General features: G+C 68.8%; 53 protein-coding genes (2 of these 53 only partly in view). 26 read left to right on the top strand and 27 right to left on the bottom strand.

What is annotated here, in order from left to right:
• Positions 1-86: the 3' portion of an ABC transporter ATP-binding protein gene (locus MGN01_RS06525; protein ID WP_147045842.1), read on the top strand. Its footprint begins 841 nt before the window's first position; only the last 86 of its 927 coding nucleotides appear in the window; the start codon falls outside the window, past its left edge; the stop codon is at positions 84-86.
• Complete coding sequence (locus tag MGN01_RS06520) at positions 83-1,300, top strand: ABC transporter permease (RefSeq protein ID WP_147045780.1); 1,218 nt, start codon at positions 83-85, stop codon at positions 1,298-1,300. Before MGN01_RS06525 ends, MGN01_RS06520 begins: the two co-directional genes overlap by 4 nt.
• 22 nt (positions 1,301-1,322) lie before the next feature.
• Here MGN01_RS06520 and MGN01_RS06515 read toward each other — a convergent pair whose 3' ends face one another.
• On the bottom strand, positions 1,323-1,592 hold the full coding sequence (locus MGN01_RS06515) for a hypothetical protein (RefSeq protein WP_147045779.1): 270 nt from the start codon (positions 1,590-1,592) through the stop codon (positions 1,323-1,325).
• 158 nt (positions 1,593-1,750) lie between these two features.
• On the opposite strand from MGN01_RS06515, the gene MGN01_RS06510 reads away from it, so the two are divergent.
• The 3 genes from MGN01_RS06510 to MGN01_RS06500 are packed head-to-tail and all read left to right on the top strand — an operon-like array spanning position 1,751 to position 5,228.
• Complete coding sequence (locus MGN01_RS06510; RefSeq protein WP_147045778.1) at positions 1,751-3,289, top strand: phytoene desaturase family protein; 1,539 nt, start codon at positions 1,751-1,753, stop codon at positions 3,287-3,289.
• Positions 3,290-3,339: 50 nt separating this feature from the next.
• Positions 3,340-4,095 carry a lysophospholipid acyltransferase family protein gene (locus tag MGN01_RS06505; protein WP_147045841.1) on the top strand — a complete coding sequence of 252 codons (756 nt, stop codon included), beginning with the start codon at positions 3,340-3,342 and terminating at the stop codon, positions 4,093-4,095.
• Positions 4,095-5,228 carry a glycosyltransferase family 2 protein gene (locus MGN01_RS06500; protein WP_147045840.1) on the top strand — a complete coding sequence of 378 codons (1,134 nt, stop codon included), beginning with the start codon at positions 4,095-4,097 and terminating at the stop codon, positions 5,226-5,228. The genes MGN01_RS06505 and MGN01_RS06500 overlap by 1 nt, the downstream gene beginning before the upstream one ends.
• On the opposite strand, the gene cutA is transcribed toward MGN01_RS06500, so the two are convergent.
• Positions 5,207-5,560: a divalent-cation tolerance protein CutA gene (gene cutA, locus MGN01_RS06495; protein WP_147045777.1), complete on the bottom strand. Its 354-nt coding sequence runs from the start codon at positions 5,558-5,560 to the stop codon at positions 5,207-5,209. The two genes, MGN01_RS06500 and cutA, sit on opposite strands and share 22 nt — an antisense overlap.
• 35 nt (positions 5,561-5,595) lie before the next feature.
• Here cutA and MGN01_RS06490 point away from each other — a divergent pair, with 35 nt between their 5' ends.
• Positions 5,596-6,423 carry an NAD kinase gene (locus MGN01_RS06490; protein WP_280178537.1) on the top strand — a complete coding sequence of 276 codons (828 nt, stop codon included), beginning with the start codon at positions 5,596-5,598 and terminating at the stop codon, positions 6,421-6,423.
• A 10-nt stretch (positions 6,424-6,433) separates the two neighbouring features.
• Here MGN01_RS06490 and MGN01_RS06485 read toward each other — a convergent pair whose 3' ends face one another.
• Together MGN01_RS06485 and MGN01_RS06480 are read right to left on the bottom strand one after the other, a co-directional pair.
• Complete coding sequence (locus MGN01_RS06485; RefSeq protein WP_147045775.1) at positions 6,434-8,014, bottom strand: DUF2336 domain-containing protein; 1,581 nt, start codon at positions 8,012-8,014, stop codon at positions 6,434-6,436.
• Positions 8,011-9,183 carry a lytic transglycosylase domain-containing protein gene (locus MGN01_RS06480; protein ID WP_174804561.1) on the bottom strand — a complete coding sequence of 391 codons (1,173 nt, stop codon included), beginning with the start codon at positions 9,181-9,183 and terminating at the stop codon, positions 8,011-8,013. Before MGN01_RS06480 ends, MGN01_RS06485 begins: the two co-directional genes overlap by 4 nt.
• A 111-nt stretch (positions 9,184-9,294) precedes the next feature.
• Here MGN01_RS06480 and MGN01_RS06475 point away from each other — a divergent pair, with 111 nt between their 5' ends.
• Positions 9,295-10,014 carry an aldolase/citrate lyase/malate synthase family protein gene (locus MGN01_RS06475; protein WP_147045774.1) on the top strand — a complete coding sequence of 240 codons (720 nt, stop codon included), beginning with the start codon at positions 9,295-9,297 and terminating at the stop codon, positions 10,012-10,014.
• Between the two features lie 3 nt (positions 10,015-10,017).
• On the opposite strand, the gene MGN01_RS06470 is transcribed toward MGN01_RS06475, so the two are convergent.
• Positions 10,018-11,022 (bottom strand): UDP-3-O-acyl-N-acetylglucosamine deacetylase, encoded by a 1,005-nt coding sequence (locus MGN01_RS06470; protein WP_147045773.1) that lies wholly within the window; start codon positions 11,020-11,022, stop codon positions 10,018-10,020.
• Positions 11,023-11,167: 145 nt separating this feature from the next.
• On the opposite strand from MGN01_RS06470, the gene MGN01_RS06465 reads away from it, so the two are divergent.
• The 3 genes from MGN01_RS06465 to MGN01_RS23445 all read left to right on the top strand — a co-directional run bounded on the left by MGN01_RS06465 (position 11,168) and on the right by MGN01_RS23445 (position 14,080).
• Positions 11,168-12,592 (top strand): protein adenylyltransferase SelO, encoded by a 1,425-nt coding sequence (locus MGN01_RS06465; RefSeq protein ID WP_147045772.1) that lies wholly within the window; start codon positions 11,168-11,170, stop codon positions 12,590-12,592.
• Between the two features lie 99 nt (positions 12,593-12,691).
• On the top strand, positions 12,692-13,609 hold the full coding sequence (locus tag MGN01_RS06460; protein WP_147045771.1) for an alpha/beta hydrolase: 918 nt from the start codon (positions 12,692-12,694) through the stop codon (positions 13,607-13,609).
• A gap of 198 nt (positions 13,610-13,807) precedes the next feature.
• Entirely contained in the window at positions 13,808-14,080 is a 273-nt protein-coding gene (locus tag MGN01_RS23445) for a hypothetical protein (protein ID WP_170245846.1), read from the top strand.
• Between the two features lie 65 nt (positions 14,081-14,145).
• Here the strand turns inward: MGN01_RS23445 and MGN01_RS06450 are convergent, their stop codons facing one another.
• A complete protein-coding gene (locus MGN01_RS06450; protein ID WP_147045769.1) occupies positions 14,146-16,317 on the bottom strand; it encodes a glycosyltransferase family 2 protein in 2,172 nt (723 codons plus the stop codon).
• A gap of 159 nt (positions 16,318-16,476) precedes the next feature.
• Between MGN01_RS06450 and MGN01_RS06445 the strand changes: the two genes are divergently transcribed.
• The 5 genes from MGN01_RS06445 to MGN01_RS06425 all read left to right on the top strand — a co-directional run bounded on the left by MGN01_RS06445 (position 16,477) and on the right by MGN01_RS06425 (position 21,180).
• Positions 16,477-17,379, top strand: a complete 903-nt coding sequence (locus MGN01_RS06445) for an aldo/keto reductase (RefSeq protein ID WP_147045768.1) — start codon at positions 16,477-16,479, stop codon at positions 17,377-17,379.
• The gene (locus tag MGN01_RS06440) at positions 17,369-18,094 is read left to right on the top strand and encodes an NADPH-dependent F420 reductase (protein ID WP_373319157.1); all 726 of its coding nucleotides are present in this window, start codon (positions 17,369-17,371) and stop codon (positions 18,092-18,094) included. The genes MGN01_RS06445 and MGN01_RS06440 overlap by 11 nt, the downstream gene beginning before the upstream one ends.
• A 157-nt stretch (positions 18,095-18,251) precedes the next feature.
• Complete coding sequence (locus MGN01_RS06435; RefSeq protein ID WP_147045838.1) at positions 18,252-19,592, top strand: NTP/NDP exchange transporter; 1,341 nt, start codon at positions 18,252-18,254, stop codon at positions 19,590-19,592.
• Between the two features lie 179 nt (positions 19,593-19,771).
• Complete coding sequence (locus MGN01_RS06430) at positions 19,772-20,497, top strand: Crp/Fnr family transcriptional regulator (RefSeq protein ID WP_147045767.1); 726 nt, start codon at positions 19,772-19,774, stop codon at positions 20,495-20,497.
• A complete protein-coding gene (locus tag MGN01_RS06425; protein WP_147045766.1) occupies positions 20,497-21,180 on the top strand; it encodes an HWE histidine kinase domain-containing protein in 684 nt (227 codons plus the stop codon). The genes MGN01_RS06430 and MGN01_RS06425 overlap by 1 nt, the downstream gene beginning before the upstream one ends.
• Positions 21,181-21,247: 67 nt before the next feature.
• Here MGN01_RS06425 and MGN01_RS06420 read toward each other — a convergent pair whose 3' ends face one another.
• Together MGN01_RS06420 and MGN01_RS06415 are read right to left on the bottom strand one after the other, a co-directional pair.
• Positions 21,248-21,766, bottom strand: a complete 519-nt coding sequence (locus MGN01_RS06420) for a DUF192 domain-containing protein (RefSeq protein WP_147045765.1) — start codon at positions 21,764-21,766, stop codon at positions 21,248-21,250.
• Positions 21,767-21,780: 14 nt separating this feature from the next.
• Positions 21,781-22,374 carry a cold-shock protein gene (locus MGN01_RS06415; RefSeq protein WP_238257706.1) on the bottom strand — a complete coding sequence of 198 codons (594 nt, stop codon included), beginning with the start codon at positions 22,372-22,374 and terminating at the stop codon, positions 21,781-21,783.
• 297 nt (positions 22,375-22,671) lie between these two features.
• On the opposite strand from MGN01_RS06415, the gene MGN01_RS06410 reads away from it, so the two are divergent.
• Positions 22,672-23,691, top strand: coding sequence for an acetyltransferase domain-containing protein (locus tag MGN01_RS06410; RefSeq protein WP_238257708.1), 1,020 nt, complete (start codon positions 22,672-22,674; stop codon positions 23,689-23,691).
• A 21-nt stretch (positions 23,692-23,712) separates the two neighbouring features.
• Here the strand turns inward: MGN01_RS06410 and efp are convergent, their stop codons facing one another.
• Positions 23,713-24,279 carry an elongation factor P gene (gene efp / locus MGN01_RS06405; RefSeq protein ID WP_147045764.1) on the bottom strand — a complete coding sequence of 189 codons (567 nt, stop codon included), beginning with the start codon at positions 24,277-24,279 and terminating at the stop codon, positions 23,713-23,715.
• Positions 24,280-24,412: 133 nt separating this feature from the next.
• Here efp and epmA point away from each other — a divergent pair, with 133 nt between their 5' ends.
• The 6 genes from epmA (at position 24,413) to MGN01_RS06375 (ending at position 30,161) form a co-directional block, all read left to right on the top strand.
• The gene (gene epmA, locus MGN01_RS06400; RefSeq protein ID WP_147045763.1) at positions 24,413-25,468 is read left to right on the top strand and encodes an EF-P lysine aminoacylase EpmA; all 1,056 of its coding nucleotides are present in this window, start codon (positions 24,413-24,415) and stop codon (positions 25,466-25,468) included.
• Positions 25,465-26,523: a lysine-2,3-aminomutase-like protein gene (locus MGN01_RS06395; protein WP_147045762.1), complete on the top strand. Its 1,059-nt coding sequence runs from the start codon at positions 25,465-25,467 to the stop codon at positions 26,521-26,523. Before epmA ends, MGN01_RS06395 begins: the two co-directional genes overlap by 4 nt.
• On the top strand, positions 26,523-27,143 hold the full coding sequence (locus tag MGN01_RS06390) for a glutathione S-transferase family protein (RefSeq protein WP_147045761.1): 621 nt from the start codon (positions 26,523-26,525) through the stop codon (positions 27,141-27,143). Before MGN01_RS06395 ends, MGN01_RS06390 begins: the two co-directional genes overlap by 1 nt.
• A 91-nt stretch (positions 27,144-27,234) precedes the next feature.
• Entirely contained in the window at positions 27,235-28,032 is a 798-nt protein-coding gene (locus MGN01_RS06385) for a YdcF family protein (RefSeq protein WP_147045835.1), read from the top strand.
• A 244-nt stretch (positions 28,033-28,276) separates the two neighbouring features.
• Positions 28,277-29,464 carry an AAA family ATPase gene (locus MGN01_RS06380; protein WP_147045760.1) on the top strand — a complete coding sequence of 396 codons (1,188 nt, stop codon included), beginning with the start codon at positions 28,277-28,279 and terminating at the stop codon, positions 29,462-29,464.
• Positions 29,465-29,543: 79 nt separating this feature from the next.
• Positions 29,544-30,161, top strand: a complete 618-nt coding sequence (locus MGN01_RS06375; protein ID WP_147045759.1) for an HdeD family acid-resistance protein — start codon at positions 29,544-29,546, stop codon at positions 30,159-30,161.
• Here MGN01_RS06375 and MGN01_RS06370 read toward each other — a convergent pair.
• The 7 genes from MGN01_RS06370 to MGN01_RS06340 all read right to left on the bottom strand — a co-directional run bounded on the left by MGN01_RS06370 (position 30,127) and on the right by MGN01_RS06340 (position 35,762).
• Positions 30,127-30,420: a DUF3253 domain-containing protein gene (locus tag MGN01_RS06370; protein ID WP_147045758.1), complete on the bottom strand. Its 294-nt coding sequence runs from the start codon at positions 30,418-30,420 to the stop codon at positions 30,127-30,129. The genes MGN01_RS06375 and MGN01_RS06370 overlap by 35 nt on opposite strands.
• Positions 30,410-31,123 (bottom strand): DUF599 domain-containing protein, encoded by a 714-nt coding sequence (locus MGN01_RS06365; protein WP_147045757.1) that lies wholly within the window; start codon positions 31,121-31,123, stop codon positions 30,410-30,412. The genes MGN01_RS06370 and MGN01_RS06365 overlap by 11 nt, the downstream gene beginning before the upstream one ends.
• A 101-nt stretch (positions 31,124-31,224) precedes the next feature.
• A complete protein-coding gene (locus MGN01_RS06360) occupies positions 31,225-31,503 on the bottom strand; it encodes an acylphosphatase (protein ID WP_147045756.1) in 279 nt (92 codons plus the stop codon).
• A gap of 49 nt (positions 31,504-31,552) precedes the next feature.
• Complete coding sequence (locus MGN01_RS06355; protein ID WP_147045755.1) at positions 31,553-31,984, bottom strand: gamma-glutamylcyclotransferase family protein; 432 nt, start codon at positions 31,982-31,984, stop codon at positions 31,553-31,555.
• Between the two features lie 270 nt (positions 31,985-32,254).
• Positions 32,255-34,258 (bottom strand): acetyl-CoA carboxylase biotin carboxylase subunit, encoded by a 2,004-nt coding sequence (locus tag MGN01_RS06350; RefSeq protein WP_147045754.1) that lies wholly within the window; start codon positions 34,256-34,258, stop codon positions 32,255-32,257.
• A gap of 142 nt (positions 34,259-34,400) precedes the next feature.
• Positions 34,401-34,844, bottom strand: a complete 444-nt coding sequence (locus tag MGN01_RS06345; protein ID WP_147045753.1) for a hypothetical protein — start codon at positions 34,842-34,844, stop codon at positions 34,401-34,403.
• A gap of 294 nt (positions 34,845-35,138) precedes the next feature.
• Entirely contained in the window at positions 35,139-35,762 is a 624-nt protein-coding gene (locus tag MGN01_RS06340) for a L,D-transpeptidase (RefSeq protein WP_373319159.1), read from the bottom strand.
• Between the two features lie 253 nt (positions 35,763-36,015).
• Here MGN01_RS06340 and MGN01_RS06335 point away from each other — a divergent pair, with 253 nt between their 5' ends.
• Positions 36,016-36,945: a histone deacetylase family protein gene (locus MGN01_RS06335; RefSeq protein ID WP_147045751.1), complete on the top strand. Its 930-nt coding sequence runs from the start codon at positions 36,016-36,018 to the stop codon at positions 36,943-36,945.
• A gap of 47 nt (positions 36,946-36,992) precedes the next feature.
• Here MGN01_RS06335 and MGN01_RS06330 read toward each other — a convergent pair whose 3' ends face one another.
• From MGN01_RS06330 to MGN01_RS06310, 5 genes are all read right to left on the bottom strand, one after another.
• Entirely contained in the window at positions 36,993-37,646 is a 654-nt protein-coding gene (locus tag MGN01_RS06330) for an HAD-IA family hydrolase (protein ID WP_210246069.1), read from the bottom strand.
• 60 nt (positions 37,647-37,706) lie between these two features.
• Entirely contained in the window at positions 37,707-38,786 is a 1,080-nt protein-coding gene (gene ribB / locus MGN01_RS06325) for a 3,4-dihydroxy-2-butanone-4-phosphate synthase (protein ID WP_147045750.1), read from the bottom strand.
• A gap of 17 nt (positions 38,787-38,803) precedes the next feature.
• A complete protein-coding gene (gene aroC / locus MGN01_RS06320; RefSeq protein WP_147045749.1) occupies positions 38,804-39,913 on the bottom strand; it encodes a chorismate synthase in 1,110 nt (369 codons plus the stop codon).
• 71 nt (positions 39,914-39,984) lie between these two features.
• On the bottom strand, positions 39,985-40,956 hold the full coding sequence (locus MGN01_RS06315; RefSeq protein ID WP_147045748.1) for a DUF3298 domain-containing protein: 972 nt from the start codon (positions 40,954-40,956) through the stop codon (positions 39,985-39,987).
• Positions 40,957-41,069: 113 nt separating this feature from the next.
• Positions 41,070-42,206, bottom strand: a complete 1,137-nt coding sequence (locus MGN01_RS06310; RefSeq protein WP_147045747.1) for an anhydro-N-acetylmuramic acid kinase — start codon at positions 42,204-42,206, stop codon at positions 41,070-41,072.
• Positions 42,207-42,327: 121 nt separating this feature from the next.
• Here MGN01_RS06310 and tyrS point away from each other — a divergent pair, with 121 nt between their 5' ends.
• On the top strand, positions 42,328-43,605 hold the full coding sequence (gene tyrS / locus MGN01_RS06305; protein ID WP_147045746.1) for a tyrosine--tRNA ligase: 1,278 nt from the start codon (positions 42,328-42,330) through the stop codon (positions 43,603-43,605).
• Between the two features lie 231 nt (positions 43,606-43,836).
• Here the strand turns inward: tyrS and prfB are convergent.
• Positions 43,837-44,965 (bottom strand): peptide chain release factor 2 gene (prfB, locus tag MGN01_RS06300; RefSeq protein WP_147045745.1). Its coding sequence is split into 2 segments (ribosomal slippage): positions 43,837-44,895 and positions 44,897-44,965, totalling 1,128 coding nucleotides; the frame shifts between segments, so codons are not numbered across the junction.
• Positions 44,966-45,206: 241 nt separating this feature from the next.
• Here prfB and MGN01_RS06295 point away from each other — a divergent pair.
• On the top strand, positions 45,207-46,211 hold the full coding sequence (locus MGN01_RS06295) for an SDR family oxidoreductase (protein ID WP_147045744.1): 1,005 nt from the start codon (positions 45,207-45,209) through the stop codon (positions 46,209-46,211).
• On the opposite strand, the gene MGN01_RS06290 is transcribed toward MGN01_RS06295, so the two are convergent.
• Both MGN01_RS06290 and MGN01_RS06285 read right to left on the bottom strand, forming a co-directional pair.
• Positions 46,208-47,911 (bottom strand): lysine--tRNA ligase, encoded by a 1,704-nt coding sequence (locus MGN01_RS06290; protein ID WP_147045743.1) that lies wholly within the window; start codon positions 47,909-47,911, stop codon positions 46,208-46,210. The two genes, MGN01_RS06295 and MGN01_RS06290, sit on opposite strands and share 4 nt — an antisense overlap.
• A gap of 148 nt (positions 47,912-48,059) precedes the next feature.
• A complete protein-coding gene (locus MGN01_RS06285; RefSeq protein WP_147045742.1) occupies positions 48,060-48,941 on the bottom strand; it encodes a transporter substrate-binding domain-containing protein in 882 nt (293 codons plus the stop codon).
• Positions 48,942-49,048: 107 nt separating this feature from the next.
• Between MGN01_RS06285 and MGN01_RS06280 the strand changes: the two genes are divergently transcribed.
• Complete coding sequence (locus MGN01_RS06280) at positions 49,049-50,983, top strand: glycosyltransferase family 2 protein (protein WP_238257710.1); 1,935 nt, start codon at positions 49,049-49,051, stop codon at positions 50,981-50,983.
• Here MGN01_RS06280 and MGN01_RS06275 read toward each other — a convergent pair.
• The 3 genes from MGN01_RS06275 to MGN01_RS06265 form a co-directional block, all read right to left on the bottom strand.
• Positions 50,928-51,530, bottom strand: a complete 603-nt coding sequence (locus MGN01_RS06275) for an SCO family protein (RefSeq protein WP_147045741.1) — start codon at positions 51,528-51,530, stop codon at positions 50,928-50,930. The two genes, MGN01_RS06280 and MGN01_RS06275, sit on opposite strands and share 56 nt — an antisense overlap.
• Positions 51,531-51,671: 141 nt before the next feature.
• Positions 51,672-53,126 (bottom strand): siroheme synthase CysG, encoded by a 1,455-nt coding sequence (gene cysG, locus MGN01_RS06270; RefSeq protein ID WP_147045740.1) that lies wholly within the window; start codon positions 53,124-53,126, stop codon positions 51,672-51,674.
• 46 nt (positions 53,127-53,172) lie between these two features.
• On the bottom strand, positions 53,173-55,807 hold the 3' portion of the coding sequence (locus tag MGN01_RS06265; RefSeq protein WP_147045739.1) for a nitrate reductase. 53 nt of this gene lie beyond the right edge of the window; only the last 2,635 of its 2,688 coding nucleotides appear in the window; its start codon lies off the right edge, out of view — the gene reads right to left on this strand; the stop codon is at positions 53,173-53,175.

Genomic DNA, 55,807 nt, shown 5'->3' with positions numbered 1-55,807 from the left:
TGCCCGTCGCCGAAATCCGCATCCGTCGTCCCGGTCTCGAAGCCGTCTACCGCGACATCATCCCGTCGGATGGGGCAATCCCATGATGGCTGCCGCATTCCGCACGATGTGGCTCTCGCTCCGGCGCGACCCGGCCGCGCTGGCGATGGCCTTCGTCCTGCCCACCGTGATGTTCGTGATCTTCGCCGCGATCTTTTCCGGCGCCATCGGCGATCGCATCCGGATCCATCTCGGGATCGCCGATCTCGCGAACACGCAGACCACCCGCCGGCTCGTGGATGCGATCTCGGCCGACCCGTCGCTACGCGTCGAGCAAATGCTCGCGACGACGGTACCCGGGGTCGTCGATGCCGTGCGCCGCGGCACGGTCGACGTGGCGCTGGTGCTCAGGAGCGATCTCGCCTTGGCGCCCAGTGGCGACAGCCCGGCACCCGTCGACCAGCCGGTGCTGCTGATCGAGAATCCGGCCCGCGCGCTGGCGACCCCGATCGCGCTGGGCCAGCTTCAACGCTCGCTCAACGAGGCGTTGCCCGACGTGGTGCTGTCCCGAATCATCGCCGACGTCGAGCGCACCGGCAAGATCGGAGCCGACGAGCGCAGATTCCTCGACGAAGCCTTCGCCGAGCAGCGGGCGAAGAAGGAGCCGTTCTCCTTCGCCGAGCTGGTCGAGCGCCGCTCGACCGCCTCCGCCGGCGGCAACGATCGCGTCGGCTACTATGCCGGCGCGATCACCGCCGTCTTCCTCCTGTTCGCCGCCATGCAGGGATCGCTCTCACTCGTCGAGGAGCGCATGTCAGGGCTTGCCGACCGCCTCGCATCGGGTCCGGGAGGCTTTGCCGTGATCGTCCTGGGCAAGTTCGCGTTCCTGCTGCTGCAGGGGATCGTGCAGGCAGGTCTGATCTTCCTCGCTGCCTCCGTTCTGTACGGCGTCGACGTTGCCCCGCGCTGGGCCGCATGGCTTGTGACGGCCGCACTGGTCTCGGCGATGGCAGCCGGCCTCGGGCTGGCCGCCTGCGCCGCGGTGGCGACACGCCACCAGGCGCAGCTCGCAGCGACGTTCGGTGTCCTGCTGCTCTCGGCGGTCGGCGGAAGCATGGTCCCCCGCTTCCTGATGCCACCCTGGCTGCAGCAGGCCGGCTGGTTCACCCCCAATGCCTGGGCGATTGAGGCCTTCCAGAGCGCGCTGGGCGACGACTGGCGGGCCGCGCTGCCGGCTTGGGCCGTTCTCGCCGCCGTGGCGGCCGCCGGTCTCGGCACGGCCCTGGCCCTGGTCTCGCGGCGTGTGGCGATGCGTGTCTGAGATGGGACCCGAGGCCCCAGGGTTATTTCGTGCCGCAGCCGATGCAGATGCCCTTCATGACCTTGTCGTCCCGCTTCATCGCGTCGCCGCGCGCCTCGCGGGATTCGGTCCGGTCGGGCGCGGCGGCCGCGCCCGGCGGCTTGGTCTGACCGACGGCCGTCGTATTCGGGGCCTTGATCGTGGAGGCAGGGCCGGTTCCTGTTCCGGTCTGAGCCGGTTCCTGCGCGAGGGCGGCACCGGTATGCAGGCCTGCAAGGGCCAGGGTGAGCGCCAGGATATGTCGGTTCGGCATCGGAGGCTCCTCGTTTCGGGTTTAACGTACGAGCGCCCTGCCATGTTTCCCGCCCTACACGGCGGCGCGACCGGGTATCGCGTTGACCCCGTTGCGAGAAAGCCTAGCTTGCCTCGCAGGAATGGCCGGCGAGGCGCCCGGCAGGAGATACATCGTCTATGAAGAGCGGTTCCTCGGTCGCCGTAATCGGCGGCGGGTTAGGTGGTCTGGCTGCGGCCTGCGTTGCGGCCGCGCGCGGACACCGGGTCACGCTCTACGACAAGAATGCCTGGCTCGGCGGCAAGGCGGCCGTGCTGCACGAGGGCGGGTTCCGCTTCGATATGGGGCCCACCATCCTCACCGTGCCGCGCGTGCTGGAGCGGATCTTTGCCGAGGCCGGCCGCAGCGTACACGACGCGCTGGACCTGCGCCGGCTCGATCCGCAATGGCGCTGTTTCTTCGAGGACGGCTCGCGCATCGACCTCGTCGAGAATGTCGAGGCCATGGCCGCGTCGATGGATCGCTTCGCCCCCGGCCAGGGTGTCGGCGACGGCTACAAGAAATTCTTGTCGATCTCCGAGAACCTGCACAGCGTCAGCGAAAGGTTCTTCTTCTGGAAGGCGGTGCAGGACCTCTTCGATACGATCGACATCCGCGCCAACATGAACCCGGCGACTCTGCGCGACGTACTCTCGCTGCGCATGCACTCCACCGTTGCCGGCACGATCCGCGGCAAGGTGAAGGATGCCCGGCTCGCGCAGATGCTCGACCATTTCGTGCAGTATGTCGGCTCCTCACCCTACGGCGCGCCGGCCGTGCTCTGCGCCATCGGACACATGCAGGTCTCCGAGGGCGTCTGGTATCCGATGGGCGGGACCCGCGCCGTGGCCAAGGGGCTCGCCAAGCTCGCCACCGATCTCGGCGCCGAGATGCGGCCGGCCGAAGAGGTGACCGGGCTCGACATCGCCGGCGGCGCGGTGCGCGGCGTGCGCACGGCGCGAGGCACCGTCGCCTATGACGCCGTGATCTCCAACATGGATTCCGTGCGCACCTATCGCGAACTCGTGGGTGGCGAGACCGGCAAGGCCTATGATGCCAAGACCTTCGAGCCGGCCTGCTCGGGCGTGGTGCTCTATCTCGGCCTGAACAAGCGCTACGGGCATCTCGGCCACCATGACTTCGTCTTCTCCCGCGATCCGGAGGAAGAATTCGATTTCATCTACCGCAAGGGCGAGCCGGCCCCCGACCCGACCGCCTATCTCGCCGCGCCCTCGATCACCGACCCGTCGGTGGCGCCCGAGGGCGGCGAGGCGCTCTACGTCCTGGTGCACACGCCGTATCTGCGGCCACACCACGACTGGCAAAAGATGTTCCCGGCCTATCGTCGGGTGATCCTGGACAAGCTCAAGCGAACCGGCGGCATGCCGGATATCGAGGAGCGCATCGTGGTCGAGCGCCACCTGACGCCGCAGGATATCCACGAGCGCTACAACGTGCTCAACGGCGCGATCTACGGCCTCGCCTCGCACGGGCGCGTGACGGGAGCCTTCAAGCCGGGCAACCGCTCGCGCGAAGTGAAGGGGCTGTACCTCGCCGGCGGGGCCGCCCATCCGGGTCCCGGCATGCCGATGGTGATGATGTCCGGCTGGATTGCCGCCGATACCCTCGACACGGATCTGAGGGCCGGTGCGCGGCCGGATCTGCGCGCGAGCGCGTGAGAGCGGCGTCCCACCCCGTCCCGGCGCGCTCCGAGCCGGTCTGGCGTTTCATGACGGCGTATTTCGCGCGCTTTCTGCGCCGGCACATGAACGGCTTGCATCTTGCCCGCTGGGGCGCGCCCCAGCGGCTGGATCATGCCGGGCCGCTGGTGATCTACTGCAACCACCCGTCCTGGTGGGATGCCGCGGTGCTCATCCTGCTGGGGGATCGGCTGTTTCCGGGCCGGGCGATGTTCGCGCCCTTCGATGCCCGGATGCTGGAGCGGTACGGGATCTTCCGCCGCCTCGGCGCCTTTCCGGTGGACCTGGACTCGCGGCGCGGAGCCGCGCAGTTCCTTGCCTCCGCGCGCGCGGTTCTCGCGACGCCCACGCACATGCTCTGGATCACGGCGCAGGGACGCTTCTCCGACGTGCGCAGCCGCCCGCTCGACCTGCGCCCCGGCATTGCCCATCTCGCCGAGATCGCGCCGGACGCCCTCTTCCTGCCGCTCGCCCTCGAATACGCGTTCTGGGATCAGCGCGGCGCGGAGGCTTGCTGCGCATTCGGCGCGCCGATCGCTGCCCGCGACCTGCTCTCGCAGCCCCGCACCGAGCGTCTCGCCCATCTCGAGACCGCTCTCACGGCGACGCTCGACCGCCTTTCCGCGGATGTCATGGCCCGTGAGGCCGCTCGGTTCGTGCCGGTGATCGAAGGTTCCCGTGGGGTCGGTGGGGTCTACGACCTCTGGCGGCGGGTCGCGACCCTGGCGCGGGGCCGCCGCTTCGATCCGGCCCACGGTTCCGGCAAGGTCGAACGGCTTCCGTGATGCTCGCCCTCGCCATCATGTCGCTCGCGCTGGCGCTGCTGCCGGCGGTGCTGGCCGTCGTGAACATCGCGAGCCTGCGGGCACCCGCGTCGCCCCCTACCGCGACGGGGCTCGTCTCGATCCTGATTCCGGCGCGGGACGAGGCGGCGATCATCGCCGACACCATCCGGGCGGCCCTGGCGAGCGAGGGTGTCGCGATCGAGGTGCTGGTAGGCGACGACCACTCTACGGATGGCACCGGCGCGATCGTGAGGAGGCTCGCCGAGGGCGATTCCCGCCTTCGCCTGGTTGCGGTACCGCCCCTGGCCGGGGGCTGGACCGGCAAGAATCACGCCTGTGCCGCCCTCGCCGCGGCGGCCCGGGGCGACCGCCTGCTGTTCATCGATGCCGACGTGACGCTGGCGCCGCATGCCGCCGCCGCGCTCTCGGCCCATGCCGAGCGCAGCGGTGCCGCGCTGGTCAGTGGTGTTCCGCGCCAGGTGATGCGCAGCCTCGGCGAACTGCTCACCGTTCCCGCCATCAATTTCCTGCTGCTCGGCTTTCTGCCGATCCCGCTGATGCGGCGGAGCGCCGACCTCTCCCTCGCTGCGGCCTGCGGCCAGCTCGTGATGGTCTCGGCCGAGGCCTACCGCGCGACGGGCGGCCACGGCGCGGTGCGCGCCTCGCTGCATGACGGCGTGACCCTGCCCCGGATGCTCAGGGCCTCCGGCTTCCGGACCGATCTCGTCGCCGGAACCGCCTTGGCCGGCTGCCGCATGTATGCTGGCTTCGCTCAGGCATGGGCGGGGTTCTCCAAGAACGCCCACGAGGGCATGGCGACGCCGCGCGCCCTGCCCGTCTGGACGATCCTGCTCTTCGGCGGCCACGTCCTGCCCTGGCTGCTGCTTGCGGTGGCGCTGGTGGCCGGGCTGCCCTCCCCCGTCGTGCTGACGGCGCTCGCCGCCGGCCTCGTCTCCCTCGCAGCGCGAGCCGCGATCACCTGGGCCTGTGGCGAACCGCTCGCGACGATCCCCCTGCACCCGCTCACGATCGCGACGGCACTGGCGATCCAGTGGTCGGCCCTGATCCGCGCGGCGCGGGGCCTGGCCCCGGTGGCCTGGAAGGGCCGAAGCTATCCCGCCGAGCCCGGTTGAGGCGGGGCGCCCTCGCCGCCCGTCTCGGCCAGGATCCAGGCCGCCGTCTCCGGGTCTGCCCCGGTGACGGGAAGGTGCAGGATGATCGGCGTTTCGTAGGGGTGACGCGCCTTCAATGCGGCGCCTAGCGCCTCGGCGAGGCCCTCGCGGGTCTTCAGGATGGCCACCACCTCCTGGCCACGCTCGATCGCGCCCTTCCAGGCATAGACCGACTCGATGCCCGGCAGAACGTTCACGCAGGCCGCGAGGTGTTCGCGCACGAGCACTTCGCCGATGGCTAGCGCGGTCTGCGTATCCGGCAACGTGGTGTAGACGAGGAGCGGGCGCTCCATGCTATGCCTCTCAAAGAAGATGCGTCCGGCTGCGAGTGAGACCTCGTGCCATCCCGGCGTCAACACGGCTCGAAGGCGGATTGTCGGATTCGATGGCGATGCGTTTCCACCGGATCGCCTTCGTCGCGAGCCCCACTCCCGACGCCCGCGAGGCAGCCGAGGCGCTGATGCGCCGCTACGACCACGTGACGCCTGAGGAGGCTGACGTCGTCGTGGCGCTCGGCGGTGACGGCCTGATGCTGCAGGTGCTCCACCGCTTCATGGACGGCTCCAAGCCGATCTACGGCATGAACCGCGGCACTGTCGGCTTCCTCATGAACGAGTTTCGCGAGGACGCGCTGCTCGAGCGGCTGGAGAACGCACAGCGCAGCGTGATCCACCCGCTCTCCATGGTCGTCACCGACACGGAGGGCCGCACCCACGAGGCTCCGGCGATCAACGAAGTCTACATGCTGCGCCAGACCCACCAGACGGCGAAGCTACGGATCTCGATCGACGGCAAGGTACGGCTGCCTGAACTCATCGCCGACGGGGTCCTGGTGGCGACGCCCGCCGGCTCCACCGCCTACAATTTCTCGGTGGGTGGCCCGATCCTGCCGCTGAACGCGCAGCTTCTCGCCCTGACGCCGATCTCCTCGTTCCGGCCGCGGCGCTGGAACGGCGCGCTGCTGCCGAACCATGCGCGCATCCACGTCGAGGTGCTGGAGGCCGCCCACAGGCCGGTGGCGGCGGTGGCGGACCACACCGAGTTCCGTCGGGTCCGCACCGTCGAGGCCTGGCTCGATCACGCCACCGACCTCGTGCTGCTGCACGATCCCGGCCACAGCCTCGACGAGCGGATTCTTCGCGAACAGTTCGGATGATCCCGAGGGATCAGGCGGCCAGGCGCAGGTGGCTGGGCCGATAGCTCGCCAGGATGCTCTCGGAGATCAGGCTCTCGACGAGCGCCGGACCATCCTGCGCCGCGGGCTCGCGCGAAGGGGCCGCCAGCAGCATTGGTGCCTCGGCCGTCGGCTCGGAGGCGGGCGCGAGTTCGACGGCGGGTGCCGCGCCGCTGTCCGGCACGGGCTCGCGGCTGGCCATGAAGCTCGCCATCAGCGCGTCCGAGAGGCCGTCGAGGACGGCACCCGCCGTCTCGGCCTGGCGGCGCTCCTGCTCGGCGCGGTAGCTCGCGATGATCGCATCCGGCAGTCCGTCGAGGACGCGGGAGAGTCGGTCTGAGATCGCGTCGGGCGTGGGGATCGCAACGGCCTCCGGCAGGAACCCGGAAAGGTGGCGCTCGTCGGCCTCGACGCGCCGGATGGCGTCGCGCTCAGCCTCGTCGGCCAGGGCGCGGGCATGCACGCGCGCCTCCTCGCGGGCGGCCTCGGCCTCGAAGCGGGCGAGCAGCGCCATCAGGCTGCGGCTCTCGGCGAAGGGCATGTCGTCGCAGGCCGTGAGCGCCCGCTCGATCATGCGCCGTGCCAGCCGGGGGCCCTCGATCTCGGCGTCGCCCGTCGCGGCCTCGCGCCAGGCCGAGAGCGCGGCCTGGATCGCGGGCAGCAGGAGAGGCGGCAGCCCGGCGCGACGGTGAAGGGCGGCAAAGCCCGCGCCGCGCGGCTCGAACATCAGCCCGGCGACCCGCGCCCGGCTCAGGCCTGAGAGATCGGCGAGCGCGGTCTCGGCGAAGGGCATGCGCAGGGTCAGGATGGCGCGCAGGATCAGCCCCGCATTGAGCTGCCCCTGCGCCCGCAGATGGGAGACCAGCCGCGCCAATCCGGCTTCGCCGGCCTCGTCGCTCAAGGACAAGGCGGCGCAGTCGCGCGCCTCGCGATGGACGCGCTCGCCGCGCTCGCGGCTGAGCCAGCCGCTGGCGAGACCGAAGGCGGACAGGGCCTCGGCGACCCGCGCGGCGATGGCGTGGCGCACCTCGATGCCGATGCCGGGACGAGCCAGGAGCGCCTCGCGCAGACGCGCGTCGTCGCCGTGACGCTCGACGATGCGCAGCAGCGCGGCGACGCCGATCTTGGCGTAGCCGTTGCGGACGAGAACGGTGAGCGAGGGGGCGCCCCCCACCTCGGCGAGCGCCGCCGCCACCGGCATCGAGATGTCGGCGCGGCCGGCGATGGCGGAGCGGGTGGTCTCGCAGCCGATCGCGGCGCAATCGACGAGATCGGCATCCATCAGCACCGGTGACCGGGCGAGGACGAGGCAGGCGATCTCGGGCTGGTCGGAGGCGAGTGCCACGATGAGCGGGCGCGGCGCGGCATCCGAGGCGGCGCAGGCCTCGGCGAGCGCCCGGCGCACCAGCGTCGAGCCATCGTCGAGGAGCGCGAGCAGGGCGGTCTTGGCCTCCCAGGCCGCCTCGGGTGCGAGGTTGCCGTGGCAATAGGCCCGGCCGAGCGCGGCGGCAGCCTCGGCGCGGCGTTCGGAGGAGGCGGTCTGGGTCGAGAGGAGGAACTGGCGGAGGGTCATTGGCCGTTCCGAAGTCCGAGGGTGGAGAGGAAGTCGAGGAAGCCGCCGGAGCCGGCCTTGGCGGGCTCTGCAGCAGCGGGCGTGACGGTCGCGGGAGGCTCTTCGGCCGGCGCGGTTGGGGTCGCCGCGACCTTGGCGGAGGCCGGGAGCGCGCGCTGCTGCAGCTGCAGCGCCGAGGGGCGGCGCGGCGGCAGCGGGACGATGATGGCATTCGCCGCCGTTGCGGAGGTATCGACGGCCCCGATGGCGCCCGTGGTCTCGGGCTCGGAAGCCGTCATGGTCGGTTCCGCGTCGGAACGTGGGAAATAGGTTGGCGCGCTGCGGGCCGTCTCGGTGCCCGTGCTGCGGTTCTGCCAGAGCTTGGCCACGCCCGCCGAGATCGCGCCCTGGCGCCGGTCGGTTTGGAACAGGCTGCGCAGGCCGTCGTCGAGGGAGGCGTAGGCAGTCGCGGCCTCCGGCACGTTCGCCGTGCCGGCGACGGCGCTCTGGCCGCCGGCGGTGCTGGTGGACAACATCGCGTAGAGCTCGGCCGAGCCGCGGGCCCGGCCCGCCTTGTCGTAGAACAGGCTCCGGTTGGAGGCTGCCGCCTCCGGCAGGTCGCTCGCCGCGGGCCGCGCTGGGCTGACCTGGGCGGAGTTGATCAGCGTCGCGGCGCCCTTCGCGCCGAGCACATGCGCGGCGTAGAGGTCGCCGCTCGTCGGCTCGCGGCCGAGGGCCGTTCCGAGGGCGTCGCGATTGCGCTGGGTCAGCGCACCGGCCATGGCCGAGGCGACGCGCGGATCGCGGCGCAGGTCGAGAATCTGCTGCTTCGTCGCCGCGTCGGCGACGCTGTAGGTGCCGTCGGACCGCGCCGTGATCGCGTCGGCGTAGGAGGACAGGCCGAGCCGGGCGCCCGCCGTCTTCATCGTGCCGAGCCAGGTCTGGTCGATGAATTGAAATAATCCGCTCGCCGAGGAGGTCGCGGCCTTGGCCGTTGGATCGAGCCCCGATTCCCGCTTGGCTGTCGCGAGAAGGTATTCGAAACCGACGCCGCTGGACTCGGCGCCGCTGCGGATCGCATCGACCACCGATCCGTTTGCCGGACCTGCCGTGCCCGTGATCGTGCGGCCGCCGCCGACGGTCGAGCCGGTGTCGCGGGTGCCGACGGGGGCGTTGGTGAACAGGAACATGGATGACGTGGCCGCGCGGCCTAACCCATCGCCGCATCACGGACTTTCGTGTCGGTATGGTAAAGGAAGCTTGAAAGACCGTGGCCGGCCGGCGTCCCGGTTCGACGCGCAATGGGTCCGGGGAGCGACGTGCGGGCCTATCTGATCACGAGTGGAGGCGAGCCGGATCCGACCTGCGCCGATGCGTGGGTCGTCGATGCACGGAGTGCCCCCTCGTCATCGCGAGCTGGAGGTGAAGCCATCCGGGGCCAGGGCGCCGACATTGCGGCCCTCAATGGCTTCGCCTCGCTCGCAATGACGAGGGGGATATCTGGCAAGCGTACGGTCCCGCTGCTGATCCGCATTGAGGGGATCGACGCGATCGATCGCGACGAACTGGCGGAGGTCCGCCCCGACGCGATCATGCTGTCGTCGGCTCATGGGCGCGACATCGCCCATCTCGGGGCACAGCTCGCCGTGCACGAGGCCGAGCACGGCCTGCCCGATGGCGGCATCGGCATCATCGCTCTCGTGGTCAGCGCCGCCGGTGTCCTTGCAACGGCGAGTTTTGCCGGAGCGAGCCCAAGGCTCCGCGGCATCGGCTGGGATGCAGCGCTCGCGAGCGAGCTTGGGGCAGAGCCCCTCACGGACGAGGGAGATTGGAGCCCGGTCCTAGCCCAGGCACGCGCCATGGCGCGCCTCGCGGCCTCGGCAGCAGGCGTCGCGGCGATCGAGGCGGCCTATCCCGGCAAGGATCCTCGAAAGGTGATTGGCGCGGCGCGCCGCGATGGTTTTGCGGCGATGTTCGCCCGTGACGCGCGTCAGGCCCAAGCGATCCGGGGCGAATCGTGAGCCCTATGCGTCGACGATCTCATAGGCGTCGGGGCTTTGCATGAGCGTCGCCACGAAGGCGTAGGTGAGCTTGTGGGTCGGCCGGTGCGCGACGATCCGGCCGATGATGGGGCGTCCGGCGAGCATCAGGTCGCCGAGCAGGTCGAGGGCATTGTGGCGCACCCGCTCGTCCGGGAAGCGCGCGCCGCCGATCACCCAGGGTCCGATCTGGATCGCGGCACGTCCGGGCCGGACGCCGCGCAGCACCGGCTCACCGGCCGGATGCGCCATGCCGGCGCGAATCTCGTCGGTGAGGGTCGATGGCAGATCCGGCCGCGGCGTGTTTGCCGACGGCCCTCTGGCAGCATCGGCCGGGCTGCGCGGCCCGATCGGCTGCAGCAGCGGCGCCAGGACACGGTTCGCCACCGGCCCAAAACTCCAGAGCCGGCTGACCTGGCCCGAGGAGCGGCTGGCCGCCAGCTCCGTCATGAAGGCTTGCCCAGTCGGGCAACCGCGCCAGGCCTGCACGCCGCCCGCATAGTAGGATTCGCAGGTGACATCGAGCTCCAGCGCCGTCGACGGCTCGGCCCGGACGAAGCGCTGGCCCATCGCCAGTTGGATCGACCGGGTGATGCGGATGACGCGGCGCGGCGCGGCCTGCATGGCGAGGCCTGCCCCGGCGATTCCTGCGCACCAGGCTTGGGCGCTGCCGTCGAAGATCGGCATCTCGCGACCCTCGACCCTCACCAGTGCATTGTCGATGCCGAAGGCCGAGAGGCTTGCCGCCAGGTGCTCGATGGTGCGCAAGGCTGTGCCGTCGGGCAGCCTCAGTGCCGTGTTCAGCCGGCTCGGGGCACGGGTCTCGTACGACAGGGCGACCGCGCCGGCGCCGGCGACGTCGAAACGGATGCCGTGTCCCGGCGGCGCCGGGGCGACGGTAACACGGGCGAAATGGTTGGTGTGCAGGCCGCACCCGGAGACCGAGAACGGCGCCGCAACGGTCGCCTCGAAACGCTGATCGACGGGCACGCCGCGCCCCCGTATGTGCTCACACCCGTCTTTAAGCCAACCGCACGGTTTGTCGCCGATGAAAACCGCCGGCCGCTTCGTGAGTTGACGGTCAGGCCGAACCGGCCGACCCCGTCGTCAGAGACATTGCTGGAGCAAGAAGCCCCTGTCCTCACCGAACCCCTCGCGCCGTCACGCCGATCTCGGCTCCGATTTCTTCGATGTCGTCGAAGCCGCGCGGTTTCCGAAAGCCATCCTGCGCTACCGCAACCAGCCCTGGGCGCAGCGCGTCGGGCTCGACGGTCTCTCGGGGGCCGAGTGGATCGCGCACTTCGGGCGGTTCGCGACGCTGCCCGGCAGCTTCGAGAAGCCGTTGGCGCTGCGCTACCACGGCCATCAATTCCGCTCCTACAACCCCGAGCTCGGTGACGGGCGCGGCTTCCTGTTCGCGCAACTGCACGACCTCGCCGACGGGCGGCTCCTCGATCTCGGCACCAAGGGCAGCGGCCAGACGCCGTGGTCGCGCGCCGGAGACGGACGGCTGACCCTGAAAGGTGGCATGCGCGAGGTGCTGGCGACCGCGATGCTGGAGGCCCTCGGTGTCTATACCTCGAAATCGTTCAGCCTGATCGAGACCGGCGAGGCGCTGGAGCGTGGCGACGAACCCTCGCCGACGCGTTCCTCGGTGCTGGTGCGCCTGAGCCATTCCCACATCCGTATCGGCACCTTCCAGCGCTTCCTGGCACTCGGAGAGACCCACAACATCGAGCGGCTCCTCGATTACGCGGTGGCCGCCTATTACCCGGAGATCCGTGAGGACGCGCTCGCCGACCGCGCCATCGCGTTCTTCGACAAGGTCGTTGCGCGGGTGGCGCGGATGGGCGCGCAATGGATGGCGGCCGGCTTCGTCCACGGCGTGCTCAACACCGACAACATCAACATCACCGGCGAGAGCTTCGATTACGGCCCCTGGCGTTTCGCCCCAACGCATGATGCCGGCTTCACCGCCGCCTATTTCGACGAGTACGGGCTCTACAGCTTCGGCCGGCAGCCAGAGGCTCTGTTCTGGAACCTCAGCCGGCTCGCCGAGTGCCTGATCCCGCTCACGGAGCAGACTCGCCTAGAGGCGAGCTTGAAGGGCTTCGGGCCAGCCCTGCAGGATGGCTTCGCGGACGTGATCCTCGCTCGGCTTGGACTGGCCCGACCGAGCGACGAGACGGCTTTGCACCGCCTGGTCTCAGCCTTCTGGAGCTTCCTGGCCAAGAGCCAGATGCCCTTCGAGCAGGCCTTCTTCGACTGGCGGGGCGGTCTCGCCAGCGAGATGCGGGCGGCGGCGAGCCCAGCGGCGTCATTCTACGCGAGTGACGATTTCAGGCCGGTCCACGCCGCCCTGCAGGACCTGGAGCCGGCGGCCGATGCCCGGCTCGACCATCCCTATTTCGCAGGCGCACCCTGCACCATGCTGATCGACGAGGTTGAGGCGATCTGGAAACCCATCGCCGAGCACGATGACTGGTCGGTCTTCGCGGCGAAGCTCGCGGCTATCGACATCATGGCCGAGGCCTATGGGACGCGTCCTCAACCTGCATAGGATCGTCCGAAGACGCGCGCATCCGTAGTTCGGCATCAATCCGCCATGCGATAGAGAGACCGGGCCGGCGCGCTCGATCGCGGCCGGAGCGGACCGACCATGGCGAGCCTGCGCGCATATCTCTTGGACCTGACCGCCCGGATCCGCGTGAAGGCGCGGCTCGGCCGCTCGCCCGACATCGCCCGGATCCGCGCGGTGTTCGCCCAGAACACCCTCCGCCCCTCGCCGAGCGCCGTGTTTCATCCGGGCGAACTCGGTGGGGTGCCGGGGGAGTGGGTGCGGCCGCGCAAGGAGACCGAGGCGCAGCGCCCTCACCTGCTCTACCTGCACGGCGGCGGCTTTGTCGGCGGCTCGCCGCTCACCCACCGCACGATTACGGCCGCCTTTGCGCGTGCGGATTTCCGTGTCTTCGTGCCGGATTATCGGCTCGCGCCGGAGCACCCGTTTCCGGCGGGCCTCGAGGACATCGTTGCGGCCTGGACCGCCTTCTCGCGCGAAGGGCCGGCGGTCGTAGCCGGTGACTCGGCGGGCGGGAACCTGGCGCTCGCCCTGATCGTCGAGGCGCGCCGCCGCGGATTGCCGCTTCCTGCCGCGGCAGCCCTGTTCTCACCGGCTTGCGACCTGCTCAGGCGTGGGCCCTCGTTCCGGTCCAATCAGCGCCGTGACGCGATGTTCACAACCGACATCCTGGCAAACCTGGCTCCGGTCTATCTCGCCGGCGCTGATCCCCGCGACCCGCGCGTCTCGCCTGTCGAGGCCGATTTCCTCGGTTTTCCACCCCTGCTCGTGCACGCGGCCGAACGGGAGGTGCTGCGCGACGACTCCGTGGCGCTGGCGGAGAAGGCGCGTGCGGCCGGCGTGCGGGTCGAGCTGACCCTGTGGCCCGTCGTGCCGCATGTCTGGCAGATCGCCGACAATTACGTGCCTGAGGCGCGCCGCTCGATCGAGATGGCGGCAGCCTTCCTCCATCGGGAGTTCCAGCAGGCTGCCGCGGTGCCCGAGCGGGTGCCGGCATGAGCGAGCCCCTCGACCGCCCGGGGCGGAACCGCATACTCTGGCCGGACTCGGTGCCGGCGTATCGGCGCAGCATGCGGCGGATGAGGTTTGCGGATGACGGCGTCCGTTCCGATGCCGGCCCGGCAGCGATTCAGTCGGCCGCACCCGTGCATCCTATGGCCGGGTTCACGTGTTGTCTGGGCAAGCAGGGAGACCCCGATGACTCATTCCAAGTCCAAGACCGTCTTCGCGGCGACCGTCGCGGCAGGCCTCGTTCTCGCGGCGACCGGCTCGGCCATGGCGAGAGGCGGCAACAGCAGCAGCGGCAGCGGACTGTCGCCCTACGCCGCGGATAGCGGGAACGATCGCTCGGCCGGCGTGAACAACGGGAACTACGCCCCATCCCGCTACAACTACTACCGCCGTGCCTACGGCCCGCGTGATGTGCCCTATCCGGGCCGGGGACGCCACTACGAGGGCTACCCGTATTGATCTGACGCGTTCAGCCGACTTCCAATCGGGCGCAGTCTGCGGATTGCGCCCGATTTCGTTGGCGATCAGCTCAGTTTGAAGTTCGCCTTCGCCCGCGACAGGTTCAGGTTGTAGAACGGGTCGCGCGAGAGCTGCTTGCTCCAGCGCTCGACCATCACCTTGGTCTCCCCTTCGAAGCGGGCTCGCTTCTCCGGCGTGTCCTCGTGGCCGCGGCTCTTCGATTCGTGGTGGATCAGCACCGCGTGCGGCGTCCAGATCACCTGATAGCCAGCTTCCGTGGCCCGTAGGCAGAGGTCGATGTCGTTGAAGGCGACGCTGAGCCGCTCTGCATCGAAGCCGCCGATCTCCTCGAACACGGCCTTGCGCATCGCTAGACAGGCGCCGGTGACCGCCGAGACCTGCTGCGAGACGACCATGCGGGCGAAGTAGCCCGGATCCTCGCGCTCGATGCCGAGATGGCTGTGGCCGGCGATGCCTCCGGCGCCAAGCACCACACCGCCATGCTGCAGGGTCCAGTCCGGGTAGAACAGCTTTGCGCCGACCGCGCCGACATGCGGCTCGGCCGCAATCGAGACCAGCTCGCGCAGCCAGCCGGGCTCGACCACCTCGATATCGTTGTTGAGGAAGAGCAGCACGTCGCCGCGCGCCGCCTCAGCCCCCGCATTCGAGAGTTTCGAGAAATTAAACTTGCCGGGGCTCTTCACGACCCGCACGCGCGGATCGTCGCGATAGCGGGCGAACAGGGCCGCCGTCTCGGGCTCGACGCTGTCATTGTCGACGATCACCACCTCGATCGCAGGGTAATCCGTCTTCGTGAGCAGGCCGTCGAGCGCCACGGAGAGCAGCTCCGCCCGATCGCGGGTCGGGATCACGACGGAGACCAGCGGCGCCGGCTCGGGCAGCGCGCGGACCAGGCGGTTGAAGCCGGCCGGTCCCCGCTCGGCCCGGTGCGGCCAGCCGCGCCGGGCGATGGTCTCGTCGAGCGCGCGCAGCCGCGCGGCCTCTGCCGTGGCCAAGGCCGCATCCGAGAAGGTGCCGGAGCCGATCGCTGCGCGCCAGTGATAGAGCACCTTCGGGATGTGCAGGACGCGGTCCGGCGCGAGGTCGTCGGCGATGCGCATCAGCAGGTCGTGGTCCTGGCTGCCCTCGAAGCCGGGACGCAGGCCGCCGACGCGCCGGATCAGATCGGTGCGGATCACCGTGAGGTGGTTCAGGTAGTTCTGGGCGAGCAGCAGCTCGGGATTCCAGTCCGGCTTGAAGTGGGGCTCGAAGCGCTTGCCCTTCGCATCGACCTTGTCCTCGTCCGAATAGATCAGGTCGAGATCGGGATTGGCGATCAGCGCCCGAGCGACCTCGTAGAGGGCGTTTTCCGGCAGCAGGTCGTCGTGGTCGAGGAAGGCGCAGAACGTACCGGTCGCCGCCTCCAGCGCGCTGTTCGTGGCGCGCGAGATGTGGCCGTTCTCGCCGCGCCGGATCAGCCTGATGCGCCGCTCCGCGGCCGCGGCGCGTTCGAGCACGGCCGATACGCCCGGCCGGTTCGAGGCATCGTCCGCGATGCAGAGCTGCCAGTGGGGATAGAGCTGGCCTCGCACGGACGCGATTGCCTTCTCCAACACCGCCGGATCGGGGTTGTAGACGGGCATCAGCACCGAGAGAGCCGGCGGCGCGGTCCAGCCCGCGATCTCGGCCCGCATGCGGGCGCGATCGGCCGCGGTTACGGTGTCGAAGCGCGCGATCCAGTCGGCATAGCCGGCGAGCGCGCGCGGCTGAACCGCTGCCTCCAGACGATATTTGGCCCTGAGCCGCTTGCGCACCAGGCGCCACATGCCGGCCTCGGCGACGAGATGCGGCCGGCGCATCAGTCCCGTGCCGACGAGCCGGGCGAGATGGGGCTCGGCGAGTTCGAGATTCGTCAGCGGCGGCAGGAAGTCGTCGAAGGTCGGCGCGAGTTCGAGGTGCCGCACGGTCTTCGGCAGAAGACCGGTCCAGCTGAAGCGGCCGTTGCCATCCGCCGAGAGAGCGAGCTGCGGCTTATAGCTGCCCTCGCTGAGCCCGGCGCTGAGTGTCACGCGGCTGAAGGCGGCGCTGGTCGGATCGAGGAAGCTCACGCGCACGAAGCGCAGGCCGAGATCCTGGCCGTCGAGCCTGACAATGAGGCGCAGGCCGCTGCCCTCGACGGGCAGGGCGATGGGCGGCCAGCCCCGGCGGATCAGGCTCGCCGTATGTGGAAGGGTCATGTCAGGCGTGCGAATCGGCGAGAGAGTGGACGGCGCAGGCCGACGGTGGGGCGACTGCCTAGCGCATCCCGCGCCTTCCCGAAACGGCGGGGTGTCCGCTCACCTCCCCGAACCCAGCCGCCGCCCCATCTAACCTCCTCCATTGCGGAGAAGAGACGCATGACCCTCGACCGGCGGACACTGTTGGCTGCCGGCGCCCTGGCGCCGTTCGTCACGAGGTCGGCCTCGGCCGAAGAGCCATTGCTGCTGCGAAAGATCCCCTCCTCCGGCGAGGCGTTGCCGGCCATCGGAATCGGCACGTCGCGCCGTTACGAGGTCGAGCCCACACCGGACAAGATCGCTCCCTTGCGCGAGGCGGTGGAGCGCTTCGTCGCCTTGGGCGGCAGGGTGATCGATACGGCGCCAAGCTACGGCACTGCCGAGGATGTGCTCGGACAAATCCTGCCCGAGGGCGGACTTCGCGAAAAAATTTTCCTGGCGAGCAAGGTCTCCGAGCGCGGCAAGGACGGTCTGGCGCAGATCGAGCGCTCGTTTCAACGAATGAAGACAGACAAGATCGACCTGATCGCGGTCCACAATCTCGTCGATGTCGATAACAATCTCGCGACCTTGCGCGCTCTCAAGCAGCAGGGCCGCATCCGCTACGTCGGCGTCACCGTTTGGGCCGATCGCCAGTATCCCGACCTTGAAGCGGTGATGAAGCGCGAGACGCTGGATTTCATCCAGGTCAATTACGCCATCGACAGCCGGCTCGCCGCGGAGCGCATCCTGCCGCTGGCCAAGGACCGCGGCATGGCCGTGATGATCAACGTGCCCTTCGGCCGCGACCGGCTGTTCGGCGCCGTCAAGGGCAAGCCGATTCCCGACTGGGCGGCTGCCTTCGGCTGCGCGAACTGGGCGCAGTTCTTCCTGAAATACGTGATCGCCAACGAGGCTGTGACCTGCCCGATCCCCGGTATGGCCAAGGTCGCTTACGTCGAGGAGAACGTCGGCGCGGCGCGCGGGCGCCTGCCCGACGCGGCCGAGCGCAAGAAGATGGAGGCCCTGATCGATGCTGTTTGATGTCCTTCGGATGGGTTCGCGGGTTGCTGCCCTCGCCGCGATGGCGGTGGTCGCAGCGACGCTGGTAATGGCCGAGCCGGCTCCCAAGAAGATCGGGATCATCGGGGCCGGCAATATCGGCAGCACCTTCGGCACGCTCTGGGTGAAGGCGGGCTACGACGTGCTCTTCGCCTCGCGTCACCCGGAGGAGCTGAAGCCGCTGGTCGAAGGCCTCGGGCCGAAGGCGCATGCCGGCACACCGGCCGAGGCGCTGGCCTATGCCGACGCGGTCTTCCTCGCCGTGCCCTACAAGGCCTATCCCGAGTTCGGGAAGGAGCACGCCGCCGCTTTGAAGGGTAAGGTGGTGATCGATGCCGGCAACGCCACGGCCGCACGAGACGGCGCCGAGCTGCGCGACGAGGTCGACAAGAATGGCATCGGCGTCACGTCGCAGAAGTACCTGTCCGGCGCCCGCATCGTGCGCGCCTTCAACGCGGCGAACTTCAAGGTCTTCGTGAAGAATGCTGGCCGGCCCGAGCCGCGCATGGCGATCCCGATTGCCGGCGATGATCCGAAGGCCGTCGAGACGGCGCGAACGCTCGTTACCGATGCCGGGTTCGATCCGGTGGTGGTCGGCGAGCTGGAGGCCGCGAAGAAATTCCAGATGGGTCAGCCCGGTTTCGGGCTCGAACTTTCCGCACCGGAGCTGAAGGAGAAGCTCGGGGTCAAGCCTTGAGCGAGATGGCACCAGTGTTCGGGCGCAACCTGCGCCGTCATTCCGGGGCCTGCCACAGGCGAGAACGTGGAATCCACGACTGGCCGCTTTGCGCGGTCATGGATTGGCCGCCTCTGGCGTGCCTCTTCGGATCCGGGCTCCGCTGCGCGGCCTCGGAATGACGGAGGAGGACGCTGCCAAGGTGCGCCCGTCCCTTCTGGCGCGCCTCGTCGACCTGCGGCCCGGCGAAGGCCCTGCACTGGCCTGGTCCTGGGCCTATCTCTTCGCGATCCTGGCGAGTTACTACGTGCTGCGCCCGATCCGCGACCAGATGGGCATCGCCGGGGGCCTTGAGAACCTGCCCTGGCTGTTTCTGGCCACGCTGATCGGCATGCTGGCCCTGAACCTACCCTTCGCTTGGCTGGTGAGGAGCCTTCCGCGCGCCCGCTTCATCCCCCTCACCTACCGGTTCTTCGCCGGCAACATCCTGTTGTTCGCAGCGGCAATCTACCTGTCGGATCAGGAGAGCCTGATCTGGGTTGGGCGGGTCTTCTTCGTCTGGCTGTCGATCTTCAACCTGTTCGTGGTCTCGATCTTCTGGGCGACGATCGTCGACGTGTTTTCCACGAGCCAAGGCAAGCGCCTGTTCGGCTTCATCGCGGCCGGCGCGACGCTCGGTGCGATCTCGGGCTCTGCGGTGACGGCGACGCTGGCAAGCCACGTTCCGACCTGGGTCCTGCTGATCGCCGCCGCAGGGCTGCTGGAGGTGGCGGTTTTCGCCATGCGCGGGCTGGCGCGGCTCTCCGAGCGGCTGCACGAGGTGCCGACGGGCCGCGCTGACGAGACCATCGGCGGCAGCGCGTTGGCGGGCATCAAAAGAACCTTCGCCTCGCCCTACCTCCTCAACATCGCGCTATTCCTGCTGCTGTTTTCGGTCACCTCGACCTTCCTGTATTTCGAGCAGGCCGGCATTGCGAAGCGCAGTTTCCCCGATCGCGCGGCGCAGACGGCGTTCTTCGCCAGCGTCGATCTCGCCGTGAACCTGCTGACGCTCGGCATCCAGCTCTTCCTCACCGGACGGATCACCCGGGCGATCGGCGTCGGGCCGACCCTGGCGTTGCTGCCGGCGGCGAGCGTTCTTGGGTTTGCGGCACTCGCGGTCTCGCCGAGCCTCGTGGCGATCGTCGGCTTCCAGGTGCTGCGGCGGGCGGGCAACTTCGCCATCGCCCGGCCGGTGCGCGAGGTGCTGTTCACGGTCGTCCCGCGAGAGGACCGCTACAAGGCGAAAGCCTTCATCGACACCGTGGCCTACCGGACCGGCGACCAGATCGGCGCCTGGTCCTATGCTGGCATCGGCGCGCTCGGCCTCGCCGGCAGCTGGGCTGCGATCGTGGCCGTGCCGCTCTCGATCGCTTGGCTAGCCAACGCGCTCTGGCTCGGCCGGACCCAGCGCAGGCGTGAGGCCGAGCTCAGCGCAGGAACGACTGCCAGTAGCCGCGCCGCACCGGGTGCTCCTTGAGGCCGTAGCCCCTGCTCTTGAGCGGGGCAGTCTTGCGGCCCGACGACCCGCGCCGCGCGCGCCGAACCAGCTCGGCAGGCTGCCCATAAAAGCTACGGTCCGCTAATGTACATAAGTTTTCAGCCTACGGCTGCGTGTTAGGCTCGACACTTGCCGGATGTCTGTCAGATCGTGAGCGTATGACTGCCAATTTGCTCGCGCTTAAACTGCAGAGCTTCGCTCGTCTTTCGGATGTCGATCAGCTCTGGTTGAAGGAAGCCCTCGGCCAGAGCCGGCAGGTCGCCGCGCATGCCGATCTCGTCGATCAGGGCCAGGATCCCCACGCCGTCAACGTCATCCTCGATGGCTGGGCCTGCCGCTCCCGGCTGCTCGCCGACGGGCGTCGGCAGATCGTCGCGCTGATGCTGCCGGGAGACCTGTGCGACCCGCACATCTTCCTCCTGGACCGCATGGACCACACGATCGGCGCGCTCACGCCCCTGACGGTCGCCCAGATCCCGGGGCCCGCCTTCCAGTCGCTCGTCGAGCGCAGCGCGAGCCTCGCCTACGCCTTCCGCCGTGAAGGACTCTCGGCGATTGCGATCCAACGCGAGTGGACGGTCAGCCTCGGCCGGCGCTCGGGGATCGAACGGCTCGCCCACCTGTTCTGCGAACTCTATTGGCGGCTCGCCGCCGTTGGCCTGACCGATGGCGGGTCATGCCCATTCCCGCTGACTCAGAACGATCTGGCCGACGTGCTCGGACAGACGAGCGTGCACATCAATCGCACGCTGCAGGAACTGCGCAGCATGGGGTTGGTTGCTCTGCGCGGCAGGCGCCTGACCATCCATGACCAGACCGGCTTGGCCGAACTCGCCTATTTCGATCCGGTCTATCTGCACTTCACTCAGAAGGCAGGCCAGTGATGACGAATCACGAGGAGTTGAGGGATCAGCTCGATGCGGTGAAGGCGGACAATGCCCGCCTGCGGCGGCTGCTCGACGGAGCGGGTGCGCCCGACAGCCTGCGTCACGCGTTGCGCGACACGGCCGCGATGCTGCGCTCGATCATCCGCCGGACCACCGAGACCCGCAGGGATGTCGCAGACTATGCCGCGCATCTCGATGGCCGCCTCGACGCGATCGTTCGAGTCCGCACCCGCACGGACGCGTATGGCGAGGCTGATCTGCACAGCCTGATCGCGGACGAGCTGACGTTCCATCTCGCGCATGAGGGCGAACACGCCGCCCTCGACGGCCCGCGCGTCCGGCTGCGGCCGAGAGCGGCGCAGGTCTTCGCGCTCGCCGTGCACGAGCTGGCGACCAACGCCGTCGAGCACGGTCTGTTGAGTGGATCGCGTGGCCGCGTGGAAGTGACCTGGCGGGTCGAGCCGAGTGACGGCGGGCCGTTGCTCGTGCTGGTGTGGAAGGAGACGGGTGCCAACAGCCTCATCCCGCCGAGCAGCCGGGGCTTCGGGATGACGGTGCTGGAGGAGATGCTCGCCTACGAGGGCGGGGCGCAGGCCGCCGCCGCCTTCGAGCCGGATGGTGTGCGCTGGACCATCCGGTTGCCGCTCGTTCCCGAGGTCGGGCACCTCGCGGAGGAGTAGGGCGGGACCGGGCCGCGGCTTGCTCGAAGCCCCGCTGCACTGGCGTCGCTGCCGGTACTCCGACCTCCTACCGACCCTTCGCCTTGAACATCGCGTGCTCGACACGGTCGCCCGGCCGGATGCCAAGCTTCTGCGCGGTGCCGGCATTGACCTCCAGCACGGCCAGCACCGGCTCGCCCGAGGGAATGACCTTGGTGGAGAAGGGCTCGGTGTCGGCGGCGATGCGCGCGACAGTGCCGTCGGCGCGGATGAACACCATGTCGAGCGGCAAGTAGGTGTTCTTCATCCACATGGTGACCGGCTGCACCTGTTCGAAGTCGAACAGCATGCCTCGGTCCGCCGCCATCGACTTGCGGAACATCAGGCCGCGGCCGCGGTCGGCATCCGTGCGCATCACCTCGACCTTGAAGGTGTGGCGGCCGTTCTTTGCCAAGATGGCCAGCGGCTCGGTGATCGCCGCCGCCATGTCATCCACTGGCGTGACGGCATGCGCAGAGGGCGACAGCGGCGGCGCGGCGACCAGGGCGGCGAGTACCAGGGCGGCGACCGGCGGGGTGGCGCGGCGGCGAAGCAGGCTCGTGACCATCGGCGAGGGTACCGTCAGTGAGAGGCGGGAAGCGCCCCATCGACGAGGCGGACTTCCGCCGCCATAGCACCCTTCGAGCCGTCGCCGTAGCGCACGAGTACGGTATCGCCCGGCTTCAGCTCGGCGATGCCGTAGCGGCGCAGGGTCTCCATGTGCACGAAGATGTCGGGCGTGCCCTCGCCGCAGGAGAGAAAGCCAAAGCCGCGCAGGCGGTTGAACCACTTCACCACCGCGGTCTCGAGCCCGCTCGTAGGCGTCACGCTGACATGGGTGCGCGGCATCGGCAGTTCGGAGGGGTGGGTCGCGGTGGACTGGTCGAGGGAGACCACCCGGAAGGCCTGCCAGCCGCGCGGCCGTTCCACGGCCTCCACGACGATGCGCGCGCCTTCGCTGGCGCTCTGGTGCCCGTCGCGCCGCAGGCAGGTGACGTGAAGCAGGACATCGGGCGAGCCATCGTCGGGCACGATGAAGCCGAAACCCTTGGAAACGTCGAACCACTTGATGCGCCCGGAGACCTCGATGAGGTCGAGCGGCCGCTCGGCTTGCGCCTCGTCCGACCCTGTCGTCGTCCGCTGTTCAGCCTCTGCGATCCCGTGATCGTTCGACATGTAAGCAACCCGAACCGAACCGAATCACGCCTTCGCGATTCGACTGACAAGTTAACAAAGTCCGGACTCGGCGGAAGCCCGTCTGCGGGGCCTGGGGGCCATCGAACATTGCAATTTCCCGCGACTTGGCAGTCTTGCCACAGTCATGCTTGCACCACTTTGCAGCAGCTGCATGGTGCCATGCTGCTGTGGCCCGGTATTCATCGAACACCGGCGTGATCGGTCACGATGTCGAGAGGTGCGTGGCGGGCGCGCCGGGCATCGCTCGTGCCGGGCAACGATGCTACGCGCAGGCGCATGCACGACGCCATCCCTGCCCGCATGGGCGATCAGCAAGCCGATGCCGCCCGCCCTCGCTCGCGCATAGACGCCATCGATGCGGCTCGCGCGGCGGCCCTCGTCGCGATGGCGTCATACCACTTCACCTGGGATCTCGGCTTTCTGCAGCTCACGCCGCTCAACGCCGCGCTGACGCCACCTGGACGGGTCGTTGCACACCTGATCGCCGGCAGCTTCCTTCTGTTGGTGGGGATCAGCCTGGTTCTGGCCACGCGCAATGGCCTGCATTGGCGGCCCTACCTGATGCGGCTGGGCCGGATCGGCGCCGGAGCGATGCTCATCACCGGCGTGACCTACCTGTTCATGCCGGACGGGTTCATCTTCTTCGGCATCCTGCACTGCATCGCCGTGTCGAGCGTGCTGGCCCTGCCGCTGCTCCTGATGCCGAGATGGGTGGCCATTCCTCTGAGCGCCCTGCTGAGCATCGTCCTGATTCTGGGTAGCTTCACGCTGCGCGCGCCCGTGCTCGACGAGCCGGCGCTCGCGTTTCTTGGGCTTGCCCATCTGCCGCCGCAGACGAACGACTGGGTGCCGCTCTTCCCCTGGTTCGGGATGGTCTGCGCGGGGATCGCGCTCGGCCGGCTCGGGCTGCCGGCTTTCCTGCGCTCAGGCCTCGCCCGCTGGCAGGCAGCGGGACGGCCGGCCCGCGCCGCAACCTTCGCGGGGCGGCATAGTCTCGCTGTCTACCTGATCCACCAGCCGGTTCTGTATGGGCTGGTCTACGCCGTGGTCAGCGTGACAGGGCCGCATCCGCGGGCGGGTGTCGCCGAGTTCCGCACGCAGTTCGAGGGCAATTGCACCCGCACCGGCGGCGCGCAGGAGGCCTGCCGCATCGCGAGCCGATGCATCGCCGGCGTCCTGCGCCGCGAGGGTCTATGGGGGACCGGCCGGCCCTACACGCTGGAGGAGCGGGCCAAGGCACAGGGCTTCGCGCGACAGTGCTACGAGGCGGCGGAGGGCACTGCCTCTCCGCCGTAAGCCGTGACTGAAACTGTAAGATCAGTCCTTGGCGCGTTCGACGTAGGAGCCGTCGGCGGTCATGATCACGACGCGGGTGCCGGTCTGGATGTGCGGCGGCACTGTGGTCTTCACACCGTTCGACAGGATCGCCGGCTTGTAGGAGGACGAGGCCGTCTGGCCCTTGGTGACCGGTTCGGTCTCGATGATCTCAAGCGTCACACGCGCCGGCAGCTCGATGGTCAGCGGCACGCCGTTATGGGTCGAGAGCATCACGGCCATGCCCTCCTGCAGGTACGGGGCGGCATCGCCGACCACGTCCTCGGGCACCGCGAGTTGCTCGTAGCTCTCGGGGTTCATGAAGTGGAACCCCTCGCCGTCCTTGTAGAGGAAGGTGTGCTCGCGATCCTCGACGAAGGCGCGCTCGACCTGCTCGGTGGTGCGGTAGCGCTCCGACACCTTCACGCCGTCTGTGATGCGGCGCATGTCGAGCTGGGTCACCGGGGTGCCCTTGCCCGGGTGGATGTTCTCCGCGGTCAGGATGACGTAGAGCTTGCCGTCCTTGTCGACGACATTGCCCTTGCGGAGCGTCGAGGCGATCACCTTCACGAGCGTAGACCTTGCTTTGACGAGGGCGCCGGGCCGGTTGTGGCGACGCCGTAGCGAAATATCGCTGCAGCCCCTACCGCATCCGCCGCCTTCGTGCCAGCCGAGACCCGTCAATCTAAAGAGCCGGCATAGCGTGACCTCCCCTTCCCCCTGGTGGCAGCCGCAGGTCCATGCGGATCGGCGCCCGTTGCTGATGACGCGAAACCGCATCCAGGCGGCCCTGCGCGCACATTTCGCCGAGCAGGATTTCGTGGAGGTCGAGGCGGCCTGCCTGCAGGTCTCGCCAGGCAACGAGGCGCATCTCTCGGCCTTCGTCACCGAGGCGATCCAGCCCGATGGGGGCCGCGAAAAGCTCTACCTGCACACGTCGCCGGAATTCGCCTGCAAGAAGCTGCTCGCGGCCGGCGAGCCGAAAATCCTGAGCATCGCGAAAGTCTTCCGCAATCGCGAGCGCGGGCCGCTGCACCATCCCGAATTCACGATGGTCGAGTGGTACCGCGTGGGCGAGACCTACGAGGCCCTGATGCGGGATTGCGCCGACCTGCTGGCACTCGCCGCCAGGACGGCCGGCGTCACCCGCCTCGTCTATCGTGGCCGCGAATCCGATCCTTTCGCCGAGTTCGAGCGCCTGACCGTTGCCGAAGCCTTTCTACGCTACGCCGACATCGATCTGCTGGCGACGCTCTCGAGGGACGGCCAGACCGACCGCGACCGGCTCGCCGCCGCCGTCTCCAGCCGCGGCCTGCGGGTCGCCTCCGACGATACCTGGGCCGATCTCTATTCCCGCATCCTGGTCGGGCTGGTGGAGCCGCATCTGGGCGACGGGTGCCCGACCATCCTGTGCGAATATCCGGTGAGCGAGGCAGCGTTGGCCCGGCCGAGCCCCTACGATCCGCGCGTCGCCGAGCGCTTCGAGCTCTATGCCTGCGGCGTCGAACTCGCCAATGCCTTCGGCGAGTTGACCAACCCCGCCGAACAGCGTCGCCGTTTCGAGGCCGAGATGGACGAGAAGGCCCGCGTCTACGGCGAGCGTTACCCGATCGACGAGGATTTCCTCGATGCGCTGGCCATCATGCCCGAGGCCTCCGGCATCGCGCTCGGCTTCGACCGGCTGGTGATGCTGGCCACGGGCGCGCCGCGCATCGACGACGTGCTCTGGACGCCGGTGGCCAAAGGACAAGCCTCGTGACCCGGCCCCTGCGCAGCCCCGCCGATCTCGCCCGCGCAGGCCTGGTGCGGCCCGAGGACCTGCCCGGCCTGGAGGCGGTGGCGGCGCGCTATGCCGTCTCGCTCTCGGCCGACCTCGCCGAGCTGATTGACCCGGCCGACCCTGCCGATCCCATCGCCAGCCAGTTCATTCCGCGGGCGGAGGAACTGGAGACCAAGCCGGGCGAGATCGCCGATCCGATCGGCGATGCCGTGCACGAGCCGCTGCCCGGCCTCGTCCATCGCTACCCCGATCGGGTGCTCCTGAAACCGCTGCATGTCTGCCCGGTCTATTGCCGGTTCTGCTTCCGCCGCGAGATGGTCGGGCCGAGCGGCCTCGGCACGCTGAGCGATGCGGAGCTTGCAGCGGCCTACGCCTATATCGCGGCCGATCCCGGCATCTGGGAGGTGGTGCTCACCGGCGGCGATCCCTTCGCTCTCTCGCCGCGGCGCCTCTCGGCCATCGCCGAAAAGCTCGATGCGATCCCGCATGTGAAGGTGCTGCGCCTCCATACCCGCGTGCCGGTGGTCGATCCCTCCTCAGTGAGCGAGCCGCTCGTCGCCGCTTTGAAGCGTTTCACCGGCGCGGTCTTCGTGGCGCTCCACGCCAACCACCCGAAGGAGTTCACGGCAGCGGCCTGCACGGCCATCGCGCGCCTCGTCGATGCCGGCATACCGATGGTGAGCCAGAGCGTGCTCCTGAGGGGAGTCAACGACGATCCCGAGACGCTCACGGCCCTGATGCGCAGCTTCGTCGAGAATCGGATCAAGCCCTACTACCTGCACCATGCCGACCTCGCGCCGGGCACGAGCGGCTTCCGCACGAGCCTGCCCGAGGGCCAGGCACTGATGCGGGCCCTGCGCGGGCGCCTCTCCGGGCTGGCGCAGCCGACCTATGTCCTCGACATCCCCGGCGGCCACGGCAAGGTGCCGGTCGGTCCCGGCTATTGGCGCGAGAGCAGCAGAGGCCACCACGTCACCGATCCGGCCGGCGTCGAGCACGCCTATCCGCCAAAACACCAGAGCGAGGACAGCTGATGCGGCGTCTGTGGGGACGGGCGAACTCCGTCAACGTGCAGAAGGCGATCTGGGGGCTGGAGGAAACCGGCCTGCCCTACGAGCGAATCGATGCCGGCGGCGCCCACGGCGTGGTGGGCGACGCCGCCTATCGCGCCATGAACCCGACCGGGCTGGTGCCGACGCTCGAAGAGGACGGCTTCGTCCTCTGGGAGTCGAATGCGATCCTGCGCTATGTCGCCCGGCTTCCCGGATCGCCGCTGGCATGGCCGGCTGATCCCAGGGCCTGTGCCGGCATCGACCAGTGGCTCGACTGGCAGGCCACCGCCTTCACGCCCGGCATGCGCGACGCCTTCTGGCAGATGCTGCGCGTGCCCGAGGGCCAGCGCGACCTGAGGGCCATCGAAGCCTCACGTGTCACAACCGAGAAGCGCGCGGCCCTGCTCGACCGGCATCTTGCCGGCACGCCCTTCGTCGCGGGCGAGACCTTCGGCATTGCCGACATCGCCGTCGGCTGCGCAGCTCATCGTTGGCTCAACATGCCGCTCGAACGGGCCGAGCGGCCTCACATGACGCGCTGGTACACGACGATCGCGCAACGCAGGGCCGCCTCGGCCGTTCTGACGGTGCCGATCAGCTGAGCCCCATCGAGGCTCGGGAGCAGCGCCGGATGATGCCGCGATGAGCAATGCCCTCTCCCCCGAGCCATCCCGTCCGCGATCCGGAAAAATCATGTTCTTCCCGCTCTCGAAGATCGCCTTCTTCCTGATCACCCCCTCGAACTTCTTCATCGTGATCGGGCTCGTCGGATGCCTGCTTCTGTTCACGCAAGCGGGGGCGGCGATCGGCCGGGTCCTGGCGATTCTCGGGTTCCTCGGGCTGCTCGCCGGCGGCCTGTCGCCGCTCGCGACCTGGACGATCCTGCCGCTGGAGCAGCGGTTTCCCGCCTTCGTCGATGATGGGCGCCCGATCACCGGCGTCATCGTGCTCGGCGGTGGCCTGATGACGGCGATCTCGGCCGAGCGCGACCAACTCACGCTCAACGATGCGGGGGAGCGCCAGCTTGCCCTCGGCGACCTCGCCCGGCGCTATCCGCAGGCGCGGCTCGTCTTCTCGGGCGGGAGCGCCAGCCTGACCGAGGGCGCGGTCACCGAGGCTGGCACGGTCGGCCGCTTCGCCGGGTCGCTCGGCGTGCCGCGCGACCGGCTCATCCTGGAGGAGCGCTCGCGCAACACGCGCGAGAACGCGCGGTTCACCGCCGAGCTGGTGCAGCCGAAGCCGGAGGAGCGCTGGCTGCTGGTGACCTCCGCTTGGCACATGCCGCGCGCCGTCGGCTGCTTCCGTAAGGCTGGGTTTCCGGTGACGGCCTATCCGGTCGACTACCGCACCGCCGGCTCGCGCGACGTCGGGCGCTTCAACACCTTCGCCTCGGACGGGCTGCTCGAACTCGACCTCGCCGTGAAAGAGTGGATCGGCCTCGTGGTCTACCGGCTCGTCGGCTACACGGATGAGTGGATGCCGGCGCCCTGACCTGGCGCGTCTCCACCCCCGTCGGGCGAGGGGGCCATGCGCAAGCATGGTGGAGTAAGCCCGGATGCTCCGCATCACCCGGCTAGGTCGCGCTGCTCTCGCCTAAGGTTAGAGGACATGGACGGTAGACTGCGTCACGGATGCCTTGTGCCGACGAACGGCGCTCCCCATTTCGTGCGGCTGTGCTCGATCGAAGAGGCAGCCCGCCGGCCGGCCAGCCGTGCTGCCCTTCTCGGAGGCCGGCATGACCGATCTCGTCAGCCAGCTCACGACGCTCTCGACCAACCAACTCCTCGTCGCCGGCATCGGCACGACGATCGCCGCCTATCTCGCCCTGCAGGCGACGCGGCTCGCCACCGGCCTTAAGTCTTTCGTCGGCAGCCAGGTCTTCTCGACCTTGACCGCGCGCTCCAGCGGCGCCTCAGTCGAGCGCCTGACCGCACTCGTCGCGCGCCATCGCCTGCATGCCTGGGGCCGCAGCTACAGCGTCACCGAGGACAATGCCCTCACCGTCGGCTACGGCTCGGGCCTTGCCCGCTGGCGGGGTCTCTGGGTGTTCTACAACCTGCGCATCGACGAGAACGCCAAGACCTTCCAGGTCGTGGAGGTGCTCACCCTCGCCTTCCTGACCCGCGACCGCACAGCCATCCGCCGCTTCCTCGACGAGGCGCTCGACGACGCGATGCAGGATCGCGGCACCATCGACATCCACCACCGCTCGACCAGCGGCTGGCAGGCGATCCGCCGGGCCAAGCGCCCGATCGAGACCGTCTTCGCCAACGGTGCGATGAAGGCCGAGCTGATGGAGAAGGTGCGCTGGTTCCTCGCCAACGAGGAGTGGTACCGGCGCCGCGGCCTGACCTACAAGCTCGTGATCCTGCTTCACGGCGAGCCGGGCACCGGTAAGTCGAGCCTGATCCAGGCCATCGCCAGCCACTTCAACCGCGACCTCTACTGCGTCGACCGGCTCGTCGCGCTGGGGCCCGAGATCGGGCGCTTCAAGAACGGCATCCTGGCGATCGAGGACATCGATACGCTCGGCTCGCTCACGCGCGAGGCCGGCCAGACTGTGCCCTCCCCCATCGGCGACGCGAAGGCGCTGCTGCACGGGGTGCTCAACACGCTTGACGGGCTCGCCACGCCCCATGGGCTGATCACGATCATCACGACGAACCACATCGAAGCGTTGGACCCCGCCATGGTGCGTCCCTGCCGGATCGACCTGCGGCTCGAGGTGAGCGCGCTCGACTACGACGCCTTCGCCGAGATGTTCGCGTCGTATTACGACGGAGCCGTGCCGACGCTGCCGCGAGAGGCCTATCGCCCGCAGACGGGTGCGCGTCTCCAGGAGGTCTTCATGAGCGCTCACGGAGCCGCCGATGCGGAAGCCACCCTGCGGCGCATGAGTTGCAGGACGCTCGAGGCCGCCTGAAGACGGGAACACTTCCGCCGGCGCGGCGTTCGCTTCGCGACGAACGTCGCGCCGCCAGCAGGATGGCACGGAGGCTGTGATGGCCAACTCGACCGCCGTACCACCGATCCATTCCTCCAATACCCCGCTCGCTGGCATCGCCAGGCTCGACGCGATGAGTGCGGTCCTCGCGCGGAACTGGTGGCTCGTGGCCCTGCGAGGCGTCTTCGCGATCCTGTTCGGCGTTCTCGCCTTCGCAGCGCCGCAGGCCTTCCTGCTCGCATTGGCGCTGTACTTCGCGGCCTACATGCTGGTCGACGGCGGCTGGACGATCGCCTCTGCGATCCGGTCGGCTCAGAAGCATGAGCGCTACGGATTCCTCCTGCTGGAAGGGATCGTCGACATCATCGTCGGGCTTGCGGCGGCCTTGATCCCGGCGGCAGCGATCTGGGCCTTCGTGCTCTTGGTCGCCACCTGGGCCCTCGTGACAGGAGCTCTGATGATCGCTGCCGCCTTCAGGCTGCATCTCCATTACGGCCGCTGGTGGCTCGGGCTCGGTGGCGTGATCTCGGTCCTGTTCGGGCTGGCCCTGGCGATCAATCCCGGCATGTCGGCGATCGTGCTGGCCTTTTGGATGGGGGCCTACAGCCTCGCCTTCGGCGTCATGCTGCTGTTCCTCGCCTTTAACCTGCGCGGCCGCCACGCGACGTCTCGGTGAGGCTCGGCAGACCCAATCGGTAGATCCCGCGAAAGTCTTCGGGATCGGCCACCGGCTTGCCCTTGCGCAGGATGGCGATGCGGCCCTCCTTGGTCAGCCGCACGGCGACGCGGCGGACCGGCTGCATCAGCGGTCCCCAGCCGTCGGGATGCGGACCGCCGAGCGCGCGGGCGACCTCCGACGGGCAGCAGGTCTTTCCCGGCCCACGCTCGGCGACGAGGTCGAGCATCGTCTTCTCGATCGCAGCTTCATCGGCCATCGTGGGGCTCCTCGTCGGCGAGCAGTGCGGCGCGGATCTCCGAGGAGAATTGCCGGCGCCACATCACCAGGACGCAGGCCGCCGTCGATACGATCAGCACCGAGGCGCTCACGAACCAGCCGAGATAGGCCAGCGCGAAGAAGAAGGCCCGCTGGCCGCGATCGAAATGATTGCCGGCGGCGATGTTCATGGCAGCCGCCCGATGCGCGGCCCGCTGCATCGACTCGTAATCGACGCCGGACCCTTTCGGCGGCACCGCGCCGATCAGGATCGCGCCGTAGTTGAACAGCCGGTAGGCCCAGGAGAACTTGAAGAAGGCATAGACGAAGACGATGGCGAGCCCGGCAACCTTGAGCTCCCAGGTCGCCCGCGTCGTCGCCACGCCGAAGGGCAGCGAGCCGAACAGGCTGAGCACGTCGTCGCCCGAGCGCGAGAGCGTCAGCACCGAGCCGAGGGCGATCAGCGAGGTTGAGGCGAAGAAGGCGGTGCCGTTCTGCAGCGAGGCGTTGATCGTGGTATCGACCACGCGGTTGTCGCGCGCGATCAATTGCTCGGCCCAGATCCGGCGCTGGCCGTGCATGATGCGGCTCAGGCTGCGATGGTCTTTGCGGCTCTGAACGGCGTAGCCGTAGATCAGCCAGGCGCAGACGAAGAACACGAGCCCGATGAAATCGAGGGGCGAGAAGGCGCTGAGATCAGGCATGGCGTCGGGCGGCACCGGCTCCGGCGGGCGGGCTCATGATGGGCCGCTACAGAGCGCACGCCGGCCCGGCAAGCCCCTTTGGCGAGAATCGCGGGAGGGGCTCAATCGGTGACCTCGAAGCCCTGGCCCGGCACCGACTCGGCCACGGTGATGTCGATGCTCTCGACGCGTGCGGCCGGGGGCCCGTCGCGGCACTCGGCGACGAGCGCGTCGACCGCCTCCGCCGGACCGGAGAAGATACCCTCCACCGCCCCGTCGTCACGGTTGCGCACCCAGCCGGCGATGCCGTGGTGGCGTGCACGCTCCTGCGTCCACTTCCGGTAGAAGACGCCCTGGACGCGTCCGCGGATCACCACGTGGATGGACTTGGTCTCGCTCACTGCGTTGCTCCGTTCCTCGCCCGACCACCTAGAGCGGGCCGTGGTGCTGTCAGGCCCGCACGCGCCGCAGCCAGCCGCGCATCTCCTGGAGATAGGGGCCGGGCAGCTGCGCGGCCTGGGCCGCCGCGAGCACGTCTTCCAGATAGCCCGGCCGCGGGAGGCCGGGGGCGGTGCTGCGGCCGAAATAGATCAGCGCGCGCCGCACGCCGCCCGGCGTCGTGACGGACTGGCTCGCCTTGACGTAGAGGCCGCCGGCCACGCCCTCGTAGCGGTCGAGAGCCGGCACGTCGGCCAGCGACAGATCCCAGAGCACGCCCCAGACGGTGGAGCCCCGTGCGCGGATCACCGAGGCGTAGCCCTCCTTCATGATGATGAAGCGGTGTCCGTTGAGCCGCCCTCCCCCGATCAGCCGGGATTGCGGGCAGCGCGCCGCCATCGCGGCCGCATCCATGTTGGCGCCGTAGGCGAAGTAGAGCGGCATCGCAGGCTTTTGGCTGAGGTCTTGGCGGAGTGCGGATCGCTGTACGAAGGAGCGAGCGGTCCTGTACAGTCGCGGCCCGGGCGAGGACAGACCTGCACGAGGCCTGCCGATGCGCCGTTCGTCGCTCCCGCTCGATCAGGGCCTCGTCCGCCGATCCGGCGGCGGCGCATGGGGGCGCCGAAACCCGCGAAGGCCACGGCGACGGTGTTCGGCTCCGCCGCCACTGGCTTGGTCAACGCGTCCTAGGTCTCGCGTGATCGACCGGCGCGCTCAGGCGAATTCCAGGATCACCTCGTCCACCGCCAGGCTGTCGCCTTCCTTGGCCGAGATCGTGGAGATCTTGCCGTCGCGCTCGGCGCGCAGGACGTTCTCCATCTTCATGGCCTCGACGATGGCGAGCGCCTCGCCGACCTTCACCTCCTGGCCTTCCTGGACCAGGATCTGCTTCACGAGGCCGGGCATCGGGCAGAGCAGCTGCTTGCCGGAATCGCCGGTCTCCTTGACCGGCATCAGTGCAGCGAGCTCCGCCTCGCGACGGGTGTAGACGCGGGCATTCGCGGCCACGCCGGCATGCTGCAGGAAGACACCGTTGAGCACGCCGCGCACCTGGATCGCGACATGCTCCTCGCCGACGGTGCCCTGCCAGACCGGCTGGCCGGGGCGCCAGTCGCTGAGCACCGGCGTTACCGTGCCGTCCTCGCCCGTCACGACGAGCTCGTTGCCGACGGTGGAGACCGTGACGTTGAAGCGCTGATCGGCGAGCTGCACCACGCGCTCGCGCTCGAAATGCAGGAGGCCCGGATCGCGCATCTGGCCGGAGATGCCGCGCTTGCGCTGATTGAGCTTGTGGTCGATCGCGGCCGCCACGGCCGCGAGACGCCGTGCGATCTCGCCTTCGGGGGCGGGGGCGACGAAGCCGTCCGGGAATTCCTCCTTGATGAAGCCGGTCGACAGCTCGCCGCTGCGCCAGCGCGGATGCGCCATCAGCGTTGCCAGGAACGGGATGTTGTGGCGGATGCCGTCGATGGCGAAGGCGTCCAGCGCCGTGGCCTGCGCCTCGATCGCCTCCAGGCGCGTCGGCGCCCAGGTCACGAGCTTGGCAATCATCGGGTCATAGTGGATCGCGATCTCGCCGCCCTCCTCCACGCCGGTATCGTTGCGCACGATCGCGTCGCCCAGCGGGCCCTCGGCCGGCGGCTGGTAGGTGGTCAGGCGGCCGATGGACGGCAGGAAGTTGCGGGTCGGGTCCTCGGCATAGACGCGGCTTTCCACCGCCCAGCCGTTGAGCCGCACGTCGGCCTGCGCCAGCGGCAGCTTCTCCCCGGCGGCGACGCGGATCATCAGCTCAACGAGGTCGAGCCCGGTGATCATCTCGGTGACCGGATGTTCCACCTGTAGCCGGGTGTTCATCTCGAGGAAGTAGAAGGACTTGTCCTGGCCGGCGACGAACTCGACGGTGCCGGCGGAGTCGTAGTTCACGGCCTTGGCCAGCGCCACGGCCTGCTCGCCCATCTTGCGGCGGGTCTCCTCGTCGAGGAGCGGCGACGGGGCCTCCTCGATGACCTTCTGGTTGCGGCGCTGGATCGAGCATTCGCGCTCGCCCAGGTAGATCACGTTGCCGTGCTTGTCGCCGATGACCTGAATCTCGATGTGGCGCGGGTCGACGATGAACTTTTCGATGAAGACGCGGTCGTCGCCGAAGGAGGACGCGGCCTCGGATTTGGCGCGATCGAAGCCTTCCTTCACCTCGCCCGCGGATTCCGCGATGCGCATGCCCTTGCCGCCGCCGCCGGCCGAGGCCTTGATCATGACCGGGTAGCCGATCTCATCGGCGATCTTCACGGCATGCTCGGCATCCTGGATCACGCCGAGATAGCCGGGAACCGTCGAGACCTTGGCCTCGGCTGCCGCCTTCTTCGATTCGATCTTGTCGCCCATTGCGGCGATAGCGCCGGGATTCGGGCCGATGAAGACGATGCCGGCCTCGGCCAGTGCCTTCGGGAAAGCCTCGCGCTCGGACAGGAAGCCGTAGCCCGGATGCACGGCCTGGGCGCCGGTCTGCCGGCAGGCCTCGATGATCTTGTCGATGACGAGATAGGATTCCGAGGCCGCGGGGGGCCCAATATAGACCGCCTCATCCGCCATCGCGACATGGACCGCGTCACGGTCGGCGTCGGAATAGACCGCCACCGTCTTGATGCCCATCTTGCGGGCCGTCTTGATGATGCGGCAGGCGATTTCGCCCCGGTTGGCAATCAGGATCTTGTCGAACATCACAGGCCGCGTTTTGGGAGGAAGTGTCTTCGTGCGGAGGCCCGGCCGAAGCCGGGTCGCATTCCGATAAAGCACTTGCTCGGCCGGCGAAAGCTTTGCCGGCCCCTGTCTTAAAGTGAATACAATTCAGCGACTTCTCGCCTTAGGCGGCGAGAGCGAAGCTGTGGGAACGGACGGCGGCGGGCCGGCGGGCCCAGCGGTTGGCCTCGAGCGCGAAGGCCATCATGTACTCGTCGCTGGTCTCTGCCTCGCGAACCAGGTTCATCGCGATCCGGGCGCCGGTCTGAGTCGGGCCGGTGCGGCCGGCGATCGAGGTGACGAGCCAGCCCGCCATCTCGCTGTCGATCCGGCCATGCGGCGTCTCGCTCCAGACCGCAAAGTCGACGATCAGGGCGACGAGCAGGTCGGCGAAGCGCGCGTCCTGGTTGGTCACGGCCCGGTCGAGGGCGAGCAGCAGGTCGACTTCGTCGCGATGCTCCAGGCCGTTCTCGAGGCGCTCATCGCGGAGGATGCGCACGTCGGCCTGGCTGATCGTGCCGGCGGCGACGATACGGTTGCAGAAGAGTTGAAGTGAAAAGTTGCTCATGTCTCGATGCCTCCCCGACATTTTCTTTGTCGGTCTGTTGTCCTTGTGTGTCTGCACTATGCCGGACGGTCTCGCTTCGAGAAGTTAACGGTCATATCTGAACGGAATTTCAGGTTAAGACGTCATCACGATTGGTGCTTTCGAAATGGTGATCATCATCGCGCGCATTTTCGGCTTCTGCCGTCTTTGCGATGACGCCGTGCGGAATCCGGGCGATCGGCAAAACGAAACAGGGCGGCACTCTCGTGCCGCCCTGCCAAATCCAATGCCGGTCTCGCTTCGCCCGGTCGCGAGCTAGAGCACAACGACCTTCGTCCCGATCGGAACACGGTTGTAGAGGTCCATCGCATCCTCGTTGAGCATGCGGATGCAGCCCGAGGAGACCGACTGGCCGATCTTCTCCGGCTCGTTGGTGCCGTGGATGCGGTAGAGCGTGTCCTTGCCGTTCTGGGCGAGATAGAGCGCCCGCGCCCCGATCGGATTGAGCGGGCCACCCTCGAGGCGATGCGGCAGGTCGGGTTTGCGCTCGAGCATCTCTTTCGGCGGGTTCCAGTCCGGCCATTCGAGCTTGCGGTCGACATTGGCGGTGCCCGACCAGGAGGCGCCCTCCTTGCCCACCGAGACCGGGTACCGCATCGCCTTGCCATCGGCCATGACGAGGTAGAGGCGCTTCTCGGCCGTCGCGACGATCACCGTGCCCGGCTTCTCCTTCGTCGGATAGTCGACGACGGTGCGCAGGAGCGCCGGATCGTTGATCTGGGCGGAGGGTGCCAGTTTCAGCCACTCGCGGTCGCGCTCAGGCCCCGGCGGGAAATAGGGCGGCGGCGGAGGCACCGGCATCGTGGTCGCTCCGCCGACGGCGTCTGGCGGGGTGAGCGCCGCGAGCTGCGTGGGGGGACGCTCGGCGCGCGCGGCCATGCAGGCGGTGAGCGACGCACAGAGCGGAGCGAGGGCAAGAAGCCTGAGGACGGAACGCATGTCGTAGTTGCCCGATCGGTCGAGGGCCACGCCGCTAGGCGGCCCATGGCTGGCGATAAATTGCCGAGCTTCGTGGCCATGACTGTGGCAAGCTGTGCCTCGAAAGCTGAACCGTGGCGCATTTGCTGCGCTTGTTGCCGAGATGAGACAGGATTTCGCTGTCTAGGCCGGCTCGCCTTTTGGGAGGATGATCGTGACCACGCTGTTCGTGAGCCACCCCAGCGCCCTCGATCACCTCGTGCCGGACGGCCACCCGGAGCGCCCAGCCCGGATCCGGGCCGTCGAACGGGCGCTGGAGCAGGAGCGCTTCGCGTCACTGGTGCGCGGTCTCGCACCGCGGGCCGAGCTGGCCACGGCCGAGCTGGCGCACCCGGCCGAGTTCGTCGAGCTGATCGCGAATGCCGCGCCCGCGGACGGCTTCGTGCAGGTCGACTCGGACACGCTGATGTCGCCGGGCACGCTTTCGGCAGTGCTGCACGCCATCGGCGGCGCGAACCACGCCGTCGATTCCGTGATGTCGGGCGAGTGCGCCAACGCCTTCGTCGCCATGCGGCCGCCGGGCCATCATGCCGAACGCGCCACGCCGATGGGATTTTGCCTGTTCAACACGGCCGCCATCGCGGCGCGCCACGCCCGCAAGATCCACGGCGCGAGCCGCGTCGCCGTTGTCGACTGGGACGTCCACCACGGCAACGGCACCCAGGACATCTTCTGGGACGACGAGACCGTGATGTACGCTTCGACCCACCAGATGCCGCTGTTTCCCGGCACCGGCGCTGCGAGGGAGCGCGGCAACCACGACACCATCGTCAACGTGTCGCTGAGCGCCGGCGATGACGGCGCGATTTTTCGCGAAGCCTTCGAGGCTGGCATCCTGCCCCGGCTCGAGGCCTTCGCCCCCGACCTGATCATCATCTCGGCGGGATTCGACGCGCATCACCTCGACCCTCTGGCCAATCTGCGTCTCACCGAAGCCGATTTCGGCTGGGCCACGCGCCGGCTGATGGAGATCGCCGACAAGCATGGCGGCGGCCGCGTCGTGTCGGTGCTGGAGGGTGGCTACGATCTCGATGGGCTCGGTCGCTCGGTCGCTGCGCATGTCGACGCGCTGATGGGGCGGTAGGCTTCTCGTTCGGCCGTCGTCGGAGGCGACGCCGACGTCGTGACGATTCAGGAGCGTTCGAAGACCGCGAGACCGGTGGCCGTCGCGCGCACGCTCAAGCCCTCGTAGCTCGCGTGCTGCGGATGGCGGACGTCGAGCGGCTTGGCGTGCGTCGCCGTGATCACCAGCGCGGAGGCCCCGGCGGCATCGGCGGCCGTGAGGCCGGCCCGCGTATCCTCGAAGACGAGGCAATCCGCGGCCGCCACACCGAGCCGCCTGGCGCCGAGCAGAAAGCAATCGGGCGCCGGCTTGCCCTGCTCCACGTCCTCGGCGGCGATCAACAGCGGCGGCAGCGGCAGGCCGGCCGCCGCGATGCGACGTTCTGCCAGAGCCCGCGGCGCCGAGGTGACGATCGCCCAGCGCTCGCGCGGCAGGGCGGCGAGGAAGACTGCCGCCCCCGCGATCGGCGCGATGTCCGACACGTCCTCCATCTCGGCCCGCATGATCGCGTTGGCTTCCGCCTCCGGATCGACGCCCGGAAGGTTCAGCCGCGCGATGGTCTCCACCGTGCGCACGCCGTGGATCGTCGGCAGGAAGGCGGAGACGTCGAGGCCGTGCTTCGCCGCCCAAAGCGACCAGACCCGCTCGGCCGAGGCGATGGAGGTGAGGATCGTCCCGTCCATGTCGAACAGGAACGCAGCAAAGCTGCGCCCCGAGAACAGCGGGCGGTCGGTCACGAGAAGACTCCGATGAGAGTGCGAGCCGAGGGCAGGTCCGCCGTCTCAGCTCTCCAGCGGCTCGTCGCCGAGATGCTCGATGCCGAAGCCCGAGAGGCCGACATAGGCGCGTGATGAGGCCGAGAGGTTGCGGATCGAGCGGACGCCGAGATCGCGCAGGATCTGGGCCCCGAGGCCGACCTCGCGCCACTGGCGCACGCGCTGGGCCTCCGCACCCTCGTCGGCATAGCGCGAGAGCGGCACGCCGGCGGTGCCGTCGCGCAGGTAGACGAGCACGCCCCTGCCCTCGCGGGCGAAGCGGCGCATGACGCAGTCGATCTGGCCGCCGCCCTCGATCACGTCGGCGACGACGTTGGAGCGGTGCAGGCGCACCAGCACGTCGCGCCCGTCGCCGATCTCGCCATGCACGAAGGCGAATTGCTGGATCGTCTCGAAGGGCGTGACATAGGCGTAGCCCGTCATCGGGCCGTGCTCGGTCTTCACCGGGAAGCTGCCGACGCGCTCGACCAGCCGGTCGCGGGCCTGGCGGTAGGCGATCATCTCGGCCACCGAGACGCGCTTCAAGCCGTGCGTCTCGGCGAAGGCGTCGATCTGCGGCCCCTTCATCACGGTGCCGTCGTCGTTGGCGAGCTCGCAGATCACGCCGACCGGGGGCAGGTTGGCGAGCTTGCAGAGATCGACCGCCGCCTCGGTATGGCCGGAGCGCATCAGCACGCCGCCGTCGCGGGCGATGAGCGGGAAGACGTGGCCGGGGCGCACGAAATCCGCCGCGCCCATATTGCCGTTGGCGAGCGCGCGTACGGTGTTGCAGCGCTGCTCGGCGGAGATGCCGGTGGTCAGCCCGTGCTTCACGTCGACGGTGACGGTGAAGGCGGTGCCGAGCGGCGCGTCGTTCGAGGCAACCATGGGCGCGAGGTTAAGGCGGCGGGCCTCCTCCAGCGTCACCGGCGCGCAGACGATGCCGCAGGTGTTGCGGATGATGAAGGCCATCTTCTCCGGCGTGCAGAGCGAGGCGGCGACGACGAGGTCGCCCTCGTTCTCGCGGTCGTCGTCATCGGTGACGACGACGATCTCGCCACGGGCAAAGGCCTCGACGGCCTCGGAGACGCGGGAATGATGGGTCACGTTCGACTTCCGGTTCTTCAGGCGCCTTGGGTCGGTTCGCCGACCTGACCGCGATGGCGCAGATAGTGATCCGCGAGCACGCACGCCATCATGGCCTCCGCCACCGGCACGGCGCGGATGCCGACGCAGGGGTCGTGGCGGCCCTTGGTGACGATCTCGACGTCGCGGTTGTCGCGGGTGACGGTGTTGCGCGGCGTGAGGATCGAGGAGGTCGGCTTCACCGCGAAGCGGCACACCACGGGCTGGCCGGTGGAGATGCCGCCGAGGATGCCGCCGGCATGGTTGGCGAGGAAGGTCGGCGCGCCGGCATTGCCCGAGCGCATCTCGTCGGCATTCTCCTCGCCGCGCAGTGACGCGGCCGCGAAGCCGTCGCCGATCTCGACGCCCTTCACGGCATTGATCGACATCATCGCCGCGGCGAGATCCGCATCGAGTTTCCCGTAGACAGGCGCCCCGAGTCCGACCGGAACGCCCTCCGCGACCACCTCGATGACGGCGCCGATCGACGAGCCGTCCTTCCGGATCTCATCGAGATAGGTCTCATAGGAGGCGGCGGCCTTGGCGTCGGGGCAGAAGAACGGGTTCTGCCCGACCTGATCCCAGTCCCAGTTCGCGCGGTCGATGGCGTGCGGGCCCATCTGCACGAGGGCAGCACGGATCGTCACGCCGGGCAGGATCTTGCGGGCGATGGCGCCGGCCGCCACACGCGCTGCCGTCTCGCGGGCCGAGGAGCGTCCACCGCCGCGATAGTCGCGGATGCCGTATTTCGCGTCGTAGGCGTAGTCGGCATGGCCCGGACGGTAGCTGTCGCGGATCTCCGAATAGTCCTTTGAGCGCTGGTCGGTGTTCTCGATGACCAGCGCGATCGGCGTGCCGGTGGTGAGCTGGCGGCCGCCCGTACGGTCGTCGGAGAAGACGCCGGAGAGGATCTTCACCTGATCGGGCTCGCGGCGCTGCGTGGTGAAGCGCGACTGGCCCGGCTTGCGCCGGTCGAGCTCGGCCTGGATCTCCTCCGCCTCGATCGCGAGCCCGGGCGGGCAGCCATCGACCACGCATCCGAGGGCGACCCCGTGGCTCTCGCCGAAGGTGGTGACGCGAAACAGGTGGCCGAATGTGTTGTGGGACATCGTAGGCCCGCTCTAGCGCGGGAGGCGGGGACGCACAAACACGAGCGTGCATGGCGCCACCGCGTCGCGCCTCAGCGCGGCGGCAGCGGCACCTTGGACAGCCTATTCAGCTCCGCAATCGTCAGGTCGCAGCCATAGATGCCCTCGGCATAGGCGCCGATCGAATATTGCCCGAAATAGACCGAGGCCTCTTTTTCCTTGATCGACCAGTTGCTGAGGTCCTTCACCACCTCGGAGATCTTTTTGGCGAGATCCGGATCGTCGGCATCGTCCCCCGCTCCGCGCTCGACCTTCTCTGCCTTGACCTGCTTGAGGCAGCTTTTGTCGATCTCGGCCTGCGCCTTGGCGTCGAACAGGTCGGAGAAGCCGACGATGCGGCCCGTGCGCAGGTCGATATGGAGCCCGTGGCCGCTGGCACCGCCATGGGCACCGCCGCTGTATTCGTAGCCGGTGGACCAGATTGAGAGGAAGTCGGGCGAGGCATAGGAGATCGACCAGGTCTCCTCGTTGCTCCAACTGCGGTCGTCCGGCTCGTCCTTCTTGTAGGTGATGCTGGCCACATCCTCGTCGGCCTTCTTGTTCAGAAGCTGCTCGCCGGGCGTGGCCGGATCGGCGAACTTGTAGAGCTGCACCGCGACATCGATCTTGTCGCGGCTGCCGGACTGGCGGACGAAATACGGGACGAGGCGGCTTTTGAGGCCGGGGCCGGACTCCGGACGCGCTGTGAGCATGCCGGTGCGGGCGCCGTTGGCATCTGCGACGCAGGCTGCGGGGCTCTTCTCGCCCTTACAAGTCTCGTTGCGCTGCTTCAGCCAGGCGCGCTGGTCGTCGAGGGCCGCCTGTTTCTGCGGGCCGGTGAGGCCGGCGCGCAGCGTGTTGAACGCCGATTCCATGGCGTCGTCGGAGGCCTTGGCGGCGGGATCGGCGCAGATCGCCTTCTCCATCGGCGTGCCCGCCTTGGCGCAGTCGAAGGCCGATGCGGGCAGGATGCCGGCCAGCAAGGCTGCGAGCGCCCCAGCAGCCTTGGGAAGTTCCTGCCCCATCACGTTCGCTCCGGCCCGTCTAGCGGCCAAGCTAAACCCTGCCGCGGAGCGTGACGAGATGCTTCGGAGCCTGTCTGATGGTTGGGGGGCCGCAGCGTTGTTGTGACGTGGGCTCAGCGCGGCCGGGCCAGCACGCCGCCGGAGATCGCCTCGCCGACGCCGGTGGTGCTCGGGAAGGTGATCGGCAGGCCCTTCATCGAGCGCATGGCGAGATAGGCGAAGGCCTGGGCTTCGAGGAAGGCCGAGGACCAGCCGATCGTGTCGGCCATCAGGATCTCGGCATCGAGCAGGGCATTGAGGAGCCGCATCAGCTCGCCGTTCTTGGCGCCACCCCCGGCGACGACCCAGCGCGTCGGGCGCTCGGGGGCGTGATCGAGGGCGAGCAGCACGGCGCGAGCGGTGAAGGCGGTCAGCGTCGCGGCGCCGTCCTCGGTGGAGAGCTGGCCGGCGAGCTTGTGCGAGAACCAATTCCGGTCGAGCGATTTCGGCGGTGTCCGCGCGAAGAACGGATGCTGCAGCAGCCAAGCGAGAAGCTGGTCGTCCGGCTTGCCACGGGCGGCGGTGCGGCCGCCATCGTCGAGGTTCTTGCCCTCGCGTTCCTGCATCCACTCGTCGATCAGCGAGTTGCCCGGACCGGTATCGAAGGCGACGACGCCGCCGCTCGAATCGATCAGCGTCGCGTTGGCGACGCCGCCGATATTGAGGATGCCGAAGGGCCCCTCGAAGCCGGCGGCCTCGGCGAGCGCCTTGTGGAAGATCGGCACCAGCGGAGCCCCCTGCCCGCCCGCCTCGATATCGGCGCGGCGCAGGTCCGAGACCACGGGGATGCCGAGCCGGTCGGCCAGCGCCTGGCCGTCGCCGATCTGGATCGAGATGCGGTGCTGGGGCCGGTGGATCACCGTCTGGCCGTGGAAACCGATCACCTCGATATCAGCGGGCGTCAGACCGTTATCCGCGAGGAAGCGTTCCACCGCCTCGGCATGGGCGCGGGTGACGAACTCCTCCGCCTCCGGCAGGCGGCCGGGCCGATCGCTTGGCAGGATGACGCTCTCGGCATCCTTGGTGGCGGCGCGCAGCAGCACGCGCTCGTCCTCCTCGTAGCCGCGATAACCGGTCGGCCCGAGGGGCTCGAGGAAGTTGTTGCGGCTCTTGACGACGTGGACCGCCTCGCCGTCGGTCTCGATCAAGGCGACGTCGACCCCGTCCAGCGAGGTGCCGCTCATCAGGCCGATCGCGCGCTTCATCGCCATGTCTTCACGCCCCGTGCCTTTCGCCGGCTGCCCTGTTAAGAGCCGGCCCATCCCCGATGCGGGGAGCTAACATGCTGGTGGCGATCCTGTCGCGCCACCCCGAACTCGAGACCGATTCGATATGAGCGCCGCCGAGAGCTTCTCGCCAAAATCCGATTTCCTGCGGGTGCTGACCGAGCGCGGCTATATTCACCAGACCTCCGACCTCGAGGGGATCGATACGGCCGCCGCCGAGGGCCGGCTGACGACCTATGTCGGCTACGACTGCACAGCGGCCTCGCTGCATATCGGCCACCTGCTCTCGATCATGATGCTGCACTGGCTGCAGGCGACTGGGGCCGGCAAGCCGATTGCGCTGATGGGCGGCGGCACCACCCGCGTCGGCGATCCCTCCGGTCGTGACGAGACCCGCAAGATCCTGACGCTCGAGCAGATCGAGGAGAACAAGCGCGGCATCGGCAAGACCTTCGCCAAGTTCCTCACCTTCGGCGAAGGCCCTGGCGAGGCGCTGATGGTCGACAATGCCGAGTGGCTGACCAAGCTCAACTACATCGAGATGCTGCGCGACATCGGCCGACATTTTTCCGTGAACCGCATGCTGTCGATGGACAGCGTGCGCATGCGGCTGGAGCGCGACCAGGAGCTGTCGTTCCTGGAGTTCAACTACATGATCCTCCAGTCCTACGACTTCGTGGAGCTGAACCGCCGCTATGGCTGCATCGCGCAGATGGGCGGCTCGGACCAGTGGGGCAACATCGTCATGGGGCTCGATCTCGGCCGCCGCATGGGCACGCCGCAGCTCTATAGCCTGACCTGCCCGCTCCTGACGACCGCGTCCGGCGCCAAGATGGGCAAGACCGCGGCCGGCGCCGTCTGGCTCGATGCCGGGATGCTGTCGCCTTACGATTACTGGCAGTTCTGGCGGAACACCGAGGATGCCGATGTCGGTCGCTTCCTGAAGCTGTTCACGCTGCTGCCGATGGACGAGATCGCCCGTCTCGCAGCGCTCGGCGGCGCCGAGATCAACGAGGCGAAGAAGACGCTTGCCACCGAGGCGACAGCGCTGATGCATGGTCGCGAGGCCGCCGAGGCTGCCGCCGAGACGGCGCGGAAGACCTTCGTCGAGGGCAGCGTCGCGGCGGACCTGCCGACCGTCACCGTCTCGGCCGATCTGCTCGATGCCGGCATCGGCGTGCTCACGGCCTTCGGGCCGGAATACGCGCGGCTGGTGCCGTCGACGAGCGAGGCGCGGCGCCAGATCAAGAGCGGCGGCCTGCGCGTCAACGACGTTCAGATCAGCGACGAGCGCGCGGTGCTGCGCACGGCCGATCTCACCGGCGATGGCGTGATCAAGCTCTCCTTCGGCAAGAAGAAGCACGTGCTGCTGAAGAAGGGCTGACCGCTCCGGGTTCACCGCCCGCCATCTCCCCCGACGGGTGGGGAGGCAGCGGAGCCCGATCCGGGATCCGGCAGGGATGCCGCGAGGCGTCCCGATCTCGGCGCAGCTTCTGTCGAGCCGCCGATGCGGCGCTTGCTGCGCTCGGTCCCGGCTCACCCCTTGTTACGATCCCCGCGGCCGGGGATCGGCCGCGTGACGATCGAAGGGCTCAACCGTGGACCGTGAGGCGCCTCAGTCGATATCCTCGACGGCCTCCGTCGCACCGTAGACCCGCGCGGCGAGCGAGGCCTCCATGAACGGGTCGAGATCGCCGTCCAGCACCGCGTCCGGATCGGTCGACTGCTTGCCGGTGCGCAGGTCTTTCACGAGCTGATAGGGCTGCAGCACGTAGCTTCGGATCTGGTGGCCCCAGCCGATATCCGTCTTTGAGGCGGCCTCGGCATTGGCCTTCTCCTCCCGCTTCTTCAGCTCGGCCTCGTAGAGGCGCGCGCGCAGCATGTTCCAGGCGGTGGCCCGGTTCTTGTGCTGCGAGCGCTCCTGCTGGCAGGCCACCACGATCCCGGTCGGATTGTGCGTGATGCGCACCGCCGAATCCGTGGTGTTGACGTGCTGGCCGCCGGCGCCCGACGAGCGGTAGGTGTCGATGCGGCAGTCGGATTCCTTGATCTCGATCTCGATCCGATCGTCGATCACCGGATAGACCCAGACCGAGGCGAAGCTCGTGTGCCGCCGCGCGTTGGAATCGTAGGGCGAGATGCGCACCAGCCGGTGCACGCCGGACTCAGTCTTGAGCCAGCCATAGGCGTTGTGGCCCTTGATCAGGAGCGTGGCGCCCTTGATCCCGGCCTCTTCGCCGTCGGTCATCTCGACGATCTCGACCTTGAACTTCCGGCGCTCGGCCCAGCGGGCATACATGCGTTGCAGCATGTTGGCCCAGTCCTGGCTCTCGGTGCCCCCAGCGCCTGCATGGACTTCGAGATAGGTGTCGAAGCCGTCGGCCTCGCCCGAGAGCAGCGTCTCGACCTGGCGGCTCGCGGCCTCCTTCTCGACGGCCTTGATCGCGTTCTCGCCCTCGGTGATTGAGTCCTGGTCGCCCTCCATCTCGCCGAGCTCGATCAGCGTCGCGCCGTCGGCGAGGTCCTGCTCCAGCTTCCTGATGGCGCTGACGGCCTCGTCGAGCTGCTGACGCTCGCGCATGACCTTCTGCGCGGCCTCGGCATCGTTCCAGAGGTCGGGGTTCTCGGAGGCTGCGTTCAGCTCCGCGAGGCGTTTATCGACTGTATCCCAGTCAAAGATGCCTCCTCAGCAGCCCTATAGACTGCTTGGCGGCATCCGAGCTCTGCTCGATCTCGGCGCGCATCTGGTGTGGCTCGTGTGCGGTGAAGGCCGGGGTGATACCGGGGGCACCCGGCGCTGTAAACCGCATCTCACCCAAGCTGTTTCGTCCCGCTCGCGTACCATGTTGTCCCGCTGAGCTCGGCAGGCGTCAGGTCAGGTGATCCGTCCTTTCGCAATTCCTTCTTCGGCGGGAGCACCGGGTCCAGCGCTGCGTTTGCAGGCAGGGCCCAGTCCCAGGGCGCTGCTTTCGGGGTGGGAATCGCATGGGCAAAGACCGGAGAACCGTCGTCGTCACCGGCGCGAGCGCGGGCGTCGGACGAGCGATCGCGGTCGAGTTTGCCCGCAATGGCTGGAACGTCGTCCTCGTTGCGCGAGGCGAGAAGGGTCTGGAGGGAGCCAGGCGCGAGGTGGAGCGCGAGGGTGTGCGGGCTCTTACCTTCGCGGTCGATGTCGCGGACCCGGATGCGATCCAGCAGGTGGCGGACGAGACGGCGGCGCGTTTCGGCGCCATCGATGCATGGGTCAACAATGCGATGGTGACGGTCTATGCCCCCGTCGCTCGTATGACCGCGGAGGAATTCCGGCGCGTCACCGACGTCACCTATCTGGGGCAGGTGCACGGGACGCTGGCCGCGCTCCGGCACATGCTACCGCGCGATCGCGGAACCATCGTGTCGATCGGCTCGGTGCTGGCCTATCGCTCGATCCCGCTGCAATCGGCTTACTGCGCGGGAAAGGCGGCCGTCCGCGGCTTCGTCGATTCGCTGCGTACCGAACTCCTGCACGACCGCAGCGGCGTCAGGCTGTCGATGGTCCATCTGCCAGCCGTGAACACGCCCCAGTTCGACTGGGCTCGCTCCACCCTGCCCCGCAAGCCGAAGCCGGTGCCGCCGATCTTTCAGCCCGAGGCGATTGCCCGCCATGTGTATCGCGCCGCGCTTGATGCGCCACGCGAGCTCTGGATCGGCACATCCGCCTGGACGGCGATCCTGGGCAACATGCTGATGCCGGGCCTGATCGACCGCTATCTCGGGCGCAACGGCTACCAGGGCGAGATGTCGAACCGCGCCGAGAGCGGCGAACGGCCGGACAATCTGTTCGATCCCGTCGATACCGACCCCGGAGCGCATGGACGGTTCGACGCCGACGCCTCACGATACGTCGTGGCGGCCGATCCCGCATGGTTGCGCGTGGGCGCAGCGGCAGCGCTGGGACTGGCGGCCGGCGCGGCCCTGCTCGTCGCCCGGCGCGGAACGATGTCCCGTTAGCCTGAAATGGCCTTCCGGGATTCGAGGAAGGCGGCATGTTCGGCGACGAGGTCGCCGCTCAGCGCCTTTTCGATCAGGACCTGGGTGCCGGGAACGCCGTAGAGCGCGATGAACGAGCCGAAGCGCGGTCCCTGCGCCTCTCCGAAGAGCAGGTTGTAGATCGAGGCGAACCAGGTCTTGGCCACGCCGGGGCGTCCGTCGGGGCTCTTCGACTTGCCCGAGAGATCCGGGAAATGCCGACGGCCGACCTCGTAGACCACGGCCTGCAACGCTTCGGGATCGGTTGAGCCGGCGTGCTCGGCAAGCGTCTGTGAGAGATCGTGCAGGGCTGCAGCCTCTTCCTCGGTCGGCGCACGGTAGGCCTTATTCGGGCGCACGAAGTCCCGGTAATAGGCCAGAGCCCGGTCGACGAGCGCGGCCAGCCGCGGATGCGTCTGCGGACCGACATCCGGCGCATATCGGCGGATGAAGCCCCACAGCACGTCCGGCGTCTCCGCATTGGCCACGGCGACGAGGTTCAGCAGCATGGCGAAGCTCAGCACCGTGCCGGAGGCGTCGATCGCTTCCGGAGCCGGCGGGTTGCCGGCATGCAGGTGCCAGACCGGGTTGCCGAGACGCAGCTTGGCATCCTGCTTGGGGTAGCGGCCGAGGAAGTTGTCGTACTCGTCGACGTGGCGCGGAATCACGTCGAAGAACAAGCGCTTGGCCTCGCGGGGCTTGTTGTACATGTAGAGCGCCAGGGAATCCGGCGTGCCGTAGGTCAGCCACTCGTCGATGGTCAGGCCGTTGCCCTTCGACTTCGAGATCTTCTGGCCGTGCTCGTCGAGGAAGAGCTCGTAGTTGAAGCCCTCCGGCGGCTCGGCGCCGAGCGCGCGGGCGATCTGGCCCGAGAGCTTGACGGAATCGATCAGATCCTTGCCGGCCATCTCGTAATCGATGCCGAGCGCCACCCAGCGCATCGCCCAGTCGGGCTTCCATTGCAGCTTGGCATGGCCGCCGGTGACGGGGGTCTCGTAGACCTCGCCGGTCGCCGGATCGCGCCAGACGATGGTGCCGGTGGCCGGCTTCACCTCGTCGATCGGCACCTGCATGACATGCCCGGTGACCGGGTGGACTGGCAGGAAGGGCGAGTACGAGGCCGAGCGCTCGGCGCGCAGCGACGGCAGCATTATCGCCATCACCGCCTCGTAGCGGTCGAGCACCAGGCGCAGGGTGTCGTCGAAGACCCCGGCCTTGTAACACTCTGTAGCGGAACGGAATTCGTAGTCGAAGCCGAAGGCGTCGAGGAAGCGGCGCAGCTCGGCATTGTTGTGGTGGCCGAAGCTCTCGTGGGTGCCGAAGGGGTCGGGCACTCGCGTCAGCGGCAGGTTCAGCGCAGCCGTGAGCGCGTCCTGGTTGGGGACGTTGGTCGGCACCTTCCGCAGGCCGTCCATGTCGTCGGAGAAGGCGATGAGCCGCGTCGGCACACTGTCGTTGGTGAGCACGCGGAAGGCGTGGCGCACCATCGAGGTGCGCGCGACTTCACCGAAGGTGCCGATATGCGGCAGGCCCGAGGGGCCGTAGCCAGTCTCGAACAGCACCTCCGCTTTCGGCTTGCGCTCGAGCCGCGCGACGAGTTTGCGCGCCTCCTCGAAGGGCCATGCAGCCGCCGTGGCGGCAGCCTCTACGGTATCGGGGTCGAGAGCGAGCGGGACGGTCATGGGCGAGACTTACTATGGACCGGGTCCGGGCCGGTCAACGCGATGGCACAGAGCGCTTTGCGACGAAGTGGATGCCAGTCCGTCGAAAGAAAGCGCGTCAAACCAGACCTTGAGCCTCCGGCCTGATGCAATCAGGCCGGATACGGCTCTAGAACGGGCTGATGGGAAAGAACCGCAGGTAGAGTTCCGCATATTTGCCGTCGTCCCAGACGCGCTGCAGGGCGTCGTCGAGGGCGCGGTTCAGCGCGGCATCCTCGCTGCGCGTGACGAGGCCGATGCCCTCGCCGAAATAGCGGTTCTCCAGATAGTCGCCGCCGACGAAGGCGCAGCAGCCCTCGGAATCCTGGCCGCCGATCCAGAGGGCGAGGTTGAGCCCATCGGCGAAGACGTAGTCGACCTCCCCTCGCCTCAGCGCGGCCTCCGCCGCCGAGAGATCCGGGAAGGGTTTCGGCACAGCAGCGGGGAAGAAGGTTTTCAGATAGGCCGCGTGCGCGCTGTTCTCGATCACGCCGACATTCTTGCCCGAGAGGGCCTGCGCAGACGGAGCGGGCTGCCCCCTGTCGCCGCGCGAGACGAAGCGCGCCGGCCAGCGGAAATACGGGCGCGTCGCCAGGAAGCGGGCGCGCAGGCCCGGCGTCAGCGGGATCGCGGCGGCGACGACGTCGCCCTGCTTGTCGCCCAGCGCATCGAGCAGCGTGTCGAAGCGGCGCGCCTGCACGGTGCACTGGATCGAGAGGCGTTCGCAGACCGCGCGCGCCAGCTCCACCGAGAAGCCGGTCGGGTTGCCGTCGGGCCCCGCGAAATGCAGGGGCGGAAACTCGTCGTCGGTGAGGAATCGAACCGGACGCCCGAGCTGCGGCGCCTCGACCCGCTCGCCGCGCGCACGCGGATTCCAGAAGTTCGGGATCGTGACGGAGGGGCTCGACGGCTGTGCCACGGGTGCGGCCGGAGCCTGCGCCTGTGTCGAACCTGCCGCACCGGCCAGCAATAGGGCGAAGGTTAACAAACCGTTCACAACCAGAACGCGCACGACGCTTGCTCGTCGCGGGCGGTTGCGATGGCTTTGCGGAAGGGATGACGAGATCGGGCTCACCGCGCCTCCCTACCATACCGTCGAGCCCCTCGGGAGCGTCCATCATGGCGGTCCTCGACAGGTCCATCGTGGCACGTGGCGCGCTCGGCGAGGGACCGGCGGCGGAAGCCGTGATGCTTCCGCCGGAGATCGGCTTCCTGCTCGCGGCAGGATTTCCCTACCAGACGCTGGCCGAAGCGGCCGAGACGGCACCCCGATGCCGGATCGATGCGGCGACGACACTGCTCAATACGGGGCTCATCAGCGAGGACGTCTTCTACCGCGCTCTGGCCGCTTCGCTCGGCGCTCCGTTTCTCGAAGACATCCGCCTTTGCCTGTCGGCAGGCACGCAGCAGGTGCTCGAGGATGGCGCTGCACCGTTGGTGCAGCCATCACCCCGCGCCGCAGTCAGCGCACCGCGCGGACGCGCCGTGGCTCAGCTGATCGAAGCGCGGAAGCGCTCCGCCGTTCTTCCCGCGATCACGACACCGACCCGGCTGCGGCTTGCCGTGTTTGCGCAACGCGCTGACGCCGTCGCGACCGAGGCCGCAGATGGCCTGCAACAGCACTTTCCGGAATGGTCCTGCCGGCCCGGTGTCCAGCCAGGCGACTTGATCGTCGTCGGTACCGTGCTCGCCCTGCTGTTTCTGATGACGAGTCTTCCGAACGGACTCAGCATGAGCCTGCTCGGGCTGCTTCAGATCGTGACCGCGGCGATGCTGACGGTACGGCTCGCCTCCATCTTCGTGTGGTCGCGTCCCAACGCCGTCGCCGGCATGCGTTGTCTCGGCGATGACGCGCTCCCGACCTACACGGTGATGGTCGCGCTCTGTCGCGAGGCGCGCGTCGTGGATCAGCTGCTTCTATCCCTCGGGCGCCTCGACTACCCGCAGGCGAAATTAGACATCAAGTTCCTGATCGAGGCCGACGATGCCGAGACGGCTGCCGCCCTGCGGCGGGTGCCGATGCCGGCGCGGTTCGAGGTCGTCACGGCACCGCCGGGGCTGCCCCGGACGAAGCCACGCGCGCTGAACGTGGCTCTTCCCCTGGCCCGCGGCGACTATCTCGTCGTCTACGATGCCGAGGACGTGGTCGACCCGCGCCAGCTCCGGCTGGCCGCCACGCTCTTCGCGCGGGCGCCCGCCACGACGGCTTGCCTGCAGGGGCGGCTCCTGATCGACAATTGCAAGGACGGCTGGCTGACCCGGCTGTTCACCATCGAGTACTCGGCCCTGTTCGACGTGCTGGGGCCGGCGCTTGCCGCGTGGCGGATGCCGACGCCGCTCGGCGGAACCACGACGCATTTCCGGACACGCGTTCTGCGCGAGCTCTATGGATGGGACGCCTGGAACGTCACCGAGGATGCCGATCTCGGCATCCGCATGGCCCTGGCGGGCTATCATGTCGGCGACCTGCCGAGCGACACCAAGGAGGAAGGGCTCGTCAAGGTGAAGCCCTGGCTGCGCCAGCGAACGCGCTGGATGAAGGGATTTCTGCAGACGAGCTTCACCCATCTGCGCCATCCGCGGGAGACTTACGGTCGATTGGGTCCGGTCGGGAGCTTCTTCGCGCTGACGCTCGTGCCGGGGACCGTCCTGTCGGCGCTGGTCTATCCGCTCCTGACGCTCTGGACGATCTACCAGATGCTGCTCGGTCCGCAGGCCGAGGCCGGCATCCTCTCAGACGCGACACGGATGGGCTCGCACGCCGTCTTCGTCGGAGGGCTTCTCGCGATGGTGCTTCCGGCGCTCGTCGCCTGCCGGCGACGCAAACGCCACGATCTGATGCTCTGGACCCTGTTGCTGCCGTTCTATTTCGGGCTGGTCAGCGCCGCGGCATGGCTGGCGGTCTTCGAACTCGCCCGCCATCCGCACCGCTGGAACAAGACCGAGCACGGGCTGGCCCGCACCTCGCGCAGTGGTGCACGGCTGACGCGCTCCGGTCTCAGATCCGCTTCGCCAGCTCCGCGGCCGATTCCTGCGATGGCCGCTGCAGGTTGAGGGAACCGATGAACTCGTTGCGGGCGCTCATGATGTAGACGAGCGCGGTGTGCTCCATGACGTAGTCGCCGTCCTTGCCCTCCACCTTCTTGGCATAGCCGCGATAGGCCTTGAGCGCCGCGGTGACCTGCTCGGGCGTGCCGGTCAGCCCGGTGATCCGCGGGTCGAAGCTCGACAGGTATTCCTTCAGGGCGGCCGGATTGTCGCGCTCGGGATCGACGGTGACGAAGGCGACCTTGAGCTTGTCGGCCTTGGGGCCGAGGGCGGCCAGCACATCGGAGATCTGCTGCAATGTCGTCGGGCAGACGTCCGGGCAATGCGTGAAGCCGAAGAACATCAGGTGCGTCGTACCGGCGAAGTCGCGCTCGGTGACGGTCTTGCCATCCTGGTTCACCAGGGTGAACGGGCCGCCGACGGCGGCGGTCGCGGCCGGTCGGCCCTGCGGGACGAGGTAGACGACGGCGGCTGCCGAGAGCAACACGATGCCCGCGACGAAGGCCAGGAGCGGCAGGAGGATGCGGCGCGCGGCAGGCGTGGCAGCGGGCATGGCGGATCGACCGATCTTGATCAGGTGGGCTCGGCGTGCCCGCCCCTTTACCGCCTAGCCCCCTGCCCCGCCAAGGATCCGCAAGCGCGCAGGGCTATGGCCGCGTCGAGACAGGGCGCCCTTGTCACGCGGCCGCGCTGCTCAGATCGCCAGCCGATCCGGCGCGGTGCCGATGATCGCCTCGGCCTCGCGGAGGCCTAACGCCTCGCCGACCATCAGGATCGCCGGGCCTTCGAGTCCGGCCGCTTCGATCCGTGCCGCGAGGTCCGCAGCCGTGCCGGTCACGGTGGCCTGATCGGGCCGCGTGGCGTTGAAGACGACGAGGGCTGGCGTCGCGGGGGCGAGGCCCTCCGAGATGGCGCGCTCCAGCAGGACGCCGAGGGTGCGCTTGGGCATGTAGACCACGGTGGTGACGCTCGGATCGGCGAGCGCCCCCCAGTTCAGGTCTTCCGGCAGCGCGCCGCGGCGGTCGTGGCCGGTGACGTATTGCAGGCGGCGCGCGGCGTCGCGATGGGTCAGCGAGACGCCGAGCGAGGCGGCGGCGCCCTGGGCGGCCGTGACACCGGGCACCACGGTGCAGGGCACCCCGGCGAGACGGCAGGCTTCCAGCTCTTCGCCGGCCCGCCCGAAGACCAGCGGGTCGCCGGATTTCAGGCGCACCACCTGCTTGCCGGTCTTGGCCAGCGAGACCATCAGTGCGTTGATGTCGTCCTGGCGGCAGGAGGGGCCGTGCCCGGTCTTGCCGACGAGCATGGTGCGGGCCTCGCGGCGGGCATAGTCGAGGATCTCGCGGGCGACGAGGTCGTCGTAGAGGATGACGTCAGCGTTGCGCAGCGCCCGCAGGGCCTTAAGAGTCAGGAGCTCGGCATCGCCTGGCCCTGCCCCGACGAGCGTTACCGCGCCGCCCTTCGGAGCGGCCTCGGTCTCGCCCAGCAGCTCCGTGAGATCGCCTTGCGTCGGGGCTCGGTCGGGTTCGGCGAAGGCGCGGTCCGTGAAACGCTCCCAGAAGCCGCGGCGCTCGGCAAAGCCGTGGAAGCGTTCCGAGACCCCATCGCGCCAGTCGCGCGCTGCCGCAACCCAGCGACTGAACCCGCGCGGCAGCATCGCCTCGATGCGCGCCCGCACCGTCTGCCCGAAGACGGGGGCTGCGCCCTCCGTGGAGATGCCCACCACCAGCGGCGAGCGGTTGACGATGGCGCCGAACTTCACGTCGCAGAGATGCGGCCGGTCGACGGCGTTGACGATGGCGCCGGCCGCGCGCGCCGCGGCGACGAAGGCGATGCAATCCGCCTCGTCCTCCGTCGCGCCGATGGCGAAGGCGGCCCCTGCCAGATCCTCCGGGGTCCAGCCGCGCCGGTGCAAGGTGACGGAGCCGGCGGCGATCTCGCCCGGCACGGCCAGCAGTTCCTCGCTCGGCTCGGGCGCGTAGACGTCGACAAGGGCGCCGGCGGCGGCGAGCAGCTTCACCTTCCAGGGGGCACCGCCATTCGAGCCGGCGAGCACGGCGCGCTTGCCCTGCAGCGGCACGAAGACGGGCAGCACCGCCAGCGGCTCGAGGCCGGCGCGGGTTTCGCGGGGTTGGCGGGGCGTGCTCATCGACGAAAGCGTGGGTCTCGACATCGTGCTCACTGCGAACGTGACCTCACGCAGCGTCGCGCGCAAGCGCCGCGGGCAGCAGCTTGCGGATCTCTGGGATGCACGAGCCGCAATTCGTGCCGGCCTTGCAGGCCGCGCCCACTGTCTCGACCGAGCCGGCGCCTGCCGCGATGGCGGCGGTGATGACGTCGAGCCCGACGCCGTGGCAGGCGCAGATCACCGGGCCAGCGGAGGCCGTCTGCGCCCTTCCCGAGAGCAGGCTGCGCCGGTCGGCCGCCGTGATCTCGTCGGCGGCGAAGACCTGCTTGGCGAGTTCCCAGTCCGGCCGCCGCTCGCCCGCCTCGACGGCGAGGCAGGCCATGAGGCGGCCGTCACGATAGGCCGCGAGCCGGTAGAGCCCGCGGGCATGGTCGGAGTACTCGGCGATCTCGTGGCCTGGAAACAGCCCGCGCAGGGCGAGCGCCACTTCGCGCGAGCCGTCCTGGGTCGCGAAGATCAGGCCGTGGCCGCCCTGAACGGCGGCGCGCGTCCACCACCAGCCCGCGGTGGCCGGCATCGCGGATCGGGTCAACAGGTAGCCGCGCGAGCGATAGGCGACGGGCGTGACGGCGGCCGGCGTCGCCTTCAGCTCGGGCTGGCCGGAGACCGGGTCCGGTGCCCCTCGCACCAGGGCGACGACGCGGCCATGCGAGGCGGTCATGTCGCTCCAGTGCATCGGCGCGAACACGTTCCCCGGCTGCGCACCGTCGGTGACCGCGACTTCGAGGATGGCGCTGGCATGGTCCGTCGAAACACGGGCGAAGCCGCCCTCCGTCAGCCGGTAGCGCACCGCGTCGTCGGGGTGGATCTCCAGGAAGGGCGCCGCACGGTGGGCCGAGAGGCGCTGGCTCTTCCCGGTGCGCGTCATGGTGTGCCAGTGGTCGCGCACCCGGCCAGTGTTGAGGATCAGCGGCCGCTCGGCGGTCGGGACCGAGGCCAGGGCCGGCGGCTGAACCGCAACGAAGCGGGCGCGCCCGTCGAAGGTGTAGAAGCGCCCGTCCGCGAAGAGGCGCGCCCTGCCCTTGCGAGGATCGCCCGATCGCTTCGGGATCGGCCATTGCACTGGCGTTGCGGTATCGTAGGCGCGGTCGCTGATCTCGGCGAGGCCGCCGAGATCGAAGTCGCGGGTCCCCTCATTCTCGAAGGCTGAAAGCGCCGCGTGTTCGCGAAAGATCTGGGCGGCGGAGGTGTAGGCGAAGGAGGCTCCGAAGCCGAGGCGCTTGGCGACGTCGCTCATGATCGCCCAGTCGGCCCGCGCCTCGCCGGGCGCGGCGAGGAAGCTGCGCTGGCGCGAGATGCGCCGCTCGGAATTGGTGACCGTGCCGCTCTTCTCGCCCCAGGCGAGCGCCGGCAGCAGGACGGTTTTCTTCGCCGTGGCCCGGGCGGTGTCGGTCGTGGCGAGCACCTCGGAGACCACGTAGAGATCGAGCCCCGCGATCGCCTCGCGCACGGCATCGGCGCGGGGCATCGAGACGAGGGGGTTGGTGCCCATCACCCAGAGCGCCTTGATCTTGCCCCGCGCGATGGCCTCGAACATCGCCACCGCCTTCATGCCCTCGCCGGTGATGATGTTCGGCGCATCCCAGAAGCGGCGGACGCGGTCGACCTCCTCCGGAGCGAAGTGCATGTGGGCGGCCAGCATATTGGCGAGCCCCCCGGCCTCGCGCCCGCCCATGGCGTTGGGCTGGCCGGTCAGCGAGAACGGCCCCATGCCGGGCTGGCCGATCCGTCCCGTCGCGAGGTGGCAGTTGATGATGGCGTTGCCCTTGTCGGTGCCCTGCGCCGACTGGTTCACGCCCATGCTGAAACAGGTCACCACGCGCCGCGTGCGGGTGAACATCTCGAAGAATGTCTGGACGTCCGACTCGCCCAGTCCGGTCGCGGCGGCGGTGGCGGCGATGCTCGGCGCGATGCTTTGGGCCCGCTCCAGGGCGGCGTCGAAGCCTGCGGTATGGTCGGCGACGTAGCCGCGGTCCACGGCGCCCTGCGTGGCGAGATGCACGAGCAGCCCCGAGAACAGGGCGGTGTCGGTGCCTGGCCGAAGGCCGAGATGCAGGTCGGCCTCCTCGCCGGTCTGCGTGCGGCGCGGGTCGATTGTGACGATCCGCGTCCCGCGCTTCGCCTTCGCGTCGGCCATGCGCCGGAACAGGATCGGGTGGCACCAGGCGGTGTTGGAGCCGACCAGCACGATGAGGTCGGCCTCGTCGAGATCCTCGTAGCAGCCGGGCACCGTGTCGGAGCCGAAGGCGCGCCGGTGCGCCGCCACCGCGCTCGACATGCAGAGCCGGGAATTGGTGTCGACATGGGGCGTGCCGAGGAAGCCCTTCGCGAGCTTGTTGGCGACGTAGTAATCCTCAGTCAGGAGCTGGCCGGACAGGTAGAAGGCAATGGCGTTCGGGCCGTGCTCCTCGGCGATCCTGCGCAGGCTGCCGGCCACGGTGCCGAGCGCGCCTTCCCAGGTCACCCGGGAGCCGTCGACCATCGGATGCAGCAGCCGGTCGTCGAGCCCGAGCGTCTCGCCGAGCGCCGAGCCCTTCGAGCAGAGCCGGCCGAAATTAGCGGGATGCCCGGGATCGCCCGCGATGCCGGCGCCCCCCTGCCCGTCCGGGCTCGCCAGCACGCCGCAGCCGACCCCGCAATAG

Source organism: Methylobacterium gnaphalii, from assembly GCF_007992215.1.
Lineage (GTDB): Bacteria > Pseudomonadota > Alphaproteobacteria > Rhizobiales > Beijerinckiaceae > Methylobacterium > Methylobacterium gnaphalii.
Note: the sequence above shows the minus strand (reverse complement) of the source record. Positions and strands in the feature narration are given on the sequence as shown.

What these genes read in the sequence shown, in the direction of transcription:
- MGN01_RS06520 (WP_147045780.1), top strand. Translation starts at nt 83, where the DNA reads ATGATGGCTGCCGCATTCCGCACGATGTGGCTCTCGCTCCGGCGCGAC.
- MGN01_RS06515 (WP_147045779.1), bottom strand. Translation starts at nt 1,592, where the DNA reads ATGCCGAACCGACATATCCTGGCGCTCACCCTGGCCCTTGCAGGCCTG.
- MGN01_RS06510 (WP_147045778.1), top strand. Translation starts at nt 1,751, where the DNA reads ATGAAGAGCGGTTCCTCGGTCGCCGTAATCGGCGGCGGGTTAGGTGGT.
- MGN01_RS06505 (WP_147045841.1), top strand. Translation starts at nt 3,340, where the DNA reads ATGACGGCGTATTTCGCGCGCTTTCTGCGCCGGCACATGAACGGCTTG.
- MGN01_RS06500 (WP_147045840.1), top strand. Translation starts at nt 4,095, where the DNA reads ATGCTCGCCCTCGCCATCATGTCGCTCGCGCTGGCGCTGCTGCCGGCG.
- cutA (WP_147045777.1), bottom strand. Translation starts at nt 5,560, where the DNA reads ATGGAGCGCCCGCTCCTCGTCTACACCACGTTGCCGGATACGCAGACC.
- MGN01_RS06485 (WP_147045775.1), bottom strand. Translation starts at nt 8,014, where the DNA reads ATGACCCTCCGCCAGTTCCTCCTCTCGACCCAGACCGCCTCCTCCGAA.
- MGN01_RS06480 (WP_174804561.1), bottom strand. Translation starts at nt 9,183, where the DNA reads ATGTTCCTGTTCACCAACGCCCCCGTCGGCACCCGCGACACCGGCTCG.
- MGN01_RS06475 (WP_147045774.1), top strand. Translation starts at nt 9,295, where the DNA reads ATGGGTCCGGGGAGCGACGTGCGGGCCTATCTGATCACGAGTGGAGGC.
- MGN01_RS06460 (WP_147045771.1), top strand. Translation starts at nt 12,692, where the DNA reads ATGGCGAGCCTGCGCGCATATCTCTTGGACCTGACCGCCCGGATCCGC.
- MGN01_RS23445 (WP_170245846.1), top strand. Translation starts at nt 13,808, where the DNA reads ATGACTCATTCCAAGTCCAAGACCGTCTTCGCGGCGACCGTCGCGGCA.
- MGN01_RS06450 (WP_147045769.1), bottom strand. Translation starts at nt 16,317, where the DNA reads ATGACCCTTCCACATACGGCGAGCCTGATCCGCCGGGGCTGGCCGCCC.
- MGN01_RS06445 (WP_147045768.1), top strand. Translation starts at nt 16,477, where the DNA reads ATGACCCTCGACCGGCGGACACTGTTGGCTGCCGGCGCCCTGGCGCCG.
- MGN01_RS06440 (WP_373319157.1), top strand. Translation starts at nt 17,369, where the DNA reads ATGCTGTTTGATGTCCTTCGGATGGGTTCGCGGGTTGCTGCCCTCGCC.
- MGN01_RS06435 (WP_147045838.1), top strand. Translation starts at nt 18,252, where the DNA reads ATGACGGAGGAGGACGCTGCCAAGGTGCGCCCGTCCCTTCTGGCGCGC.
- MGN01_RS06430 (WP_147045767.1), top strand. Translation starts at nt 19,772, where the DNA reads ATGACTGCCAATTTGCTCGCGCTTAAACTGCAGAGCTTCGCTCGTCTT.
- MGN01_RS06425 (WP_147045766.1), top strand. Translation starts at nt 20,497, where the DNA reads ATGACGAATCACGAGGAGTTGAGGGATCAGCTCGATGCGGTGAAGGCG.
- MGN01_RS06420 (WP_147045765.1), bottom strand. Translation starts at nt 21,766, where the DNA reads ATGGTCACGAGCCTGCTTCGCCGCCGCGCCACCCCGCCGGTCGCCGCC.
- MGN01_RS06415 (WP_238257706.1), bottom strand. Translation starts at nt 22,374, where the DNA reads ATGTCGAACGATCACGGGATCGCAGAGGCTGAACAGCGGACGACGACA.
- MGN01_RS06410 (WP_238257708.1), top strand. Translation starts at nt 22,672, where the DNA reads ATGCACGACGCCATCCCTGCCCGCATGGGCGATCAGCAAGCCGATGCC.
- MGN01_RS06390 (WP_147045761.1), top strand. Translation starts at nt 26,523, where the DNA reads ATGCGGCGTCTGTGGGGACGGGCGAACTCCGTCAACGTGCAGAAGGCG.
- MGN01_RS06385 (WP_147045835.1), top strand. Translation starts at nt 27,235, where the DNA reads ATGTTCTTCCCGCTCTCGAAGATCGCCTTCTTCCTGATCACCCCCTCG.
- MGN01_RS06380 (WP_147045760.1), top strand. Translation starts at nt 28,277, where the DNA reads ATGACCGATCTCGTCAGCCAGCTCACGACGCTCTCGACCAACCAACTC.
- MGN01_RS06375 (WP_147045759.1), top strand. Translation starts at nt 29,544, where the DNA reads ATGGCCAACTCGACCGCCGTACCACCGATCCATTCCTCCAATACCCCG.
- MGN01_RS06370 (WP_147045758.1), bottom strand. Translation starts at nt 30,420, where the DNA reads ATGGCCGATGAAGCTGCGATCGAGAAGACGATGCTCGACCTCGTCGCC.
- MGN01_RS06365 (WP_147045757.1), bottom strand. Translation starts at nt 31,123, where the DNA reads ATGCCTGATCTCAGCGCCTTCTCGCCCCTCGATTTCATCGGGCTCGTG.
- MGN01_RS06355 (WP_147045755.1), bottom strand. Translation starts at nt 31,984, where the DNA reads ATGCCGCTCTACTTCGCCTACGGCGCCAACATGGATGCGGCCGCGATG.
- MGN01_RS06350 (WP_147045754.1), bottom strand. Translation starts at nt 34,258, where the DNA reads ATGTTCGACAAGATCCTGATTGCCAACCGGGGCGAAATCGCCTGCCGC.
- MGN01_RS06345 (WP_147045753.1), bottom strand. Translation starts at nt 34,844, where the DNA reads ATGAGCAACTTTTCACTTCAACTCTTCTGCAACCGTATCGTCGCCGCC.
- MGN01_RS06340 (WP_373319159.1), bottom strand. Translation starts at nt 35,762, where the DNA reads ATGGCCGCGCGCGCCGAGCGTCCCCCCACGCAGCTCGCGGCGCTCACC.
- aroC (WP_147045749.1), bottom strand. Translation starts at nt 39,913, where the DNA reads ATGTCCCACAACACATTCGGCCACCTGTTTCGCGTCACCACCTTCGGC.
- MGN01_RS06315 (WP_147045748.1), bottom strand. Translation starts at nt 40,956, where the DNA reads ATGGGGCAGGAACTTCCCAAGGCTGCTGGGGCGCTCGCAGCCTTGCTG.
- MGN01_RS06310 (WP_147045747.1), bottom strand. Translation starts at nt 42,206, where the DNA reads ATGGCGATGAAGCGCGCGATCGGCCTGATGAGCGGCACCTCGCTGGAC.
- tyrS (WP_147045746.1), top strand. Translation starts at nt 42,328, where the DNA reads ATGAGCGCCGCCGAGAGCTTCTCGCCAAAATCCGATTTCCTGCGGGTG.
- MGN01_RS06295 (WP_147045744.1), top strand. Translation starts at nt 45,207, where the DNA reads ATGGGCAAAGACCGGAGAACCGTCGTCGTCACCGGCGCGAGCGCGGGC.
- MGN01_RS06290 (WP_147045743.1), bottom strand. Translation starts at nt 47,911, where the DNA reads ATGACCGTCCCGCTCGCTCTCGACCCCGATACCGTAGAGGCTGCCGCC.
- MGN01_RS06280 (WP_238257710.1), top strand. Translation starts at nt 49,049, where the DNA reads ATGGCGGTCCTCGACAGGTCCATCGTGGCACGTGGCGCGCTCGGCGAG.
- MGN01_RS06275 (WP_147045741.1), bottom strand. Translation starts at nt 51,530, where the DNA reads ATGCCCGCTGCCACGCCTGCCGCGCGCCGCATCCTCCTGCCGCTCCTG.
- cysG (WP_147045740.1), bottom strand. Translation starts at nt 53,126, where the DNA reads ATGAGCACGCCCCGCCAACCCCGCGAAACCCGCGCCGGCCTCGAGCCG.